This window comes from Chlorogloeopsis sp. ULAP01, from assembly GCF_030381805.1.
Lineage (GTDB): Bacteria > Cyanobacteriota > Cyanobacteriia > Cyanobacteriales > Nostocaceae > Chlorogloeopsis.
Genome location: NZ_JAUDRH010000005.1, coordinates 403,701 through 461,371, shown reverse-complemented (window position 1 = coordinate 461,371; position 57,671 = coordinate 403,701). Strand labels below are relative to the sequence as shown.

The 57,671-nt window shown below is 40.5% G+C and carries 52 protein-coding genes and 1 pseudogene (1 of these 53 only partly in view); 29 read left to right on the top strand and 24 right to left on the bottom strand.

Annotated elements, in window-relative coordinates:
- Nucleotides 1-258: 258 nt before the first annotated feature.
- Entirely contained in the window at nt 259-966 is a 708-nt protein-coding gene (locus QUB80_RS12725) for a DUF8692 domain-containing protein (protein WP_289789861.1), read from the top strand.
- Between the two features lie 318 nt (nt 967-1,284).
- Here QUB80_RS12725 and gyrA read toward each other — a convergent pair whose 3' ends face one another.
- Nucleotides 1,285-3,819, bottom strand: coding sequence for a DNA gyrase subunit A (gene gyrA, locus QUB80_RS12720; RefSeq protein WP_289789860.1), 2,535 nt, complete (start codon nt 3,817-3,819; stop codon nt 1,285-1,287).
- A gap of 231 nt (nt 3,820-4,050) precedes the next feature.
- Between gyrA and QUB80_RS12715 the strand changes: the two genes are divergently transcribed.
- On the top strand, nt 4,051-4,449 hold the full coding sequence (locus tag QUB80_RS12715; RefSeq protein WP_289789859.1) for a response regulator: 399 nt from the start codon (nt 4,051-4,053) through the stop codon (nt 4,447-4,449).
- Between the two features lie 250 nt (nt 4,450-4,699).
- Here QUB80_RS12715 and QUB80_RS12710 read toward each other — a convergent pair whose 3' ends face one another.
- Nucleotides 4,700-5,590, bottom strand: a complete 891-nt coding sequence (locus tag QUB80_RS12710; RefSeq protein WP_289789858.1) for a tetratricopeptide repeat protein — start codon at nt 5,588-5,590, stop codon at nt 4,700-4,702.
- Nucleotides 5,591-5,951: 361 nt separating this feature from the next.
- Here QUB80_RS12710 and QUB80_RS12705 point away from each other — a divergent pair, with 361 nt between their 5' ends.
- The 4 genes from QUB80_RS12705 (at nt 5,952) to QUB80_RS12690 (ending at nt 10,203) form a co-directional block, all read left to right on the top strand.
- A complete protein-coding gene (locus QUB80_RS12705) occupies nt 5,952-7,457 on the top strand; it encodes an efflux RND transporter periplasmic adaptor subunit (protein ID WP_289789857.1) in 1,506 nt (501 codons plus the stop codon).
- Nucleotides 7,454-8,671, top strand: coding sequence for an ABC transporter permease (locus QUB80_RS12700; protein ID WP_289789856.1), 1,218 nt, complete (start codon nt 7,454-7,456; stop codon nt 8,669-8,671). The genes QUB80_RS12705 and QUB80_RS12700 overlap by 4 nt, the downstream gene beginning before the upstream one ends.
- Before the next feature lie 304 nt (nt 8,672-8,975).
- Nucleotides 8,976-9,734 carry an ABC transporter ATP-binding protein gene (locus QUB80_RS12695; RefSeq protein WP_289789855.1) on the top strand — a complete coding sequence of 253 codons (759 nt, stop codon included), beginning with the start codon at nt 8,976-8,978 and terminating at the stop codon, nt 9,732-9,734.
- Between the two features lie 112 nt (nt 9,735-9,846).
- The gene (locus QUB80_RS12690; RefSeq protein ID WP_289789854.1) at nt 9,847-10,203 is read left to right on the top strand and encodes a GNAT family N-acetyltransferase; all 357 of its coding nucleotides are present in this window, start codon (nt 9,847-9,849) and stop codon (nt 10,201-10,203) included.
- Between the two features lie 161 nt (nt 10,204-10,364).
- Here the strand turns inward: QUB80_RS12690 and QUB80_RS12685 are convergent, their stop codons facing one another.
- Nucleotides 10,365-10,895, bottom strand: coding sequence for an orange carotenoid protein N-terminal domain-containing protein (locus QUB80_RS12685; RefSeq protein WP_289789853.1), 531 nt, complete (start codon nt 10,893-10,895; stop codon nt 10,365-10,367).
- Between the two features lie 219 nt (nt 10,896-11,114).
- Here QUB80_RS12685 and QUB80_RS12680 point away from each other — a divergent pair, with 219 nt between their 5' ends.
- Nucleotides 11,115-11,486 (top strand): hypothetical protein, encoded by a 372-nt coding sequence (locus tag QUB80_RS12680; protein ID WP_289789852.1) that lies wholly within the window; start codon nt 11,115-11,117, stop codon nt 11,484-11,486.
- A 129-nt stretch (nt 11,487-11,615) separates the two neighbouring features.
- Here the strand turns inward: QUB80_RS12680 and QUB80_RS12675 are convergent, their stop codons facing one another.
- Nucleotides 11,616-12,251: an HAD-IA family hydrolase gene (locus tag QUB80_RS12675; protein WP_289789851.1), complete on the bottom strand. Its 636-nt coding sequence runs from the start codon at nt 12,249-12,251 to the stop codon at nt 11,616-11,618.
- Nucleotides 12,248-13,204 (bottom strand): tRNA epoxyqueuosine(34) reductase QueG, encoded by a 957-nt coding sequence (gene queG, locus QUB80_RS12670; RefSeq protein WP_289789850.1) that lies wholly within the window; start codon nt 13,202-13,204, stop codon nt 12,248-12,250. Before queG ends, QUB80_RS12675 begins: the two co-directional genes overlap by 4 nt.
- 205 nt (nt 13,205-13,409) lie before the next feature.
- Between queG and QUB80_RS12665 the strand changes: the two genes are divergently transcribed.
- Both QUB80_RS12665 and QUB80_RS12660 read left to right on the top strand, forming a co-directional pair.
- The gene (locus QUB80_RS12665) at nt 13,410-13,922 is read left to right on the top strand and encodes an orange carotenoid protein N-terminal domain-containing protein (protein ID WP_289789849.1); all 513 of its coding nucleotides are present in this window, start codon (nt 13,410-13,412) and stop codon (nt 13,920-13,922) included.
- A 278-nt stretch (nt 13,923-14,200) separates the two neighbouring features.
- On the top strand, nt 14,201-14,626 hold the full coding sequence (locus QUB80_RS12660; protein ID WP_289789848.1) for a nuclear transport factor 2 family protein: 426 nt from the start codon (nt 14,201-14,203) through the stop codon (nt 14,624-14,626).
- A gap of 61 nt (nt 14,627-14,687) precedes the next feature.
- Here the strand turns inward: QUB80_RS12660 and QUB80_RS12655 are convergent, their stop codons facing one another.
- From QUB80_RS12655 to QUB80_RS12640, 4 genes are all read right to left on the bottom strand, one after another.
- Nucleotides 14,688-15,128, bottom strand: coding sequence for a hypothetical protein (locus QUB80_RS12655; RefSeq protein ID WP_289789847.1), 441 nt, complete (start codon nt 15,126-15,128; stop codon nt 14,688-14,690).
- Between the two features lie 550 nt (nt 15,129-15,678).
- Complete coding sequence (locus tag QUB80_RS12650; RefSeq protein WP_289789846.1) at nt 15,679-15,921, bottom strand: hypothetical protein; 243 nt, start codon at nt 15,919-15,921, stop codon at nt 15,679-15,681.
- 174 nt (nt 15,922-16,095) lie between these two features.
- Nucleotides 16,096-16,635 carry a phosphate-starvation-inducible PsiE family protein gene (locus tag QUB80_RS12645; RefSeq protein ID WP_289789845.1) on the bottom strand — a complete coding sequence of 180 codons (540 nt, stop codon included), beginning with the start codon at nt 16,633-16,635 and terminating at the stop codon, nt 16,096-16,098.
- Nucleotides 16,636-16,725: 90 nt separating this feature from the next.
- Complete coding sequence (locus QUB80_RS12640; protein ID WP_289789844.1) at nt 16,726-17,733, bottom strand: tetratricopeptide repeat protein; 1,008 nt, start codon at nt 17,731-17,733, stop codon at nt 16,726-16,728.
- Between the two features lie 542 nt (nt 17,734-18,275).
- Between QUB80_RS12640 and QUB80_RS12635 the strand changes: the two genes are divergently transcribed.
- From QUB80_RS12635 to QUB80_RS12610, 6 genes and pseudogenes are all read left to right on the top strand, one after another.
- Nucleotides 18,276-20,324 (top strand): elongation factor G, encoded by a 2,049-nt coding sequence (locus tag QUB80_RS12635; RefSeq protein ID WP_289789843.1) that lies wholly within the window; start codon nt 18,276-18,278, stop codon nt 20,322-20,324.
- 80 nt (nt 20,325-20,404) lie between these two features.
- Nucleotides 20,405-20,533, top strand: a complete 129-nt coding sequence (locus QUB80_RS12630) for a hypothetical protein (RefSeq protein WP_289789842.1) — start codon at nt 20,405-20,407, stop codon at nt 20,531-20,533.
- Nucleotides 20,534-20,686: 153 nt separating this feature from the next.
- Complete coding sequence (locus QUB80_RS12625) at nt 20,687-21,265, top strand: Uma2 family endonuclease (protein WP_289789841.1); 579 nt, start codon at nt 20,687-20,689, stop codon at nt 21,263-21,265.
- Nucleotides 21,266-21,336: 71 nt separating this feature from the next.
- A pseudogene (locus tag QUB80_RS12620) lies at nt 21,337-21,983 on the top strand (Uma2 family endonuclease).
- A 42-nt stretch (nt 21,984-22,025) separates the two neighbouring features.
- Complete coding sequence (locus QUB80_RS12615) at nt 22,026-22,904, top strand: prohibitin family protein (protein WP_289789840.1); 879 nt, start codon at nt 22,026-22,028, stop codon at nt 22,902-22,904.
- A gap of 104 nt (nt 22,905-23,008) precedes the next feature.
- Nucleotides 23,009-23,197, top strand: a complete 189-nt coding sequence (locus QUB80_RS12610; RefSeq protein ID WP_289789839.1) for a DDE transposase family protein — start codon at nt 23,009-23,011, stop codon at nt 23,195-23,197.
- A 43-nt stretch (nt 23,198-23,240) separates the two neighbouring features.
- On the opposite strand, the gene ctpC is transcribed toward QUB80_RS12610, so the two are convergent.
- The 3 genes from ctpC to QUB80_RS12595 form a co-directional block, all read right to left on the bottom strand.
- On the bottom strand, nt 23,241-24,536 hold the full coding sequence (ctpC, locus tag QUB80_RS12605; RefSeq protein WP_289789838.1) for a carboxyl-terminal processing protease CtpC: 1,296 nt from the start codon (nt 24,534-24,536) through the stop codon (nt 23,241-23,243).
- Between the two features lie 323 nt (nt 24,537-24,859).
- Nucleotides 24,860-26,086: a (E)-4-hydroxy-3-methylbut-2-enyl-diphosphate synthase gene (gene ispG / locus QUB80_RS12600; RefSeq protein WP_289789837.1), complete on the bottom strand. Its 1,227-nt coding sequence runs from the start codon at nt 26,084-26,086 to the stop codon at nt 24,860-24,862.
- Between the two features lie 427 nt (nt 26,087-26,513).
- Entirely contained in the window at nt 26,514-27,389 is an 876-nt protein-coding gene (locus QUB80_RS12595; RefSeq protein ID WP_289789836.1) for a LysM peptidoglycan-binding domain-containing M23 family metallopeptidase, read from the bottom strand.
- 247 nt (nt 27,390-27,636) lie between these two features.
- Here QUB80_RS12595 and QUB80_RS12590 point away from each other — a divergent pair, with 247 nt between their 5' ends.
- Complete coding sequence (locus QUB80_RS12590; protein WP_289789835.1) at nt 27,637-28,857, top strand: HhoA/HhoB/HtrA family serine endopeptidase; 1,221 nt, start codon at nt 27,637-27,639, stop codon at nt 28,855-28,857.
- Nucleotides 28,858-29,058: 201 nt separating this feature from the next.
- On the opposite strand, the gene QUB80_RS12585 is transcribed toward QUB80_RS12590, so the two are convergent.
- The 3 genes from QUB80_RS12585 to ispD all read right to left on the bottom strand — a co-directional run bounded on the left by QUB80_RS12585 (nt 29,059) and on the right by ispD (nt 30,795).
- Nucleotides 29,059-29,406 (bottom strand): DUF760 domain-containing protein, encoded by a 348-nt coding sequence (locus QUB80_RS12585; protein ID WP_289789834.1) that lies wholly within the window; start codon nt 29,404-29,406, stop codon nt 29,059-29,061.
- A 105-nt stretch (nt 29,407-29,511) separates the two neighbouring features.
- Entirely contained in the window at nt 29,512-30,042 is a 531-nt protein-coding gene (scpB, locus tag QUB80_RS12580; protein WP_289789833.1) for an SMC-Scp complex subunit ScpB, read from the bottom strand.
- Nucleotides 30,043-30,108: 66 nt separating this feature from the next.
- A complete protein-coding gene (ispD, locus tag QUB80_RS12575) occupies nt 30,109-30,795 on the bottom strand; it encodes a 2-C-methyl-D-erythritol 4-phosphate cytidylyltransferase (protein WP_289789832.1) in 687 nt (228 codons plus the stop codon).
- 147 nt (nt 30,796-30,942) lie between these two features.
- Between ispD and QUB80_RS12570 the strand changes: the two genes are divergently transcribed.
- Both QUB80_RS12570 and QUB80_RS12565 read left to right on the top strand, forming a co-directional pair.
- The gene (locus tag QUB80_RS12570) at nt 30,943-31,887 is read left to right on the top strand and encodes a glycosyltransferase family 9 protein (protein ID WP_289789831.1); all 945 of its coding nucleotides are present in this window, start codon (nt 30,943-30,945) and stop codon (nt 31,885-31,887) included.
- A gap of 980 nt (nt 31,888-32,867) precedes the next feature.
- Nucleotides 32,868-33,638, top strand: coding sequence for a hypothetical protein (locus QUB80_RS12565; RefSeq protein ID WP_289789830.1), 771 nt, complete (start codon nt 32,868-32,870; stop codon nt 33,636-33,638).
- Between the two features lie 22 nt (nt 33,639-33,660).
- Here QUB80_RS12565 and QUB80_RS12560 read toward each other — a convergent pair whose 3' ends face one another.
- Nucleotides 33,661-34,134 carry a CRR6 family NdhI maturation factor gene (locus QUB80_RS12560; RefSeq protein ID WP_289789829.1) on the bottom strand — a complete coding sequence of 158 codons (474 nt, stop codon included), beginning with the start codon at nt 34,132-34,134 and terminating at the stop codon, nt 33,661-33,663.
- 393 nt (nt 34,135-34,527) lie between these two features.
- Between QUB80_RS12560 and QUB80_RS12555 the strand changes: the two genes are divergently transcribed.
- Both QUB80_RS12555 and QUB80_RS12550 read left to right on the top strand, forming a co-directional pair.
- Entirely contained in the window at nt 34,528-34,992 is a 465-nt protein-coding gene (locus tag QUB80_RS12555) for a Fur family transcriptional regulator (protein WP_289789828.1), read from the top strand.
- A gap of 213 nt (nt 34,993-35,205) precedes the next feature.
- Entirely contained in the window at nt 35,206-36,987 is a 1,782-nt protein-coding gene (locus QUB80_RS12550; protein ID WP_289789827.1) for a DUF3685 domain-containing protein, read from the top strand.
- Between the two features lie 86 nt (nt 36,988-37,073).
- Here QUB80_RS12550 and QUB80_RS12545 read toward each other — a convergent pair whose 3' ends face one another.
- From QUB80_RS12545 to QUB80_RS12530, 4 genes are all read right to left on the bottom strand, one after another.
- The gene (locus QUB80_RS12545; RefSeq protein WP_289789826.1) at nt 37,074-38,528 is read right to left on the bottom strand and encodes a dihydrolipoyl dehydrogenase family protein; all 1,455 of its coding nucleotides are present in this window, start codon (nt 38,526-38,528) and stop codon (nt 37,074-37,076) included.
- A 243-nt stretch (nt 38,529-38,771) separates the two neighbouring features.
- Complete coding sequence (gene cobD / locus QUB80_RS12540; RefSeq protein WP_289789825.1) at nt 38,772-39,956, bottom strand: threonine-phosphate decarboxylase CobD; 1,185 nt, start codon at nt 39,954-39,956, stop codon at nt 38,772-38,774.
- Nucleotides 39,957-39,999: 43 nt separating this feature from the next.
- The gene (gene hbs / locus QUB80_RS12535) at nt 40,000-40,284 is read right to left on the bottom strand and encodes a non-specific DNA-binding protein Hbs (RefSeq protein WP_009457351.1); all 285 of its coding nucleotides are present in this window, start codon (nt 40,282-40,284) and stop codon (nt 40,000-40,002) included.
- A gap of 532 nt (nt 40,285-40,816) precedes the next feature.
- A complete protein-coding gene (locus QUB80_RS12530) occupies nt 40,817-41,635 on the bottom strand; it encodes a uroporphyrinogen-III synthase (protein ID WP_289789824.1) in 819 nt (272 codons plus the stop codon).
- A gap of 131 nt (nt 41,636-41,766) precedes the next feature.
- On the opposite strand from QUB80_RS12530, the gene QUB80_RS12525 reads away from it, so the two are divergent.
- The 4 genes from QUB80_RS12525 (at nt 41,767) to QUB80_RS12510 (ending at nt 46,512) form a co-directional block, all read left to right on the top strand.
- The gene (locus QUB80_RS12525; protein WP_289789823.1) at nt 41,767-42,765 is read left to right on the top strand and encodes a hypothetical protein; all 999 of its coding nucleotides are present in this window, start codon (nt 41,767-41,769) and stop codon (nt 42,763-42,765) included.
- 184 nt (nt 42,766-42,949) lie between these two features.
- Nucleotides 42,950-43,246: a hypothetical protein gene (locus QUB80_RS12520; RefSeq protein WP_289789822.1), complete on the top strand. Its 297-nt coding sequence runs from the start codon at nt 42,950-42,952 to the stop codon at nt 43,244-43,246.
- A gap of 446 nt (nt 43,247-43,692) precedes the next feature.
- A complete protein-coding gene (locus tag QUB80_RS12515) occupies nt 43,693-43,935 on the top strand; it encodes a hypothetical protein (RefSeq protein WP_289789821.1) in 243 nt (80 codons plus the stop codon).
- Between the two features lie 138 nt (nt 43,936-44,073).
- Complete coding sequence (locus tag QUB80_RS12510; RefSeq protein WP_289789820.1) at nt 44,074-46,512, top strand: two-partner secretion domain-containing protein; 2,439 nt, start codon at nt 44,074-44,076, stop codon at nt 46,510-46,512.
- Between the two features lie 286 nt (nt 46,513-46,798).
- Here QUB80_RS12510 and QUB80_RS12505 read toward each other — a convergent pair whose 3' ends face one another.
- From QUB80_RS12505 to nagA, 4 genes are all read right to left on the bottom strand, one after another.
- Nucleotides 46,799-47,176, bottom strand: coding sequence for a DUF423 domain-containing protein (locus tag QUB80_RS12505; protein WP_289789819.1), 378 nt, complete (start codon nt 47,174-47,176; stop codon nt 46,799-46,801).
- 32 nt (nt 47,177-47,208) lie between these two features.
- Nucleotides 47,209-47,688 (bottom strand): hypothetical protein, encoded by a 480-nt coding sequence (locus QUB80_RS12500; RefSeq protein ID WP_289789818.1) that lies wholly within the window; start codon nt 47,686-47,688, stop codon nt 47,209-47,211.
- Between the two features lie 636 nt (nt 47,689-48,324).
- Nucleotides 48,325-49,011: a magnesium protoporphyrin IX methyltransferase gene (gene bchM / locus QUB80_RS12495; RefSeq protein ID WP_289789817.1), complete on the bottom strand. Its 687-nt coding sequence runs from the start codon at nt 49,009-49,011 to the stop codon at nt 48,325-48,327.
- Nucleotides 49,012-49,192: 181 nt separating this feature from the next.
- Nucleotides 49,193-50,422 (bottom strand): N-acetylglucosamine-6-phosphate deacetylase, encoded by a 1,230-nt coding sequence (gene nagA, locus QUB80_RS12490; protein WP_289789816.1) that lies wholly within the window; start codon nt 50,420-50,422, stop codon nt 49,193-49,195.
- Between the two features lie 244 nt (nt 50,423-50,666).
- Between nagA and purE the strand changes: the two genes are divergently transcribed.
- The 5 genes from purE to QUB80_RS12465 form a co-directional block, all read left to right on the top strand.
- Nucleotides 50,667-51,185, top strand: a complete 519-nt coding sequence (gene purE, locus QUB80_RS12485) for a 5-(carboxyamino)imidazole ribonucleotide mutase (protein WP_289789815.1) — start codon at nt 50,667-50,669, stop codon at nt 51,183-51,185.
- A gap of 796 nt (nt 51,186-51,981) precedes the next feature.
- Entirely contained in the window at nt 51,982-53,583 is a 1,602-nt protein-coding gene (locus QUB80_RS12480; RefSeq protein WP_289789814.1) for an ammonium transporter, read from the top strand.
- A gap of 527 nt (nt 53,584-54,110) precedes the next feature.
- A complete protein-coding gene (locus QUB80_RS12475) occupies nt 54,111-55,517 on the top strand; it encodes an ammonium transporter (protein WP_289789813.1) in 1,407 nt (468 codons plus the stop codon).
- Between the two features lie 68 nt (nt 55,518-55,585).
- A complete protein-coding gene (locus QUB80_RS12470) occupies nt 55,586-56,407 on the top strand; it encodes an SGNH/GDSL hydrolase family protein (protein WP_289789812.1) in 822 nt (273 codons plus the stop codon).
- Between the two features lie 204 nt (nt 56,408-56,611).
- Nucleotides 56,612-57,671: the 5' portion of a 4-hydroxy-3-methylbut-2-enyl diphosphate reductase gene (locus QUB80_RS12465; RefSeq protein ID WP_289789811.1), read on the top strand. It continues 149 nt past the right edge of the window; only the first 1,060 of its 1,209 coding nucleotides appear in the window; its start codon is at nt 56,612-56,614; its stop codon lies beyond the right edge, outside the window.

The window sequence follows — 57,671 nt, the reverse complement described above, 5'->3', positions numbered from 1 at the left end:
CAATAACTGATTATAATTTAAGATTCAATGTAATATTTATTGCATTATACAAGTACGTACTTATCAATAAATTTACTAGAATTTCATTAACTTAAAATTAATCTTGACATAATTTAACCTTAATCTTTTATTAACTGAGTTTTTTAGTCCAATCTATTCGTTAATTACAAAGGATTAGCTCAAACAATTTCAGAGGATGAATGTGTTAAATCGACACAGATTTTTGGTGCTGCCTAAAAAAGTAAACAAAGGCGAGAGATGATGTTAAAAAACAGTGAGCAGCAGGACGAAATGCATGCCATACAGCTTAGATTTACTCAATCAAAAGCATTACTATCAATCATGCTATTGATATACGTGCCAGTACTTATGCTTTTTGCAATTTTAAAATTGCAAACTAAAATACCAATATCAATTTTGACACGAGATCCATCATCAATTGCACAAGTACCATCCTATTGGGGAGCAATTTCCAACATAGGGATATTAATGTGGTGTGGCGCTGTGGTTATTCCTTGGTTCAGCTTTAAGTTACTTCAACAAACAAAAAATAATAAAGAATTTAGTCGTTTTTTTCTTTTTTCTGGCTGTCTGACATCTATCTTGTTATTAGATGATCTTTTTCTTTTACATGAAGGAGTTTTTCCAAATCGTCTTAAGATTCCTGAAAAATTCGTCTTGGTTGGATATGGAATAATTCTTTCTTTTTACCTAATCAAATTTAGAAAAGTCATTTTGAAGACTAACTTTATCTTGCTTGTTTTTGCTTTGAGCTTTTTTGGTCTCTCAGCAATTTTTGATTCGCTTCCACTTAGAGGTTGGCTTGAAAATGAAGATCAATACTTAGTGGAAGATGGCTTGAAGTTTTTGGGAATCGTTAGTTGGCTCACTTACTTCGCGATCACTTGTGCAGATCAACTTAAACGTATACTGAGAGTTGAAACTACCAAACATAATAGATTTTAGTAAAGTCAAACACATTAATCTTTGGGTTACTTTTACCTCAAATATTGCTGATATTGCTACATCTTGCTAAAGTTTACCAAGTTTATACCAATTTAAAAAATGATTAAGGGTAGATGGATTCACCCAAACCTAATACAGAAGACAACTTCCAATTGAAAATCACGCCAGGTGCACTCGACGCGCTTAACCCGCAAGGGCGCACTGGCTCCGCAAGGACACACTGGCTCCAAAATCCAAAATGGTATTACTTAGCAAATCGAGGCGCTATTGAAAAAGCGCCCTTAATTACCCAAATTTTTTTGCTTTAAGATTTAACCATCAATTGCTTTCTATTCCCAATTCGGCAACAGTGATAATTTTTTCGTCGCGATTAAGTTTAAGCAGGTTTTCACCCATACTATCTCTGTTTAAGTTAGGCACTGTATCTACTGAAAGACGCAGTACTCGTTGATGGTTGGTTACTAATGCTACTTCAGTACCTGGTTTTGCCAAAACCATTCCAGCTAAATAGTCAGTTTTACTGGCAAATTTTAAGGTCTGAGTACCGATATCGCCCCGGTTAGCTAGACGCAGAGACTTGATTGGGAAACGCTTGGCATATCCCAATTGTGTCACTAGTAATAAATGTTCTTCAACATCAAAAGTTATACCACCAACTATCTGTTCTTGCTGACGTAGGCGTAAAGCTTGCAGTCCCATAGCAGTACGACCCATAATAGGTAGCTGCTCATCATTCACCCCAAATCGCAACAGTCTTCCACCAGAACTAGCTAAAATTACTTGCTTACCTATTGATGTAAATTGGCTTAACAACAATTCGTCGTCTTCTTTTAATTTCAAAATTGTAATTCCACGACGACTTAAATTAGTAAACTCCACCAGAGATAAACGCTTAATTCTTCCTTGTTTGGTAAGTAGAATTATGTCAGCAGTTTCTGGATCTTCTGGAAGCAAAAAGCGGCTGACTACTGCTTCTGTAGCTTCTTGGGCAGTATTTGTCAGTAATGTAATTAGTGGTGTTCCCCGTGGCGATCGCCCAGTGGTAGGAGGGATATCTCCAACTTTGACGGGATACACTTTACCACCACTAGTAAGTACCAATAAATCTTTTTCTGTATCTGTTAACGTAGTCTGAAGCACAAAGTCATTATCGGACAAGCCGTTATCAGTCTTCGACTTTCTGCCATTGGGCTGGCTACGGCGCACGTAACCTCGTTGAGTAAATTCCAAAACCACTTCTTCTGGAGGTGTTTCCAGTTTTGGGCTTTGGATTTGGAATTTTGAATTTTCTTGCTCTTTGTCTCCTTGTTTTTTTGTTCCCTTGTCTATTTGTGCTTTTATCTGCTCCTGGGTGACAAATATTATCTTAGTGCGACGTTCATCGCCATATTTGCGCTTTTGGGTACGCAAGTCTTTTTTCAAAGCTTTTAGTAATTCTTTTCTGTCACTTAGTAAGCGTCTCAAATTAGCAATTTGCTCCTGCAATTGCTCATACTCTTGCTGTAAATTTTGCTGTTCCAAGCTTGTCAGGCGTCGCAGTGGCATAGCTAGAATTGCATCTGCCTGTACTTCGCTCAAATCCAAACGACTTTGCAAGTTAATTTTTGCCGCACTACCATCACTAGCTCGTCGCAAAATCTCAATTACATCATCAAGATGAGATAAAGCTTTCAATAAACCTTCCACCAAGTGCAGACGATTTTCTGCCTTACCCAACTCATAGGAATAGCGGCGTGAAAGTGTCTGCTCTCGGAAGTTCAAAAATTCTTGCAATAATTGGCGTAAGGTTAGCTGAACTGGCAGTCCATTCACCAATGCCAAGAGAATAGCTCCAAAATTCGTTTGTAAAGCAGTTTGATGATAGAGTTGCTGGAGAACATCTTGAGGGTTAGTGTCGCGTTTTAGTTCTATGACTACACGCATTCCCTGGCGATCGCTCTCATCGCGAATATCAGCAATTCCCTGCAAACGCCCTTGATTGACCAAATCTGCTACTTTTTCAATCCAACCAGCCTTATTAACTTGAAAAGGTAATTCTGTGACTACAATTGCCGTCCGTCGCTTACTACCTCTGCCGCCCAGAACTTCCTCGACTTGGGCAACTCCGCGCAGAACAATACTGCCTTTTCCCGTTGCGTAAGCTTCACGAATTCCAGCATCACCGACAATCTCACCACCTGTAGGAAAATCAGGCCCTGGAATTAACTTCATTAACTTTTCATCTGGCAAGTCGGGTTGATCTATTAAAGCAATTAACCCATCTACAACTTCGCCCAGATTATGTGGTGGAATATTTGTCGCCATACCCACAGCAATACCGGCACAACCATTTAGCAACAAAAATGGTAACTGTGCGGGTAATACAGTAGGTTCTTGTTGGGAATTATCGAAGTTACCGATAAATTCTACTGTTTCTTCACCGATTTCTGCCAGCATTCCCTCGTGAGTAATCGGTGCAAGGCGCGTTTCCGTATAGCGCATTGCAGCTGGTGGATCGTTATCCACACTACCAAAATTGCCATGTCCTGCCAGTAAGGGATAACGGCTAGAAAATACCTGCACCAGCCTCACCAAAGCATCATAAACTGCTTGGTCACCGTGAGGATGATATTTACCCAGCACGTCTCCCACAACACGGGCGCACTTCCGATAAGGGCGATCAGGTGTTAGTCCTAGCTCATGCATAGCGTATAAAATTCGCCGATGCACAGGCTTTAAACCATCACGCACATCAGGTAACGCCCGCCCGACAATTACACTCATGGCATATTCAAGGTAAGACCGTTGCATCTCAGTATGCAAGGCTGTGGAGATTACCTGTCCCGTAGAGAGAAGGTTTAACTGTTTTGCCATGAGTTTTTCCCTAAATTTTCACTACACAAAATTTGCCGTTACTGAAACTACAGCAACCACAGCATAGCGGATGAAATGCCTCTCCTTACAAAATCTTGATAGTCATAGGATAAGAAGCAGTAGTATTATCCTTGATGTCGGGGATACACATTGATTGTCTAAAAGGAGGCATATAACTGTATTGGATTAGATCAGGTGGTTATCCCCCTCACCCCTATAAGTCAAATTCTCATGAAAACTGTTTTGATTGTCGAAGACGACTTGATTAATGCTCGCGTTTTTTCCAAAATTTTGACCAAACGTGGTGGTCTGGAAGTAAAACACACTGAAAATGTAGAAGAGGTAATGAGAATTGCCCAAGCGGGGGAAGCAGACATTATTTTAATGGATGTTTCTCTTTCAAGAAGTGTTTTTCAAGGTAAGTCAGTTGACGGTATCAAAATTACACAAATGTTGAAATCTGATCCCCAAACTGCCTCTTTGCCAATTATTCTCGTAACTGCACACGCAATGGAGGGCGATCGCGAGAACTTTCTAAAACAAAGTGGGGCTGATGGCTACATCTCCAAACCTGTGATTGACCATCAACAGTTTGTTGAACAGATCGTGGCATTGCTACCTAAAGACTAACAGAAATAATTCAGAACCCAAACCAGATATGGTTGCCCGCCAAGATGATGGGCTACCTATTCTGGTCTAAATAATATATATGTACTACTAGATAGCATATTTGAGCAAGTGGCAAATTAGGGACTAGGGACTAGGGACTAGAGGAATTGGGGACAAGGAGAAAGATTTTCCCCTTGTCTCCCCTTCTCCCCCTCCCAGTGTCCTCTTCTTCCCAGTACCCAGTCACCAGTACCTAATACTCAATCCCCAATTACTGAGCAGGTTGTGGAGCAGTGGGTGCAGATTGATTTGCTCCTCGTTGCTGTAGCGCTGCTTGAATCCGAGGTAATTGGAGGAATTTTTGGGTATCAGATAGCAAGCGTTGCCCCCAAAGATTTTGCTTGAGAAAATCTAAATCACCGTAGCGATCATCAATGCGAAGTGCTGTTTCACCCATTGCCAAACCTTGTTGTTGATCGCCTTTAGTGTAAAGTGCTACTGCTAAAGCCAATAAAGGTTCTGCCGCTTGCTTGTCAATTGCAAGTGCGGCTTGCCATTGTTTAATTGCTCCTTGAACATCACCTTGCTCGTACTTGATTAAACCAATGTTGTTAATGGCAGGCCAGAATTTTTTATCTTGTGAAACTGCTTTATTGTAGTGGGCGATCGCATCTGGTAATCGACCCAACATATAGTAAGCATTACCCAAATCGAATAATCCCTCAGGGTCATTCGGTTTTAACTTTAAACCTTCTTGGAAATAATTAGCAGCAGTTGGGTACTTTTGCTGCTGAAAGTGAGCCGAACCCAAAGCAAAAAGAACATCGCCATTTTTGGGATTGAGAGATTGTGCTTTTTTCAGGGCGGCGATCGCATCATCTATCTTTTTGGTTTGTAAATATAAGCCGCCTAAGAGAAACCAGACTTTATCACTCTTGGGAGCTAGTTGAACTGCCAGTCGCGCTCTAGGCATTGCCATCTCATACTGTTGAAACTGTGCCAGTTGAGCCGCCTCCTGGGCTAGACTCAACCCCTGCTGCTCCAACTTGGCTGCATCCAGTTGCAATGTATGAGGTATTAATGCCTGTGCATGAGTAGCTTTCGGGATACTCCACAAACTACAGACAACAACAAGAGAAATCAAACCAATTCGTTTAGGCACACTATCGCCTCTCTACCACAAATTCAATAATCTTCCAGCTAGCTTAAACGATCTGCGCTCTGGTGGGAAAGGAAATAATTGTGCAATTGACAACCAAAGTCACCCATTTAGGTGAAGCAAATTACTAGTTGGAAAGGCTACTATGAAAAAAAATTAAGAAAATATAAGTTAACTATTTATAATCTTTCCCTAGCAATATTGAACTCACACAACTAAATAAAGTTCCATAAACTAACTAAGTATTTTTAGCTACACGCAAATATTTGCAACAAACCAAGCTTTTACCACTGGCAACTTATATTTGCCCCCTTCAATTTCACCTCTAACTATACCTACAAAACATTTTTGACAGGCTGCTGTTATGACTGCGTATTTAGAAATTCCCATAATTGGTAAAATTAAGCATCCCTCTCGGTGGCTGATCGGGCTGGTGGCAGCTGGGGTTTTAGTTGCTGGTACAACTACGACCTATACACTTGTGAATCGGGGTGCAAGTGAAGAAGATATTGCGGCACTTACTGTGCCTGTAGAAGCAAGCAACATTACTTTGCGAATTACTGCTAGTGGTAGGGTAGTACCAGTTCAAAGTGTAAATATTAGCCCTAAGCAGCCTGGAATTGTTAGCTCCTTAAGAGTTGAACAAGGCGATCGCGTGCAGCAAGGACAAGTGATTGCTGTCATGGATAGTGCAGAAATTCAGGCGCAAATCCTCCAATACCGCGCCAACCTGGAACAAGCCCAAGCACAACTTGCCGAAGCTCAAGCTGGCAGTCGTCCCCAAGAAATTGCCCAAGCCAGAGCTAGACTTGCCCAAGCCCAAGCACAACTCGCTGAGGCACGGGCGGGAAGTCGTCAAGAAGAAATTGCTAAAGCCGAGGCTCAGGTAAATCAATATCAGGCGCAATTGCAACAAGCCAGATCTCGCCTAGAGTTGGCAACTCAACGAGTACAGCGCAGACAATATCCTGCATCTCAAGGCGCGGTATCTCGCGATTATCTAGATGAAGCTTTGACCGAAGAGCGTAACGCCAAAGACAATCTTCAACAAGTTCAAGCAAGCCTACAAGCTGCAAGACAAGAACTGGCAAGATTGCGTAATGGTTTACGTCCAGAAGAAATTGCCCAACGTGAAGCAGCTGTTGCAGAAGCACAGGCAGCACTGCGACTTCTAGAAAATGGCACCCGTTCTGAGGTAGTTGCTCAACGTCGAGCTGCTGTAGCTGCGGCACAGGCACAGTTAAAAGCTACCCAGGTTAGGTTAGAAGATACACTGATTCGCGCTCCCTTTACCGGAATTGTGACGCAAAAGTATGCTAACGATGGTGCGTATGTAGCACCTACGACTTCTGCTTCTTCGAGTGCCTCTGCTACTTCTAGTTCGATTGTTGCCCTCGCAAAAGGTTTAGAAGTGCTAGCTCAAGTTCCAGAAGCTGATATTGGCAGAATCAAAGTGGGACAACCAGTAGAAATTACTACAGATGCCTATCCCGATCGCACCTTTAAAGGGCGTGTGCGCCTGATTGCTCCTGAAGCTGTCAAGGAAGAAGGTGTGACTTTATTTCAGGTACGGGTAGCTATAGATACGGGTGAGCAAGAACTACGTTCGGGGTTGAATTTAGATTTGACATTTTTGGGTGATCAGGTAAGCAATGCTTTATTAGTACCAACTGTAGCGATTGTGACGGAAAAAGGAAATACCGGAGTTTTGGTGCCAGATGCCAAAAATCAACCACAGTTTCGTTCTGTAGTAGTGGGAGCGCAAATTAATGACCAAACTCAAATTTTAGAAGGAGTCAACGCAGGCGATCGCATATTTCTCAATCCACCTCCAAACTACAAGCGAGAACAAGCACAATCACAAACATGAACTTACTAGAAAGTCTGCAAATGGCAGGTAAAACCCTGCTATCAAATAAATTACGAAGCTCCCTCACTATGCTGGGTATTGTCATTGGTAATGCCTCAGTAATTGCCATGATTGGCGTTGGTGAAGCAGGGCAAAAGTTTGTTAATAAACAGTTGGAGTCTTTAGGGCCAAACGTCCTATTTATTATTCCAGGTAATCAGGAAACTCAACGTATTACCAGAGATGTACCAAAAAATTTAGTATTAGCAGATGCTGAAGCAATTGCTACTCAAGTACCAACAGTAGTGGGAGTTGCTCCAGAGTTGAACACAAGGCAGGTAGTCACATACCGCAACCGTAATACCAATGTCAGCATCATTGGTACAACTCCTAGTTTCCCAACAGTAAGGGAGTTTGAAACTGGTAAAGGGCGGTTTTTCACAGATATAGACTTAAAGCGCAACAATCAAGTTACTGTGCTAGGTGCAGACTTGGCACAGAGACTGTTTGGTACTCAAAATCCGGTAGGAGAACAATTGCGGATTAGAAATAGTAGCTTTCAAGTAATCGGTGTACTGGAAGCGAAAGGCTCTAGTTTAGGTGCTAATTACGATGAAGCAGCATTAATCCCAATTACAACATCAGCCAATCGACTAGTAGGACGCAATTCTCCCTATGGCATCGCCTTAGATTACATCGTTGTTTCCGCACGTGATTCTAATAGTGTAGATGCAGCAGAGTTCCAAATTACCAATTTGCTGCGCTTGCGACATAAAATAACTGGTGAAGACGACTTTAGTATCCGTTCTCAAAAAGATGCTTTGCAAACTGTCGGACAAATCACTGGTGCCTTGACAATTATGCTGGCGGCGATCGCTGCTATTTCTTTGATTGTCGGTGGCATTGGCATTATGAATATCATGCTTGTCTCCGTTACCGAACGCACTCAAGAAATTGGATTGCGCAAGGCAATAGGTGCAACTGAGCAAGATATCCTGCTTCAATTCATGATTGAAGCGATTATTCTCTCTGCTGCGGGTGGCTTAGTTGGTACCGTGATTGGCGTGGGTGGTGTTCTGTTGGTAGGAGCCTTAACACCATTAGAAGCGGGCATTTCTGTAATGGCAATTACTCTGACAGTTGGTGTTTCTGGTGCTATTGGTTTATTTTTTGGCGTTGTTCCTGCTCGTCGCGCTGCCAAACTCGATCCGATTGTGGCTTTGAGAAGTGCATAACTCAATACGGTTTAGTTAAGCATTTTTTCTTCTCTTTGCGTCCTACCCTTACGGGTAGACACGTAGACGGACGTAGTCCGGCTTCAAGGTAGAGTAGTGGCTTCTGTAGACGGGCTTTGCCCGGCTTCCCGTAGGGTAAGTAGCCGCTCCGCGTCTAATGCGTCCTTTGTGGTTCGTTAAAAAAAATTGACTTTAACAAAGAGTTTTAGCCTTAACTGAACTGTATTGGTGCATAACTAGAAGACAGGAGTCAGTAGACGCGTAGCAGATAGAAGTAGGTACGGCGTATCCATTGGTAGGTAGAATGGACACTCAATCGAAAATCCAAAACTTTCCATCCACAATTGAAACACCAGAAATTATTCGCCTAGAAAATATCTTCAAAATTTACGGCAGTGGCGAAACAGAAGTAAAAGCACTCAATGATGTTAGTCTCCTTATCAACCAGGGTGAATATTGCTCGATTATGGGGGCATCTGGTTCTGGTAAATCTACAGCAATGAATATCATTGGCTGTCTGGATCGCCCCACCTCAGGACATTATTACCTGGATAACGTTGATGTGGCACAAATGGATGATTCTGATTTGGCTCACATCCGCAACAAAAAAATAGGGTTTGTCTTTCAGCAATTCCACCTCTTGCCCCAGCTCACAGCACTAGAAAATGTCATGTTGCCAATGGTATATGCTGGTGTCAAAGCTTCAGAAAGAAACGATCGCGCAACTGAAGCATTAAAGCGAGTGGGCTTAGAAAAACGCCTCCACAACAAACCCACTCAACTTTCTGGCGGACAACAACAACGGGTAGCGATCGCCCGTGCCATTGTCAACAATCCCGTGCTGCTTTTAGCAGATGAACCTACTGGTGCTCTTGATTCGCGTACTACCCAAGAAGTATTAAATATCTTTGGCGAACTCAATGCTACTGGCATCACAGTGGTAATGGTAACTCACGAGCCGGATGTTGCCTGCCAAACTCAACGCATTATCTGGTTTCGCGATGGTGAAGTTATACACTCTCACTTGACTCCGGCTGACTTGAGTCAGATGGCAGCATCCTAACTTTGCAATCCCATGCCAAGTATTGTAGTATTTATATTACAATGTATGTGTTGCTATTTCTGTGCGCATATTAACTTATAAACGTAATCTCGAAAATGTTGACTGGGAAGAGATGAAAGCAACACTCAGTCAAGATCATTTCGATAATGGCAGAAGTCCTGAACAACTCAAGACATCCTTTACCAACAGCTATAGAACTTGTATAGCTTATGCAGGTGATCGCATTATTGGAACTGCCCGTGTCTTATCTGATGGTGTTTGTAATGCTTACATAGTCGATGTATGGACATTTACACCCTATCGACATCAAGGAATTGCCAGCACAATGATGGAAATTCTATTAGGAGAATTGCAAGGGCAGCACGTTTGTTTATTTACAGATGATGCTATTAAATTTTATAAAAAAATTGGCTTTTCTGAGAAAGAAACCTGCCTGGAACTGGTAGTTGGTAAATGGTTGAATAATTAGATGAATAGATGAAACAAAAACCAAATTTGCCAGAGGAGGTACATTTAGTAGTTAGTGATTAGTGTTAAAAAACTAACTAATAACTACTGTACGGGCGGGTTTTATTAATAATATCTCAAGTTCACGAAATATCTAAAATAAATCCGCCCCTACTCTACTATCTAAAGACTTGATGTTTTACCAGTTTCTGCTTGCGTTTCAATTGGCTTAACATCACTGTAGCCCATTTGACCTACCACCGTCCGCAATACAGACATTTGCTCTTCAAAATCCATTTTTTCTATTTGCGACAGGAGATTGTTAATTGCATCAGAAGCGTTGTAATCATCTGGCATATCAACTACATCATCTCCCATAGCTTCCGCCCAAGCATACCAAATAAATAGCTGGTTGTTTTCCTTGAGAGCACCATAAGCACGAGAATGTTCTGTGTTTTCACCATTAACAACTTCGCGCATAATCTTTAACTGCTGTTCATCAGAGAGTTTGTAATAGTCACCAAGCAGCGTTGGCGCTAATTCTGGTTCTGCCGCAGACGGAGCAGCAGGAGTGATGGAGTCTCCCATTTTTTCATAAACAAAATATAACCAAGCTAGTTTGGCATCAGTATCCAAAGTATTAAAAGACTCTACAGCTTTTTGAGTTTCTTCGCTCAAAGCTTGAGGCGCAGATTTATTGTAACCTGTAGTCATAAATTCTTCTCCTGAGTAATTTTTACAGTTCCCACTAAGGCGTAACAAAGTTGAAGAGCATGAATCGCCCTCCTCTAGAAAGAGGTTTGCAATTTTAATCTCGGTGCTTTTATCTGTCTGTTAATAGAGGTGAAGAATCTATCTAGAGGTATCAAGAATATCTAGGTTCACTTTGGTAGAATCTCGGCAGTGATAGAAAAATTACTACAGAGGTCTATTATGCCAGAAGAAATTAAGCCTAACGTTTCTCAAGCTCCCACTGAAGATGCTAGATTAGCTGCCGAAAATATTGCTAGTGGTGAAGAGAAAGCTCCAAAAGTTGACATGGAAGCAGATTATCAAGCTGCACAGAAGTTAAGTGTTAGCGAAATTGATCGCACAAGTGAAGGTGCAAAAGCAGCTGAAGAAGCAACCGCGCCTGAATATCAAATGCCTGAAGCACAAGAGATAAAAACAGAAGCACAACCAACTGGTGATCCTGCTGATTATCAAGCAATGGCAAAGGATACTAGCGGTTCAACAGATCAAGCTGTAACTAGCGTTGATGATGACTTGTTAAAACAAGCTTTAGATAAAGGGCAGCCTAAGTAAATCAGGAGAATAACTGTAGGTAAGGGCGGGTTTTATTTCAATTCCTAATTTAAACTTAAAGGATATCTGTTACCCGCTCCTACAAAAATTGTGGTTGAAATAAACGAAATTTGCTGTAAATGAAAAATGTTAACAGCTATTTATAACTTCTAGCAGTTCACTAGGATGATGAATTAAAAAATAAGGATTTTGTTTGGCTAACACTTCTGGTGCATTAAATCCCCAAGTTACTGCAATAACTTTAATATTAGCTTTCTTTGATGCTTCTATATCTCTAGTTTCATCTCCAACATAAATAACTTCTTCAGATTTTATTTGCTTTTGTCTAAGAAGATTATTAATAATAGTTGTTTTACCAAAAATAGTGACTCCTGAATAAATAAATTCAAATAGCTGGTCTAAATCATTTATTTTGAGGAATTCTGTCACATTATCTTTAGAATTAGAAGTGACAATTCCTAAACGGTGGCCTTCTGTTTTGAGTGCTGCCAATGCATCTTTAATCCCCGGAATTGGCTTCAATTCCGGTATTTTATTCTTTAATTCACCTTTTACTCTTTTAACTAGAAAAGGTATTTTAAAAAGAGAAATACCTGAATAATTTATAATTTCTCTAGAAGTTAAATTTCTCAAGAGAGCTAGCTCTTCTGGAGTAATTTGTACATAGCCAAACTCTTTGGCTAAACGGTTCGCAATATTTACAAGCGCATCTACTGTGTCAGCAATCGTACCATCAAAATCAAAAATAATTACTTTCTGGATCATTCTTGTACTAAGTAGAATGCGTCTAGATTAGCGCGGGCATTCCGTCGTAACATTTCTGGCTTAATTCGCCGCAACGCTGATGCCGGAAATTTTTTATCCCATTCCCAATCTGAGATTTGCGCTAATTCTACCAGCTTAGGCGCAATATTCCCAGGATACGGTTGAAATTCTGTCACATCAGTTGTGCGCGCAAAACGCTGGTTCCAAGGACAAACGTCTTGGCAGATATCGCAACCAGCAACCCAGCCTTGTAAGTAAGGCGTAACTGTTTCTGGCAATTTTTCCTGTCGATTTTCAATTGTGTGATAGGCAATACAGCGATTTGCATCTACAACAAATGGCTGGGTAATTGCACTTGTAGGGCAAGCTTCTATGCAGCGAGTACAGGTACCGCAATGTTGTGTATGGGGAGTATCTGGGTTTAATTCTAAATTTGTCAACACTTCTCCCAAAAACACCCAAGAGCCAAATTCCCGCGTAATCACATTACCATTTTTGGCAATCCAACCAACACCTGCTCGTTGCGCCCATACTTTATCTTGGATTGGGCCTGTATCTGCATAATAACGTGCTTGAATGTTTTCACCTAGTCCTTGTAACCACAAAGAAAACGCTTTTAGTTTTTTGTGCATAACTTTGTGATAATCCCGCCCCCAGGCATAACGAGAAATTTTGCCATACTCTTTGCCTTCGGGACGTTGGTGGGGTGTGTAGTAATTGAGAGCAACACAAATTAGCGATCGCGCTTCACTCATCACCAACTTAATATCTTGACGCTTAGGGGAAGTCATCCACTCCATGTCAGCGTGATAACCCAGCGCTATCCATGCTTGCAACCGTTGCTTTTCTGTATTTTTTACCTCATCTACAGCAGCTATTCCTACCTTATGAAACCCCACTTCTAAGGCTTTTTGTTTTACCTCATTGCTGCTTGTTCCCAAAAATTGATTCATTTATCTTATAAAAATTTGCCAGAAAAGTGGCAACTAAATTATACACTATTCCCTCTATACATACATTTGCTCTTTTTTAGCCATTGTATTTGTAAATTTTATTTGCAATTTGTAAAGAAGTCATGCAAGATTGAATCGGGAGTGAAAAATATCCTCTCAGTAACTCCCAGCGTACTGAACTAGATCGACTGTGGAGACAAGATTTATGACATTCGCTGCTGATTCAACTCAAAGTTTTTTCTCTAGCGCTTTCAGCACCCAAGGTGACGCTGTTGCATCTACTGTAGCTGTATTTACTAGCTTGAGCGTAGACGATCAACTGGCTGTGCTTTGGTATGCCTACACCGAAATGGGACGTTCGATTACACCTGCTGCAACAGGTGCTGCCCGTTTACAGTTAGCCGAAGGTTTGTTAAATCAAATTAAGCAAATGTCTCATGCAGAGCAGTTGCAAGTAATGCGCGACTTGGCTGCCAAGAGAAATACACAGTTTTCCCGTTCCTACGGTGTTTTGAGTGCTAACACCAAGTTAGCTTTCTGGTATGAATTATCTGAGCTGATGGTTAAAGGTTTTGTTGTACCTATGCCACCAAACTATCAACTCTCTCGTGATGGTGTACAGGTATTGGAAACCCTCAAGCAACTAGATTTCGGTCAACAAATAACCGTTCTTCGTAAGGTTGTTACTAATATGGGTGTTGATCCATTAGCTGACTAATCAGTTCGTAAGACTCCCCTTAATTTCCAACACAAACTGCTCTTTATATTTTTCTATTTCTAAGAAGAGTATAAAGAGCATTTTTTATCTCACGCAGAGGATGGGGAGAACTACTAACCACTGTACGGGCGGGTTTAGAAGACAAATTCTCGGTTTGAACAGCAAGATTATCAGCAAAACCCGCCCCTACCAACCAACAAAAATACATCTTCAGCAGCAAGCTTTAAATCGACTGTTACCTGTAAGTTGATGTAAATATAATAATCTGGAGTTATATTATGCTTTCATCACAATCGCCGAAATCCATAGATGATTTAGGAGATATCACTATTGAAGGGATTAGCGAACCGACAGTTTCGCAATATTTTCAAACTTTAAATGCGAGGGAATTTGATGCAACTGCTACTTTATTTGCAGAAGATGGTACCATGCATCCACCCTTTGAATCAGGAATTACCGGACAAGATGCGATCGCTACTTATCTTAAACAAGAAGCACAAGATATTAAAGCTTATCCTCGTCAAGGCATAGCCGAAACATTGGAAAATGGGCAGATCCAACTTCAGGTGACAGGCAAAGCTCAAACTTCTTGGTGTGGCGTCAACGTTTTATGGCATTTTATCCTCAACCAACAAAAGCAAATTATTTACATCAAAATTAAACTTTTAGCCTCTCCACAAGAGTTACTAAATTTACGGAGATGAAAAACTTGTTAGTAGTTAGTTCATTTAGCCACTAACCACTAACAATTACCACTAAATTTTCTTAACTCTTACTAATTGCCGCCTGCTGAAAGGATTGCATTAGTAATCTACGTCCCAACTCAATGTCTTTGGGAGCACATTGCCAATCAGGATGTGCAGTCATTAAAAGACTATCTAGAGTTTCTTGATCAAATAAATGCCAGACAGGAGCATTGTCAATTTCAGCTTCTATAGCGTAGCAATTAGAACTAACACAGCGAATCGTGCAAGTTTTATTAATTCTAGCCAAGGTCATTTGCTCTCCTGGCTGTAGCGAGCGAAATTGCTGGATAAATTGCTTTAATTCATTTTTGGAAGAAACCGTTAACCCAGGAAGCGATACTGTTAGATTTTTGTCTCCATTTACCGTAATCCAATACTGACGACTCGGATCTATCCCTTCTAGCCAAGGTAGTTCATCATCAAGGCGATAGCGTGGTGACAAACAAAATAAGGCTTCCATAAGCAATAACTAAATTTATTATTTAATGTTTGAGTAACATCAATGCTGGACATTTTTTACGGTGTTCACTGTCGTAATTATGACAATTAACACTATTAAGACAAGCTAAATTTTTGATTGACCACAATGTCTCAAATTAATGTCCTACTTACTAAAGAGCAAGCTCCTAGACAAAATGTTTTAGGAACTGTGTCTATGCAAAATTAGTACGAGCTAGTTAATGTACCTAATATCTGATAACTCTCAACTATAAATCAAATAAATTTAGCAAATGTTATTATTCACTTAACAGTTCTTAATAAAACTAAGAATTTTAAGACATAACTAAAATTTAAAAGTCAGCTTATACAGTTTTAATTTATACATTGTTTTTACTTGCTTATAGTTAATTTCTGTTTATAAGCATCCAGACAGATTATTCTGTATACAGATGGAGGCAATTTTTAATTATTGGTAATTACTTAACTTAGTATTATTATTAGTGATACATAACACAATAAGCCTGAGATTAAGATCCCAGGCTTAAACTAACTAGTGATAATTCGCAACTTTACATCTTACCTTTTTGCATTACTTCTTGAAGATGATGACGAATTTCCTGTGCTTGCTCAATGTCAGACTGGCGCAATTTTTGGAATAACTCTACACAAGGCTGAGAGCCAGCTTCCTGTGCATCTTGGATATATTTATCGTAAGCTTTAATTGCTTTGCCTTTATTTTGCAACACGGTGAGAAAGTCATACTCCAGGTTGCTAATAGGACTTTGAGACTGTTTATCCGCAGTTTGAGTCATAGATTCTACCCTCTTTTGAGTTTTCTATTTCTCTTCTACCCCTCCTCAAACAGGTATTCATCTGTCAAGAAGCGTATGCAAGAATACAACTAAAGTTTAGGCATGAAAAAACAATGCTTGGTTTGATACGACGATTTGTAGCGTGAAGTCAATCTTTTGCGTATCTTAAGATATTCAACCAAACTCTTCAGACTGACGAGCATGCTCTAATTCAAAATCTTTTTGCTTTTGGTTTTCCTCAAGATACACAATCGGACAAAATTTGGTGTTTGCGCTCATGCAGTCCATATGTGGTGTTTTAGCACATACGATCAATAACGCACTCAAAATAAATAATAAACCGCAAATTGATGCGGCTTTAATCCAGGAAATTTCTAATGCCCCGTGAACAACTACCTCTCGGAGCACAGATACAATCGTGATCTCAACTGCTACACCTACAGCAATGCTGTGTTCTTGTAAGTAAACCATTAACAATCGAAAAAGCTCAACCAAAATCAAGATGAACAGGATTTTGGCAGTCACAAGTTTATAGTCAAATTGTTGCGTAAGGGCAATAAATATTCCCCACAATTGCATAAGCATAAGGGCAAACAAGCTAAAACAGAGGACAATCACGATTAAATCTTGGAAAGCCTCCATGTTGCGGACAAGCCAATGTCGGTTCAGCCAGCGATCGCATAACAAAAATTGGCTTTTAGAACGCTTTCTCATGAATTTTTCATTGGTACTGGGACAACTTTTGAACACACCAGCCAGTTTACCCAACACCTTCTATTTTGATAGATTCTGAAATATTGTGCCTCAGCGAGGCTGGTTATTCATAGTTTGTATTTGTTGTAATAATTGCTCAGTTTTACTTACCCATTCAAGATGATTCTGAGTTTTGTATAAATCTCTAGCAGACAGTAAAACTTTTGTTGCGTCTGCATATTGTTTTAATTGTATAAAAACTAACCCCGCGCCATAATAAGCATTAGGATAGTTAGGATTAGCTTGAGCTGATTTTCTAAAGGCTTCTAACGCATCTTGTAGTTTACCTTGGTTATACAAAACTGAACCAAGACTGTAGTGAGCTTCTGGATATTTGGGATTAATTTTTACTGCTTTTTGAAAGGCGTCTTTAGCTCTATCAATTTTGCCTTGCTGAAGGTAACACATTCCCATATGATAGGCTGGCTCAGGCGCATTTTTGCTATATTCAATTGCTTTTTTAAAGGCTGCGATCGCTTTTTCCCAATCTCTTTGCTCTTGTCTTACCAAACCTAAGTTGTAATGAGCAACTCCGAGTTGGGGATCGATTTCTAAAGCTCTCTGCAAGTAATCATTTGCTTGCTGAAGATTTCTTCCTTCTAACAGTGCTCCTCCTAAATTCGCGTAGGCAAGAGCAAACTTAGGATCGGCTTGAGTAGCTCGATAAAATGCATCTGCGGCTGGTTGTAATTGTCCTGATTGTCGCAGTGCTAATCCCAAATTATAGTGAGCTGGGGCAAGAGTGGGATCTAGCTGGGCTGCTTTTGAGAAAGCTGCGATCGCATCTTCTACTTTCCCGCTTTGAACAGACTGTAACCCTTGATTTAAATAGTCTACAGCGTTTTTAGAAGAATTCTGCGCCAACAAAGGGCGATGGGGAGCAGAAATAGCAGCGAAAGATGAAGATGAATAGAAAATACTGCTGACTTGAAAATAAGGCAGAAGGCAGAAGGCAGAGAGAAGTTTGATCGGAGGAAACTTCCGCTCAAAGCTTCGGAGAGGCAGAAGGCAGTAGACGCGTAGCGGCTTCCGTAGGTAGGTAAAGAAAGTTTTTTTCATCCGTTCTGGTGTAGTCAGTTCAGCAAGGGCTACTTACTAATATCAAACTTAACAGTTCAAAAATACGATATTTTTAATCGAGCATCTTATTTGAATAGTCAAACTGAACTGTAATGAATGCAAACAACACTTGTTTATTTTCCTTCTAACTTTTCCTTAAGAGTAACCCCGGTGTTGCCAATCACCACTCGCTACGCATGAGTCAAATCCTCTTTCCTTCTGCCTCCAGCATAGCTGCCTTGTTTCTTGATAGTGATGCTTGCATAGATTTATTGTTTCGCAACAGTTTAGATTACAATTTATTTACAAATATTTGAGTCTAGTTAAAATCTATTCATTAAACTTAATTTTTTTCTATAAAAATTTGTAAAAGTTTAATTTTATCGAGTTTAATCTTACAACAATATACGATTTTTTGCGGCTTGGTTAAACGCGAGTTAATGTCAAATTAAAGACGAGATAATTTCGTTAAATAACCGTTTTGATCCCTGCATCAATTAAGGATAACGCGGCTAGATGTGGCTAACCGCAAGGGAGGTTTTATGAACGAAAAAGTAAATTCGGGTTCGCGAAATGTTGCAATTGTCGGCCCATATTTAAGTGGGAAAACAACTTTACTAGAAAGTTTGTTATTTGTAACAGGAGCTATTTCCCGCAAGGGCAGTGTCAAAGATGCTAACACCGTAGGAGATAGTGCTCAAGAAGCACGCGATCGCCAAATGAGTGTGGAAGTTAGCGCTGCTAGCACCGAGTATAACAGCACTCGCTTCACCTTTATTGACTGTCCCGGAAGTGTAGAATTTGCTCAAGAAACTTACAACGCTCTGATAGGAGTCGATGCGGCAATTGTTGTTTGCGAACCCATCAACGATCGCGTCCTCACCCTTGCCCCCCTATTTAAATTCCTCGACGATTGGGAAATCCCCCACCTCGTCTTTGTCAACAAAATGGATCGGGCAAACATCCATGTCTTAGAAACACTGCATGCCCTCAAAGCTGTTTCTAGCCGTCCTTTAGTAGCGCACCAATACCCAATAATGGGAGGGGAGCAGCTAATAGGCTTTATCGATTTAGTCACCGAGCAGGCCTATCATTATCATTCAGGCGCGCCTGCTGATCCTGTACCGTTTCCCGAAGAACTTAAAGAAGAAGAACACACCGCTAGAGCAGAAATGCTCGAAGCTCTAGCAAACTTTGACGATCACTTACTAGAAGAACTTTTAGAAGACATTGAACCGCCCCAGGAGGAAATCCTTAAAGATTTAAAAATGGAATTAGGGGCAGATTTGGTAGTACCAGTATTCTTTGGTGTTGCCGAACAAGATTACGGCGTTAGACCTTTACTAGAAGCCTTATTACGAGAAGCCCCCGAACCAGAAACAACAGCAGAACGTCGTTTAAGTAAAATCAAAGACAATAGCACTTTAGCCCAGGTGTTAAAAACTTACTACACACCTCAAGGTGGCAAACTATCTTTAGTGCGTATTTGGCAGGGTAAATTAACCGATGGCATAGTCCTCAATGGCATTCGTGCTGGTGGTATTTACCGTCTCATGGGGCAACAGTTACAACAAGTTAATCAAGTTGGTGCTGGAGAAATTGTTGCTTTAAGCCGAATGGAGGGCATCAAGACAGGGGATACACTTTCGACAAACTCGCAACCAGTACAACTATCCAAAGTCGAACAGCTAGAACCAGTATATGCCCTAGCCATTATTCCTGAAAAACGCAACGATGAAGTGAAGTTGAGTAGTGCTATCACCAAGCTCTTAGAAGAAGATCCATCTTTGGCTTGGGAACAACACGGCGACACCCACGAAGTTATCCTCTGGGGACAGGGCGAGATTCACCTACAAGTGGCACTAGATCGCCTGCGTCGCAAGTATAATTTGCCGATGACGACTCACTTGCCACAAGTACCTTACAAAGAAACCATCCGCAAAGCAACTTCATCGGTTCACGGGCGCTACAAGCACCAAAGTGGCGGACACGGGCAGTTTGGCGATGTTTATCTCGACATCAAACCTTTAGGACGTGGTGAAGGTTTTAATTTCAACGAAACTATTGTCGGTGGCGTTGTTCCTAGACAGTATATTCCCGGTGTGGAAACAGGTGTGCGAGAATTTTTAGCACATGGGCCTTTGGGTTTCCCTGTTGTCGATGTGGCAGTAACACTGACGAATGGTTCCTACCATAGCGTTGATAGTTCTGAACAGGCATTCAAACAAGCTGCTCGCCTGGCAATGCAAACAGGATTGCCTCAGTGTCAACCTACTCTCCTAGAACCAATTATCCGCGTGCAAGTGACAACACCAAGTGAATTTACTTCCAAGGTGATGCAACTTTTAACTGGTAGGCGGGGACAAATTTTAGGTTACGAAGCAATCCATGATTGGCAAGGCTGGGATAGCATCACAGGTTACTTGCCCCAAGCAGAGATGCAAAACTTTATCGTAGAGTTGCGATCGCAAACACTCGGCGTCGGTTCTTTCCACTGGGAATTCGATCATCTCCAAGAAGTACCGGACAAACTTGCCGAACGCATCCTTGCCGCGAATAGTGGTAATGGTGGTAACGGCAATAGCAAATAATCATTAGATTTTAGATTTATCTAGAATCTATGAATTTCTAAGCTTTTTATTTTGATACAAATTAAGGACACCCATTTTGGGTGTCTTTAATTTTATATCCTGCGATCGCAGCGTTGATTTTGGGAATTCGCTATCTTCTTATGTCAGATAAGAAGTTTGAACGTAAGATTAAAAAGATGCAAGGCCCTTTTGGCACTATTGAGCTTTAAGTAATGCACCGCATTTATTGGTGTGTTACGGCTAATCTCTACTCTCTTAAATGCTCAAATCCTTACATAGCCTTAACACACCCTACTTAATATTTACTGTAAAAGATAAGATCATAATTGTTAGACACCTCATGAAGTAACAGTTACCAAATCATGAGCAGTTTGCCTATTAATATCCCTCCAAACCTCCAAGTCAGTGAAGAACAGTTTGCACTTTTAGCTGCTGCTAACCGCGATCTGCACTTGGAACTTACTGCTAATGGAGAATTAATTATCATGCCCCCCACGGGAGGAAATACAGGTAAGCGAAACATCGATATTGAGGGACAACTCTGGTTTTGGAACCGTCAATCTAAGCTTGGTGTTGCTTTTAACTCCTCGACAGCTTTTAAGCTTCCCAATGGTGCTGAACGTTCTCCTGATGCGGCTTGGGTGACTCAAGCTAGGTGGGATGCACTCACACCAGCAGAACAAGAAACATTTCCGCCACTTTGTCCCGACTTTGCGATTGAGTTACGTTCCAAAAGCGATCGCATGGAACCCCTACGTAAAAAAATGCAAGAATATATTGATAATGGGCTCCGTTTAGGTTGGTTAATTGATACCAAGAATAAAAAAGTTGAAATCTATCGCCCTAATCAATCGGTAGAGGTAGTTGATAGTCCAACAAGTTTGTCTGGAGAAGATGTTTTACCTGGTTTTGTTTTAGATATGCAAGTCGTGTTTAGTTAATAATTTTGTTACTGCTACGATAGTTCCATACTGGCTTTCGCAAGCTCAACCTGAGATTTCGGTGGTTATTGATGGTAACACTTCAATTGCGGCAATTAAGTGTTCCGCCCGGACATAGAGTTATTCTCCATGATATTAGCTGACAAGAATTTGAGGCTATTTTAGAAGAGCTTGGCGAGCATCGGGCTACTCGGCTGGCTTACAGTCAGGGAACATTGGAAATTAGAATGCCATTACCGAAGCATGAGCTAGCCAAAGTTATTATTGGGGATTTGGTATAAATTCTGCTGGAAGAGTTAGAAATTGACTGTGAGCCTTTTGGCTCAACCACCTTTAAACGGGAAGATATGGCTTGTGGTGTAGAGCCTGATGACTCTTTTTACATTCAAAATCATGCTCGGATGATTGGTAAAGAGCGAATAGATTTGGGATTTGATCCACCCCCTGACTTAGTGATAGAAGTTGATGTTACCTCTAAAACTCAACTGGATGCTTACGAAGCGCTGGGAGTTCCAGAAGTTTGGCTCTATGAAGATGACAAGCTCAAAATAAATATTCTTCAGGATGGAAAATATATAGAGTCAAAAATTAGCCCTACTTTTCCCAATTTGCCTTTTTGCAAGCAATTCCCCAGTTTGTTGAACAGAGCCGAACTATAGGCAGAAGTCCTACACTGAGGACATTTAGGCAGTGGACGAAAGAGCAATTTATACTGTAGTGGTTAAGTACTTATTGCGTCTTAACTATACAGGAAATACTTATGAATTTTATATTTTCCCTGCTGACAAGCTTGATTGCAATTCTCGTCTTTCTTAATTCAGGAAAGATATCTAGTGAAAAATCTCGTTGGGCAGTTCGCGGGATTAGTATATTGATTGGTGCGATCGCAATCCTCACTTCTATTTCCAAAATCTTGGTAATCGTACCACCAGGCAATGTTGGAGTTATTAACTTATTTGGTCGAGTTAGCGATAATACACTAAGCCCAGGTGTACATTTCATCACCCCTTTTGCCAATGTTCTCAATTTTTCCACGCGGCTGAAGGATGTCAAGGAAAATGTCAATGCAACATCACAGGAAGGGTTGAGCTTAAATATGGATGTTAGCCTTCAGTACAAGCTCGATCCCCAAAAAGCAGCAACAGTGTATAAAAATATTGGTGTAGATGAAAAAGAACTGATAATTTCTCGATTTCGCTCAACCGTGCGTGCAATTACAGCCAACTACCCAGCAGTCGCTGTTTATTCTACCAAACGCCAAGAAGTAGCCGAGCAACTCGACCAACAACTCACTCAACAATTACTTCCCTTAGGCTTTGTGGTGGAAGAAGCACTATTAAGAGATATCAAAATGCCGGATACTCTCCAAGCTGCGATTCAAGAGAGGCTCAAAGCAGAGCAAGAAAGTCAGAGAATGAAATTTGTTTTAGAAACAGAGCGTCAAGAAGCAGAACGTAAGCGCATAGAAGCCAGAGGAATTGCTGACTCCCAAAAAATTATTTCCAGTGGACTTACTAACTCTGTGCTGCAATTGCGAGCAATAGAAGCTACAGAGAAACTAGCCCAATCTTCCAACTCCAAAGTAATTGTCGTCGGTGGTGAAAAAAGTACACTACCGATACTTTTACAGCAACCGTAAGAGTTCGTAAAATGCACCTTGTAATTCCCCAAGATCCCCGACTTTTTAGAAAAGTCGGGGATCTTTGTTTTAAGATTGCTATATGTTAATTTTTACTCACAATTATGGGAACTTTACAAACTTGGCATATTGTCAAGCATCCTACTAGCAATTGCGATATCGTCCCCAGTCACGAAGCCAGTGGGGATGAGAACTCAGAGATTGTAGAAAAGTGGGGGCCTTTTGATTCCCAAGGAGAAGCGATCGCTCGTCGTGTTGGACTGATTAGATCTGGCAAATGCCAACCCATCTAAAGTGAAAAGTAAACAAGGTGAAAGGCAAAAGAAAAGATAATTTTTAATTTTTGTCTGCCCTGGAACCTTGAGCAGCAATTTCTTTGCTTAATACTTCCACAGCTTTAGCAAATTGGGGATCTGCTAGAGTGCCAAGTTTGTCTCGCTCATTCAGCCACAAATCTTGTCGTTGTTTATCATTCAAATCTACAGTTATATTTGGGCTAATACCGTGCTTATTAATATCTTTACCACTAGGAGTATGGTACTTAGCAATTGTCACTGCTAAACCCGAACCATCGCCAAGAGGACGCACTGATTGAACTAAGCCTTTACCAAAGGTTTGACTACCCACAACAACAGCACGCTTATTGTCTTGTAAAGCACCAGAGAGAATTTCACTAGCACTGGCACTACCCTTATCTACTAATACGACTAGGGGTTTATTTGTCAAAGCGCGTCCATTCGCAACTTCTTTTTCTGTCTCACCCCTGCGGTCAATTGTAGAAACGATCCCACCTTTATCCATCCACATTCTGGCAATTTCTACACTGGAGAACAATAAGCCACCAGGATTACTTCGCAAATCTAGAATATATCCAGTTACCTGTTTGTTTTCCAAATTTTTAATTGCGTCTCGCATTTCTTTCGACGCATTAGCGCTGAATTGCTTCAAACGGATGTAGCCAATATTTCCTGCTGGTGATTCTTTTTGAGAATATTCCACAGGATGAATTTCAATTCTTGCCCGTGTGATGGTGAATTCTTTTTGCTGATTATTGCGCAGAATTGTGAGTTTGACTTGGGTTCCTGGTTCACCTCGGATTAGGGCTACAGCTGCATTCGTATCCATGCCTTCGGTGCTTTTACCGTTGATCATGACGATAATGTCTTTTGCCAACAGACCAGCCTTAAAAGCAGGTGTATCATCAATTGGGGCAATTACAGTCAGCTTTTTGGTTTTTTCGTCCAAACCTATTTGGATACCAATACCAGTCAATTCACCAGAGGTATCCACTTGCATACTTTTGAACTCTTGTGGATCCATAAACCGAGTATATGGATCTTCAAGCTTCTTAAGCATTTCGCGGATAGACTTATAAGCTTCCTGCTTGTTGGTGTAAGACTTGTTCAAGTACTCACTACGTACAGCTTGCCAATCCACCTGATTAAAGGTGCCGTCTACGTATTGGCGGTTAATAATTTGCCAAACTTCATCGACTAATTCTTTGGGGCTTTCTTCAAATAAAGCCTGTCCTCGCGAGTGAATACCAAGACTAGTAACCGCGATTGTGGATAAAGTCACAACCGTAGCACCCAAAGTAAGCCCAGTACTTATAGTCTTTCTTGCAATCGCCATGATGAGAGCTGCGCCAGAGGGACAAAAATGTGTATAGGTATGCTCAATCTAACACAGGCTACCACTGTAGAGACGGAGCAGATTTTGTAATTTCCAAAAAAATGCTTGATGATCCGGAGTTTTTGGTATTCGACTATACAGAAATTAGAGATTGGGAACGTTTGTGAAGACGCGGAGATGGGGAGAAGCGGGAACAAGAAGTTCAGGGAGGTGAGGAAGGTGAGGAAGTAATAAAAGTAAATTCTTCCCCATCTTCCCTATCTCCCTCATCTGTTTCTCTTCCACTTCCCCCTCCTTCTTCCTAATCCCTGGTCTCTACTTCTCTAAGGATCAATCCACCGCCCGTCTGCCTTGATTAAGTTAATTAGCTCCTCTACACCTTTATCTTCAGGTACTTTTTTAATTTCTTCCCTACCACGATAGAGAGATATGTAACCAGGGGTTTTGCCTACATAACCATAGTCAGCATCAGCCATTTCTCCGGGGCCATTTACAATACAACCCATTACTGCTATGTCCAGTCCGGTTAAATGTTTGGTAGCTTCCCGAACTTTGTGCAGCACCTCTTCTAGGTTAAACAAAGTGCGCCCGCAGGAAGGACATGCAACGTATTCGACCATAGTTTTCCGCAATCCCAAGGCTTGCAGAATACTGTAGCAGACGGGAATTTCTTTTTCTGGAGATTCAGTCAGGGATACTCGAATTGTATCGCCAATACCGTCAGCTAACAAGGTAGCAATACCCGCAGTAGATTTAATTCTTCCATATTCACCGTCACCAGCTTCTGTAACGCCTAAGTGTAGAGGATAATCCATACCAAATTCATCCATTCGCTGTGCCATCAAGCGATAAGCAGCTACCATTACTGGTACGCGTGAGGCTTTCATAGAAATTACTATGTTGCGGAAGTCTAAAGATTCACAAATACGAATAAACTCTAGGGCAGATTGCACCATTCCCTCTGGAGTATCACCGTAGGTGAACAACATCCTTTCGGCAAGAGAACCATGATTAACTCCAATACGCATAGCTTTACCTTGATCCCGTAAAGCAATCACCAAAGGTTCCAGAGTTTCGCGAATTTTCTCCCCGATTTCTTCAAATTCAGCTTGAGTATATTCGGTTCTGCTAGAGTTAGGTTTTTCAAACACATATAATCCCGGATTAATCCGTACTTTTTCTATATGTTTGGCAACTTCTAAGGCAATTTTCATGCCATTGTGATGCACATCGGCCACAATTGGCACATCTTGATAAGTTTTTATTAATTTTTGTTTAATTTCTGCTAGAGCTTTGGCATGAGCCATGCTAGGTACAGTGACACGGACAATTTCGCAGCCAATCTCGTGTAGACGACGAATTGCAGCTACAGATCCATCAATATCAAGGGTGTCTTCGTTAATCATTGACTGTACCACTACAGGGTAGCCTCCGCCAATGATGACATTTCCAACTTTGACAGGACGGGTTTTCCGCCGTTTGATTGTTGTATCAAAAGTCGGTTGACTAGATACAGGATTTGATGTGAAAGGTGTGGGCAGAGTTTGCATAACCTTTTAGGTAAAATTACTGTAGCAAAAATATCTGATTTAAAAATCTTCTGTTTCCCAGATTGCCATAGTTAGTGCGCCTTTGGGTAACTCAGTAGTGAAAAAAGACTTAAAGAAATTAATGAGATATTAATAGGTTGGCCTTGATAGGCACGATATACATTTTTAATAATTTTTGCTTAGAGAGCGATCGCTAAATTTAAGTGCAAAATGCTTAGTTATAAATGTTATTTGTGTTGTTGCTCATCTAAATATTTTTAACTAACAACACAACTTATTAGCCAGATAATGCGCGGAAAATAGATGCAAGCAATTTAATGCCCAGGTATAAATATTTTGAAATCCAGCAAACTCATTTTTGCACTGCCAATGACAATGAAAGGATAGCGTTAAAAACCCCTCCTTCCCAAATCTCTACTTTTGCTCTTTATCGCTGCAAATATCCTTTTGGATCTTTTGCCGCCCAACCCAATGACGAGTTAGAACGCACTTCAAAATGCAGATGAGGTTGGTTGATAGTTGGCTGCCCACTTGTACCGACAGTTCCCAGCAAATCTCCTTGTTTGACTTGCTGGTTGACTTTAACATTAATACTGTCAAGCTGGGCATAACGGCTTTGTAATCCACCATCATGATTAATAATTACCAACTTACCGTAAGTCCCTTGCTCACCCGCAAACACCACTGTACCTGGCGCGATCGCACTAACTGCTGTTCCCTTGGCAGCTAACAAATCGATCCCACTATGAAAGAAAACTTGACCGTTTCCAGGATGAATTTGCCAACCGTAGGGAAAACCTAGCTGTGCAACTTCTGGTAACGGATAACCAGCTATTTGAGGAGGATTAGAGGAAGTAGGTGCGACAGATGTACTAGCACGACTAGGGGACTTATTTGGTGTTGGAATAAACGCAAACCGAGAAGGAGCTTTACAGCCATTTAACTCAAATAGCGCATCTGCACGAACTCTGTATATTTCTGCTAATTCTTGCCAGTTGTTTCCCTTTGGCACTTCTACAACAATGCCATCAAGGGGGGGAATAAGAATTTCGCTACCGACAGCAACCCTACTGTTTTTTAAAGCCGGGTTCATGGCAACAATGGTTTCTGGACTCAATTTGTAACGCTGGGCGATACTCTCTAAAGTATCACCACGAGATGCCCGATAGCGTTGGAAACGTTCTAGGGCTGAAGTCGGACAAGTCTTGCTACCTTGTGCTTGGACGGGGGTAAAGTGTGTGAATACCAGTCCTAAGGCACTGATCAAGCTGCACAAAACAAGTAAGCGAGCGCGAAGATTCATGTATATCTAAAGAGTGAGAGTAATTTTGGACTTGGGGAACTAGCAAGGACAGACAGCACGTCTGTGGCTTTGGCGATTTCTTTGTGTTCCCTATTCCTGATTTACGATCTCCACCCTAAAGTTCCCACATCAAATCAAAAATCCAAAACTCTATCGCAATTTATATCAAAATAATCTATCCACTCGCCTTTGGCTTGATTACACTTAGAAATTAGCAACTGCATTGCTGTCCTTGAGTGTGATGATTATGAAGTTATCTCGGAAACAACTGGCAGTGTATTTTTCCTTAGTAGTTAGCGGTGGCGTGTTTGGCGGTAGTGCAGTGTTGTTAGCTAGTACTTATCTCCTGACAAAAAAACCTGCTTTTCAGGAGTTAAGAAATGTAACAACAGCTTTACCCTCAAATACCGTGGTGTCTAATTCTATTAAGGGCAGCATTCTTCCTGCTAGTGGTAGTGATAAAGTTAATTTTATTGCGAGCGCAGTTCAAAAAACTGGGCCAGCAGTCGTGCGGATTAATGCAACGCGCAAAGTAGCTAATCCAATCTCTGAAGCTTTTAAAAATCCGCTTTTGCGCCGATTTTTTGGAGAAAATGAAGAGCCTATTCCCCAAGAAAGGATTGAGCGTGGAACAGGCTCTGGATTTCTTTTAAGTGCAAATGGAGAGATTCTTACTAATGCCCATGTGGTAGCAAACACAGATACAGTACAAGTTACCCTCAAAGACGGTCGAACTTTTGAAGGTAGGGTTGTAGGTGTTGACGCCATGACTGATTTAGCAGTTGTCAAAATTCCTGCCAAGAGTTTGCCTACAGTTAGATTAGGAAATTCACAAAACTTAATACCTGGAGAATGGGCGATCGCAATTGGTAATCCCTTGGGTTTAGACAATACAGTTACCATCGGCATTATCAGCGCGACTGATCGCACTAGCTCTCAAGTAGGTGTACCAGATAAGCGAGTCAGCTTTATTCAAACCGACGCCGCAATTAACCCTGGAAATTCTGGTGGCCCTTTGTTAAATGCTGACGGAGAGGTAATTGGTGTTAACACAGCCATCCGTGCTGATGCACAGGGACTAGGTTTTGCCATCCCAATTGAAACTGCCGCTCGCATTGCTCAAGAACTGTTCACTAAAGGGTATGTCAAACATCCCTTTTTAGGAATTGAAATGGTAGATTTGTCCCCTACAAAGAAAAAGCAAATTAATCAAGAAAACAACCTCAATATCAAACAAAATACTGGTATTGCTATTAAAGGAGTTTTAGAAAAATCACCGGCACAGCGAGCAGGACTGCGCCCCGGAGATGTGATTTATAAATTTAATGGCAAACCAGTCAAAACTGCTGCCCAAGTACAAAAAATGGTGGAATCCAGCAGTGTAGGAGACATACTCCTCATTGAAGTTGAGCGTGACGGAAAAAATCAAATATTTAAGGTACAGTCAGGAGCTTATCCTCAAAAATAGTCATCAGTACAAGAAGGCAGAGGAGCCAGTGCGCCCTTGCGGGTTAAGCGCGTTGGCGGGTTAAGCGCGTTGTGGCACCTGCCGTGGCAGGAGGCAGAAGGAATATTTCTTTTTTATCTTTTCTTGGGCTAGATAGTCATTTCTGCCACACTGTACTAGACCATAGTCTACTTTCTTTTGACTAATGACTTTGGCTATTGGTTAATGATTATTCGCCAAATGATCTAACTGCATCCGTTGTTCCATCTGGCGTAGAAAATACCCTGTCATCATTGCCGATGCAAGTAGCCCAGCAAGATTATCGCGATCTGTTGTAATTTGGACATTGAAATTTTCGGCAGGCAGCATCCCAACCAGCCCTTGGACGTTTTGCGAAATAATTTGTTTAATTTCGGGGCTGACGGACTGAGCGACGCTGGCTAACACTTCTGGAGGCTGATGTTGCAAATATTTGAGTAACTGATTAGGGTTTTCCTCAAAGTTGTCACTCAGATGGTGATGGGGGTGTTGCTCAAAGTTATCATTCAAAAAATCAGGATCAAACACCATTGGCAATTTAGTTTAGCGGAGTTGCTAATTCTACTCTAAACCATAGTATAAGGTTGAGACATATTTCCCCAGCCATGAATCAACATAGAACCAAAATAGCAACTGTCATTCTGATTCTGCGGCTGATTCTAATTTGAGTTCTAGTTGTCGCTGTTGCTGGCTGCTTGAAAATGGTTGGGGAAGTTGCTCGATTTGGAAATATTGATGAAATTTGGGTGTCACCTGTAGCGAATAAGAACGAGAATCACTATTTCGACGTTTCTTCACAAAACCAAGCTCAACAAGTTCTTGAACGTGTTGATAGGCTCCAGAACCCCTTAGATTAATCAAATCGCTTTGCAGCATTGGGCCATTAAGAGCGATCGCTGCCAAAGTCCGCAATGCTCCCAACCCCAATTCTACAGGTATAAGAGTTTGCACCAACTCATGAAAGTCAGACCGCAGTTGTAGACTATAACCATTTGGTGTTTCTACAACTTCTAGAGCACTATCCCGACGAGCATACTCATCAATTAATTCAATAATTCCCTCCTCGGCGGTAATGCGATCACAAGCGGCATACTCCGCAATTTCGCCAATTGACAGAGGTTTACCTTTCAAATAAAGAATCGCTTCTATCTTAGTTGCTGCACTCATTAGTCGTTGGTCATTGGTCATTAGTCATTAGTTGTTTTCCCTGTCCCCTGTTCCCTATTCCCTCTTTTAACCACCAAACCTACTTTTGAGGATAAATTCGGCGATCGCCAAGTCTTGGGGAGTAGTCACTTTTAAATTTGTCTCTTCTCCTTCTACAATTTGCACTTGATAGCCGCATTTTTCAAACAAAGCTGCATCATCTGTGACTTCCCAACCCTGATGTAAACCCTCGATATGGCATTGTTTGAGTAGCTTAACATCAAATCCTTGAGGAGTTTGTGCCGCCCAAAGTTGGCGTCGATCAGGTGTACTTTGAATGATGCCATTTTCGTCTACGACTTTAATGGTGTCTTTGACAGGTATAGCAGCTATTAAACCAGAACAGTGGCGAATTGCTAGAGCGCATCTGTTGAGTAAATCGGGTGTGACAAGGCATCTAGCTCCGTCGTGAATTAATACTTGTCTGGCAGTATCTGGTAATGCTTGCAAGCCATTGTAGACAGATTCTTGACGCGTAGAGCCACCCTTAATAAATTCCACAGGTTTACTCAGCTGCAAATCAGCAATAATTGTCTTAAGGTCTTGCCAATCAGTGGGTTGAGAAATGATTCCAATCCAACTGATGTGGTGTGCCGCTTCTGCTGCTAAAAGTGTCCAGCCTATAATTGACCGCGATCGCACTTCCAAAAGAAGTTTATTACGGTTACTTCCCATTCTTCGTCCGCTTCCGGCAGCTGGAATTAATAAATGCACAGAATTCCTCAACTTGAAACTAGGGGTTAGAGGCTAGAGGCTAGGGGCTAGTGTCAAAATCCAATTCCTAGTCCCTAGTCCCTAATCCCTAGTCCCTATATTCCCCTAAAATAGGGAGCGAGTAAGCGTAAATAATAAATAAATATTATGCGAGTAGCGGCCCTTGTCCCTGGTGGAATTGCCGACCAAATTCTATTCTTTCCAACATTAGATGATCTGAAACGTCATTATCCTGACGCTCAGATAGATGTTGTTGTTGAACCCCGCTCAAAGGCTGCTTACCGAGTGAGTAAGTCAGTTCACGAAGTGCTGACATTTGATTACAAAGACCGTAACAGTTTGGCAGATTGGGCAAATTTAGTTGGCATACTTCGCGATCGCGAATATGATGTCGCTATTGTTTCAGGGCAAAGCTGGTTATTAGGTCTAATACTGTGGTTAACTGGTATTCCCAAACGTGTAGGCTACAAAGGCAAAGGAGCAGCTTTTCTGACTAGTTTAGTACCCCAGAAAAAAGAGCAATATGCTGCTTGTGTGTATCACGATCTTCTGAAAGGATTGGGCATTGACTCCCCTTGTCCAGAACTAGCCGTTAACGTACCCAAACCAGACATTGAATGGGCAAACAAGGAACAAATCAGGCTGGGAGTAAAAGAAAGTGGCTACATTCTGATTTATGGCGGTGCTGGCAAGGGTTTGGATACAATTTACCCAACCGAACATTGGCAGACAATTATTCAAGATTTCCAAAATAAGCAGCCAGATATGCCTGTGGTTGTGATTCAAGCAGAAGGCGAAGAAGATTTTGTTCGCCATCTCAAGGAATATGCACCCAACATCAAGGTAACCTCTGGTAATGACATCGGGAAGTTGACAGCAATGATTGCTGGAGCTAATTTGATGTTGTGTACTGATAGTCCGCCGATGCACCTTGCTGTAGCGGTGCAAACTTATACTATTGCTCTATTTGGCCCTACAGAACCGACAAAGTTGTTGCCGCCTTGCGATCGCTTCCTGACGATTAAATCCCCCACAGGTAAAATGGCAGACATTTCGCCTAAAACAGTCTTAGAAAAAATTTGGGGTGGTTAGCCCAAGTATTTCTTAACTGCCATAGTATAATCAACATCCGTGTTGATTATAAATGATCAGCAAATCGTTGAAATTTAAAGACGCGATGTGAATAAAGTATTCCCTATGCCGGTCTATTTGAAGCACGGCTAGGGTTTATCGTGTCTTATTTACTAGATGCTTGAACTTTCCACTCATACAATTATCCATAGCAACCCGATTTGATAACTGAATCACTCGTAGAGACAGGTGACAGGGAACAGGGGATAGAGAATAAAGAATAAAAGTTTACTGACCTTTTTTCAAAAATTAAATAGAATAATATATGTATAAAATGTTTAGCCATTTTTTAAAATAACTAAATCACTGTATTCCATAAATTAAGCAAGAACCTGCATAGCTTGATATCTTACTTATTTTTATATGGTCAATATGATGGATTACACGAGAGAATGATTTATCACAGTAATTAAAGTATTAAGTATTAAACTTGAACATATTCAGTAGGGTGATTGAAAGTTTTCTGGACAACTTATTTTTGTTCAACAACCTGTTATGCTGTAAAAAAGGCCGGGAACGATATGTTTAAGCAAAAAAGCTTAAGTTCGCGTGCATCTACCACAGTTTGTTCAGACTAAATATCCGATTTTAAAGAGATAAGTAAGAATAGCAACTAAGCAAATAAACTTAGTTGTCAAATTTGTACTTTGTCTTTTTGAATAACAATTCAATTCAAAATAGGCAAAATCACTGATCAGTTCCATCAAAACTGTAATATGTTGTGTCAAAAACTAATTACTGACAAATAGGGATACTTTTGAGAAAAATATTAGTTTCTGTGCCGTAAGAAGATACTCGGTTCTAAAAAAAGCAGTTGCCATAACTATTAGTGTAATTGCTTTGGGTAAATTTTACGTGCCATGTTATGTCTGATTTACTACATCCTGCTGTTAAGCAGAAAAATCTACCAAGAATGTGATGAAAATTGAACAGGGTAAAAAATGACAATACATTTACACAACTTTGTTGGTATTGGTAAATATTACATCCAAGTAGAAAATCAACCTCATCATCTCACTGGTATTTTAAGAAAGATTATCAGCAAGAGTCATAACCAATACAAAGAATCATTGCTAGAGGTTGTAGATAGTGAATATTTTGAATGTGAAGAAGAAGGAACAATTACTTACTACCAAGCAAAAAATACTGATACTGCGACTTCAGGAATTTGGACTTATCTTGTATATGATTGTCAAGAAAATGAAGAGAAAGTATTCCGAGACTTATCTATTGACACAAGCACAAAATCTTTGCAAGAATTACTCTCTGGTCGAAAATTAGTGCAGAAGACTATCGATATTTATGAATATCTTAAATATAAATTTTATGAAAGCGATTACTTAGATATTTGTCTTCCTTGTAATTGGGATACTCCACAAGGGAAAGAAATAGCTAATTTAGTGTTAGAAGAATTTAAAGCATTTAAAAATTTGTCTATATTTGCAGAAGATGTAGGCAAACAATATATGAGAACTGTTATAAATAAGTTTATTCAAGCGGGATGGGAAGTTCAGGAAAATGGTGGCTCATTAAAGGATTTTGAATGCATCCAAAACGAAATACTTAAAAACTTTAAAATTGATTGTGTAGCTAATTTAATTCTTGAATACAATGATTATCGACTTTGGCAGGCAGCACTACCTAGTAAATCCAAAGCCGTTGAATACGCTTTTAATGCTGCTTTAAATTTACTCTGTCATATTCAAGGCTAGCAATTTTAATATCCAGCTTTGGCTAAAATATCTCAAATAGAGCATCATCTAATTCATAACCTAGTAATTGCGCCATAGATTGAAGACGTGATTTACCAGGAATATTGTGCTGCTTTAACCAGTCGCTCAAAATAAAGATTTTATGCATTAAAAAGATTTCTAAGGCTTCGGGATTGTACTGTATACCTTCCTTAGACGTGAATTGATGTGGTACAAGCATCGCAGCGTAACGAGCAAGTTCTCCAGCTTTCCAATCAAGCAAAAATGGCAACCAAGGATAACGAGTATCAAGGCGAATAAACCATAGTCGTAATTCTGGAACCTCTGATAGTTCGCGAGGATCGCTTGGTTCTAAGGCGTAGCCAATATCAAAACGTAACTGTTGTTCATAAGAAGCGATCGCCCCTTCTTGGAGTAATTTTTCAATTACTGTTGTCGCTGGGGATAAATCCAAGCTGTTAATTGAATCAGGATTCAGAGTGATTGTGATTGTCATTGACTCAGAATGTAACCTCGACAATTAATACTACTCTCTTGTTGCATCAAACGGGAGATGGGGAAGCTGGAGAACAGGGTACAGGGAAAACAACTAATGACAAATGACTGATGACTATTGACTAAAAAGACAACACATCTATCTGCAAGTGGACGTTTACTGCAATTTTAAGCTAAAGTTGTAATGAGTTTGTTTTAGATTAAGGTGCGATCGCATAACCGTTAAAATTCATAAACGCTCCTAACGTCAAACTGTGATTTCCACAGCAGGCAGATAACGATAACGCAGTGTCAGACGAACCTAGTAGGTAGATCTGCTTTAGATACATAAAATAATAAATAAGCATTAACAAGAAAAATTATCTAATTATCCAAACAGTTAACAAGCATAGATATGCAAAAATCCACAATTTCTAAAAAACCAATTCGTTCTTTGGAAGATGCTCTTGATCAGTGTCAAGTTTTGGGTATGCGCGTTAGTCGCCAGCGTCGTTTTATTCTAGAGTTACTTTGGCAAGCAAAAGAGCACCTTTCTGCCAGAGAAATATATGATCGCCTTAATCAACAAGGTAAAGCGATCGGTCATACATCTGTATATCAAAATCTAGAAGCCTTATCTTCTAGTGGCATCATTGAGTGTATAGAACACTGTGATGGACGTTTATACGGTAATATCAGTGATTCTCACAGTCATATCAACTGTGTAGATACGAATCAAATTTTAGATGTTCATGTCACATTACCGGAAGATATCATCCGTCAAGTAGAAGAACAAACAGGAGTAAGAATTACTGATTACAGTATTAATTTTTACGGCTATCGGGATAATAAACCTGAATCAGTACAGGGAAACGCTTAAGCCATCCTATTCCCTGATTGGCTCCTCTCTAATATTTCCTGCTGTGAAACTTTTCGATTTCTAGCATAATTTTTGGATGCATTGTATGGCAAAATTAGATCCAGCTTCTACACTTTAACAATAGGTTGTGTTTTTAAAGGGATCAGAGATATTGATATCTAGCTGCTGTGACCGCAAACTTGTCAAATACAGAGTCACAGTATTTTGGTGAATATGAGCGATCGCCCTTTGAAATTATTGCTAGTTGATCAAGATCCTATCTTCCGACTGGGACTACGGGTGGCTCTAGAAGAATTTCCTCACTTACAAGTAGTATCGGAAGCGGAAACAGATACTGCCGTTTTGCAAACTTTAGCAGCACTTGCCTCACAAGACCCTAGTAGTGTAGATATAGTTATTTTAGAATTGGGCAATAGTCGCTCCATTCAAAGTCAGCAGTTGGGTTTACAACTGTGCCAGCAATTAAAAACCCAATATCCTAACCTACCTATTTTGCTTCTGAGTTTTTTACAAGACCGAGGGTTGCTAATGGCAGCCAAAGCTACTGGTGTGGATGGATACTGCCCTAAAGGCACACCCCTTTCCGAGTTAGTTACTGCCATCCAACAAGTAGCAACGGGTTATTCCTATTGGTATGAGAGTGAACAAAGAGACGCAAAGACGCAAAGACGCGGGGACACGGAGAATGTCTCTGGGTTTGCTTTCACTCAACGCCTTACTAAACTATTGGAAAACTTACGTTCGTCAGGAATTGCTCAGATAGACGCTAATTTAGCAGCAGTAACAGCAAATTTGCAAACTCCCGGACTGACAGTACTAGAACGAGCAGTCTTAGCCGGGCAGCGACGAGAATTGCTCACATCTCGCTGGCTAGTTAATCATTTATTAACTACACCTGATAGAGCACAAATCAGTGAACAGAAGCAATCTAGGCTTTTTGAAGAGTTACCATCTCCTACAAATATTTCCACCAATACCGCGATCGCCCCATCAGACTTAACACAAGCACAAAACGCTCCCTCTCTACTTAGCCCCAGAGCACTGCAAGCCACATTATTTGCATCTTGTATCAATAAACTTCAATATCCTTTGCAAAATGTCACAGATACTGCTTTAGAGATTGATATTTTGCGTCCAGATAAAAAAAGAGAATTACTTTATATAATTTTGCAAAAAGTTGCTGACGCCTTAGATGAGCTGCGTAGTTCTCAAATCGAAGTTCAGCAGTTACTTGAAATTAAAAATAAAATATTGTATGACTTGTGGCGAGAAGCAACAATAGAGTTTTTTGGGAAATTTTCGAGGGTCAGAATAGGTAACACGATTGTAGAAATTGTGAATGTATTACTACCAAGTGCCGGAGTGGTACAAGCAGAAATTCTGAATAAAATTCCACTTGTAAGAGAGTTATTTGCTTATTTGCTTTTTCAAACAGATTTAGTGGTTGACAATAAAAATTTTCTGGCGGGAAGTTTTGAAGCTAAAGAACAAGCAGAAATTTTATTAGAAAATCTATTGATTCAAATAGCGAATAGTGTAATGCAACCGTTACTAAATTATTTAGCAGATGTAGAAGATATTAAGCACAATTTTTATGACCGTAAATTAGTTTCTAGTCGAGAAATTGAGCGCTTTAGAAATGATTTATCTTGGAAATATCGACTAAGAAATTATGTAACAGAACCAAAGGCAATTTTTGAAAGTCGCTATGAACTATTTGTATTTGCTCCACGTGGTATCGCTAAAGTTTCGATTTATGCTCCTCGTACTCAAGAGTTAAGAGAGCTTTCAGGAATTCCTCTGTTCATAACCTTAGGATTAGAATTTGGTGATGCGATCGCACCTCGTTTGCAATCCTTATTATCTTTCTTGGGTAGCGGAGTTGTCTTCGTTCTTACACAGATAGTTGGTCGAGGTTTAGGTTTAATTGTTCGTGGGATTCTGCAAGGTATTGGTAGCGTTTCGCTATTGGAAGGGAAGAATAAAAAGTTATAGTTAGTGATTAGTCATTAGTTATTAGTGTCAGTCCAGTAGGGTGCGTTAAAGCAGCGCGTAACGCACCGTATTTGACATCAATTGACTCAAATATTCCAATTTCGCCGGAAGTGAAAGAAACCTTCCAAAAATTCTTGCTTGAGTGTATTGCTTTGTAATTTTTGCTTGTCCCATTCTTGTGCCGTTTGTTCTAAAATTTCTGAGAAACTAGGAAAAATAGAAACTAAATTAGCTATTTGATAGATTTTAATTTTTTGGGCAATAGCTAGAGCAATGATATTAATGAATTCATTAGCTTGCGCTCCCAGTATCGAAGCACCGAGAATTTCTCCATTCTGTCGAACAACTAATTTACATATACCTGTAATTTCTTCTTGAATATGAGCAACTGCCAATGTTTTGAAATATTGCCTTAAAACTAAAATTTCATCTTGATGATATTGACGTTTTGCTTGCGCCTCTGTTACACCAACCTGCGCTAGTATCGGCTGAGAAATTACTCCCCAAGCAATACATTGATAGTTAACTTTATACCTGTTAAAAAATAAAGCATTTTTCAGAGCTATTCTCGCTTCATAATTAGCAATGTGAGGATAGTCATACCCACCTATCACATCACCACAAGCATAAATACGGTGATTAGTCGTTTGCAGCTTTTCATTCACTACCAAACGGCGGTGATACCACTTTACACCCACTGCTGCCAAATTCAGAGATTCAACATTTGGGTGTTGTGTAGTTGCTACAACAATTTCATCAGTTTCTATTGCCTTATCTCCTGCCTGAAGCCACTTTTTGTTCTCAATCATCCTGACTTGAGTAACTGAAGTTTGTGTGAGGATGCGTATACCTTCAGCTTCTAAATGCGCTTGCAGGAGTTGAGCTATTTCTGGATCAGCATGAGCAATAATTAAAGGACTACTAACTATCAAAGTCACGCTACAACCCAAGCGTGCTAAAGTCTGCGCTACTTGGATGCTTTGGGGAACACCGCCAAGAATAACCCAATTTTGAGGTGGTGCCTCACTATTGAGAGACTGCCAGATTTGAGATAGGTTTAAAAAACCTGTTTTTTGCAATCCTTCAATCTCTGGAATTACTGGAACTGAACCATTGGCTAGTAAATAGGTACGTGCGCGTAGCAGGCGATCGCCAACAACAAATGCCAGATCAGGAGAGGATCGAAATTCACCTTCACCAAGAATAACATCAACACCTTGGGCAGCTAGAATTGCAGGTGAGTATAGTTCTTCTAAATTAGAGGCGACGCCCTGAGCATATAGCATTGCATCTGGCCATGTTAAAGATATTTGATATTCTTCTGTAGAATCTGAGTGTAAAGCTTTGATTCCAAATTGGGCAGTATTGCTTAACTGCTGGGCAAGTTTGCTTATTTCGCTAAAAACATACTGATGAATATATTCATAACTAAATTTTGGTTCTATTAAAGCGACTTTGGCTTTAAATTGGGTTGCCATCTGAGCAGCATAACGCCCAGCCTGAGTACCACCAATAATTACAACATCGTAGTCAACAGTCATTAGTTATTAGTCATTAGTCATTAGTCATTGGTCATAGGTAGGGGCGGGTTTTGTTGATAATCTTGCCGTTCAAACAGATAATTTATCTTCTAAACCCGCCCGTACAGTGGTTAGTAGTTAATTGTCTGTTGCTCCCCCATCTTCCTCATCTTCCCCATCTCTCCCATCTGCCCCTGTTGCTTTCTTGTCCCCTCCGCACCCCTGCTCACCTATTCCCTGTTCCCTATTCCCTAAATAGGACTGCTATAAATTATTGACTAAAGCGATCGCATTTAATAAACGCTGGTTTTCTGAAGATAAGCGTACAGCAATACGAAAATAGTGATCGCCAAGTTCCTTAAAACTCAGACAATCACGAATCAAAATCTGGTGATGCTTGAGTAGCTCCTCTTGCAACTTGCAACTAGACTGTTGCGAACTGACTAACAGAAAATTAGCAGCGCTCTTGTAAGGTTGTAAACCTGGGATTTTGGCTAAACCCTCAAACAATTGATTTCTTACTGGTGGTAGCCATGCCCAAGTTTGCTGTTGAAATTCGCGATCGCTAACTGCTGCAATTGCTGCTGCCTGTGCAAGAGTATTAACAGGCCAAGGATCGCGCCAAGACTGCCAGCCCTGCAAACGATCAGGGTGAGCGATCGCATAACCCAATCTTAGTCCGGGAAGGCTGTAGAACTTAGTTAGCGATCGTAAAACAACTAAGTTTGGATATTTCTGCACTTCTCCAATTAGGCTTTGTTCCTTACAGGCAGGCAGAAAATCCATAAACGCTTCATCCACTACAACCAAGCCAAATTCATCAAGGTAAGGCAAAATGGCTTCCCGCGAAAATAACTTTCCCGTTGGGTTGTGGGGGTTATTTAGGAGTAAGCCATGCCTTTTGTCGGGATACACAGAAATAGGAGAGCCACCCCCATCGGTGGCTTCCTGTGGAATATCAACTAGCTTTGCAGTTGAAAGTTTGCAAGCAATGGGGTTGAGGGGAAATGGGGAAGGGGGAGAAATTTGCCCGTGTCTTGGCGTTGAACAGTTTTCTTGTCTGTTTAAAGAAATAGGAAACTCCAGTACTTTAGCTTTGTATGCCGACAACGAGCGATAGTAGTCGCCAAAGGCTGGAGTAATTAAAACTGTCGCGGCTAATTCAGCTAATTCTTTCCCTGCCAGTGTTAATAATTCTGCCGAACCGTTACCCGGCAGAATCCACTCAGGGGGCAGTTGATGAAAGTGACTGAGAGCCAACTTCAGTTCACGATAATCGGGATCTGGATAGTGCCTCAGATTAGCCAATTGAGACTCAATCGCAGCTAAAACGCTGCGGGGCGGACCAAGTGGACTAATACTGGCAGAAAAATCAACAATAGCACTAGGGGGACAGCCAGCCAATGCTGATGCCCAAGCTAAATTTCCCCCATGTGCTCTTTGCCCCATTGAAACAGTGTTCCTTGAAAAAACAGAACTTACTAAGAACTTACTAAGATTTTGGGGGTGCAACCTTTTCTCTGAAGAGTTTGCCTGCTGAGAAGGCAGGAACCTTAGTTGCAGGAATCTCCATCTTTTCATTGGTTTTCGGGTTGCGCCCTTCGCGGGCTTTGCGTTCCCGTGATTCAAAAGAACCAAATCCTACCAAGGTGACTTTATCACCAGAGGAAACAGCTTCAATGATGGTTTCCAAAGCAGCAGTCAAAACTGCATCAGCTTGTTTTTTGGTTACACTAGCTTTCTCAGCAACAGCATCAACTAATTCACCTTTATTCATGTCAAACTCCTTGAAGGTTTACTTGAGATTGTGTCCAGATGCGGCTTGACGCATCTTTACTGAAATCACTGTTTGGAGATTTACAAAGCCGTTTTTGAGAGTATTTATACTTAAAAACCCTGTAACTCTCATCAGTGCGACTTTTCAATGAATCATTCTAAATTGTCCAAGCCAGAAGTGGATAGATGAAACCATTAATTTATATAGATTTCAGGATTTTTTGTTAAAAAAGGAGGTTTGTTTCACTAAAAACCACCCATAAAGTAGGAAAAAATACCTAGAAAAAACCCCTGTGATGAGAATAACAAAGAGGCAAACAGATGAAGAATCACGAAGATTCACTTTATAGCTAATCTCCTAGTTAGACGCTTTTTTTAGCTTGGGGCAAGGGTTTCAAGCTTTTGGTAATGGCACAGCTAATGTCATCAGTTAAAATTCTGCGAAAGTTTACTATTCTTTACATAAAAACTCATGATTTAAAGGCTTTTTTGCAGAACTCAGCAATGATTTATGAGCAAACACTTCTAAAATATTATCTGTTCGTGGCAAAAAATAAGGTTATGGCTTCTGCAAATCCAGCAAATGAGCTGTAATCTTGAGCGATGATAGAGACATTTACACCCAGTTTTTTAGCATTAGCTGCTGTGTATGGCCCAAAACAAGCAATAACACACTGTTGATAATCTGCTTCTGAAGTAAACATTTGCGAAAAACTTGCTACTTCAGCAGTGCTGCTAAAGGCTATTATGTCTACCTTGCCTTGACGAATCAGATTTAACTCTACCTCATAGAAACTTTTGTCTAAACACCGCGTGATGTAAGTTGGTACGCGAGTCACACTCATGCCCAAGTTTTTTAAACCAGCAACAAAGTTAGGAATCACATCTGGTTCTGGTACGCCAACAACTTCCGGAACTGGCACTAAAATTCTTTTCTCTTTGATATTTGGAATTTGAGCTAATTCAGCAATTATTCCTTCAGGGCTGGGTTGTTGAGGAGTTAATTCTACTTCGGCTCCAAAAGCCGCTAATCTTTCTGTATCCTTACCAATGGCAGACAACCGACAATTTTTTAGCACCCGATGATCTAACCCCAAAGATTCTAAGCGTTGGAAAAAGGCATCAATCCCATTTCTACTGGTGAAAGCGATCCAATCAAAAGCGTCTATTTGTTGAAGTACGGTATCCAACTGTGCAAAATTTTCTAGTACACAGGTTTCTATAGTTGGCATCAATATAGGTAAGGCACCTTGAATTATGAGTTGTTCTGATAGCCTGCTGGCATAGTTTCGAGGTGCGGTAACAAGAATTCGCCTACCATGTAGGGGTAGTTGGACAGATGAAATTAGCAATTGACCTCCTAAATGCAGAGTTGACTGCTACTTGAAAAAGCTAGTCTAAGTTTAGTGGTTCATAAACTTGTAGTACTTTGAATTCCTTCTGCTCTTAGCCGTTTGCCTTCTGCCTTATTTTCTGTTCTTCCATGCACTACCTTGTCACCACAAATCTCAGCCACATTCCCAAAAACCATCAAATTATTATGGTTGATGGTACTGTTCCCGGTTGGCAACCTCGTTTTGACGATCTGCACTGGGATCACCATCGTCTGGGTGGTGCTGAGATTCAGATTGACGAAATGCCCATACCAAAAACTAAGTTAGTTGAGGATTTCGCCACCACACAACCAACTTGTATTGTCACCCCGCAAGTTGATGCAGATGCTTGCTGTGCTGCTGCTTGGGTACAAATGCCTCGCGAAGTTCTTTTGCGATCGCAAGTTGTGGATAGACTGCGAGCGATCGCTTGGGATTGTGATCATCTCATGGTGCCTGAGGAACTGAATCATTTAGCAGAATTTGCCTTGAAAGCAGTGGCTGCAATGAAAAGCTTCGGCAGTGCGATCGCCACTGAGCTACAACTTTCCCCAGATCGGCAAACTTGGACGCCAGAAGATTGGGAACGCTATATGTCTATATCTTTCCAAAGAAGCACAGAATGGTTGATGGCAGCTGCTGTAGGCGATCGTGCTTGGCCTGGTGAACAAGGAGAAGCAGATAATTACTTGAAAGAATTGGAAACCGATGCCCAGCAGTTGATAGTACAACAGCGAATTCGCCTCATTCCCACATCTTGCGGCTTAGTCGGCATATGCAACCTCAAAGGAATTGGGCGTTATATCGATCCGAGAGCCTTCTATAAAAGTCTGACAGTTATTGCAGATATCCAAGCTCTGCGATCTGAAACACTGGTAATCCGAGAACACAAAAATGGCGGTACTCAATATACTCTCGGTTGCTTGCCCACTCATTCCCAAACTCCCAACCTCGATTACACTTCTAGCACCTTTGAACGCCTCACCTTAGCAGAACTTATAAAAAATCCCCATGCTGAAGGTTGGGGAGGACGACGCACAGTCGGCGGTTCTGGCTGGAACACCCCTTCACAACTCTCACCAGAGGAAATTGTAGAGCTAATTGGTTAGTGGTTAGTAGTCCCCGTGTCTCCTTGTCCCCTTGTCTCCCCTCTTTCCTTCTGCCTTTCTTTATTTATCAAGAAACAATAACAAAATTATTTTTAAATTTGAGAAAAATTTTGGAAAGCTGCCATATCTTTTTGTAGTTCAGTATGGGTTCACAATTACCCAAGTCACAAGGAGATTAAAAATCATGAACGAAGAAAATATACAGCAGTTAAAAGATGAAATTAACCAAGAAGTTCGTGAGTGCTTGAAAAAAGTAGATCTCGCCAAGTTACTTGAAAAATACGGTATTCCAGAAGACCAATTCATTAAAATTCAGTGTTCAATTGACCTACATCCAATTCGATTTAACACTACTGCCAAAGAACTACAACCTATGGGATTGTTAAACGAAATTCCAAAGCCGGATATTAAGCTTGGAACGCTAGCGTGGTGTTATCCTTGCCCAGTACCTGGCTATCCTCGTGGTTGTAACTGCTTTTAGTACAGGGTAAAAACTTAAAGATGTTTTTAAGGAAGGGTTTCAAAATGTTGAATCAATAACCTTGAGTGCTGATAGTTAAAGTTCTAAGAAGTAACTTAATGTACTACAAGTAATGTTATGATGCTGGGAATTGCCTACAACTGTCTAGCTTTTCCAGTCTTGTAGATAATGCCTAATAAAAAGGGCAACTACAACTTAACTATACTTAAAGATAGTATCTTGGTGAAGGTCAGCAGCCTTTTACGCTGTCTTCACCAAATGCAAATTTTGTTTTTTAGTGGCAACAACAAACAACACTAAATTAGTCAACTTACCTTTTTATTTTACTTTCAAAAAAGATAAAAAAGTTGATTTTTGACAAAAATTACTTGAGTTATTTTTATCTTTTATTCTAAATTAATAATGGGAAGAATTTCACTTCACTGTTGTTTTTTTAGGGTGAAAAAATGTTTCAAAGTCGAAATAGTAGTTACTGTAAGTTAGGGCTAGCAAGTGCTTTAGCAATTATTGGAACACTTGCTTTTTCTGGAACTTACTCCTTTGCACTAATTAGAAGCAATGGTACTCCAGAAACTACAAATAAGGAATTTTCGCCAGCATATTCAGGTCAAGAATTTAAGATAGCAGCTTGCAGATGGGTTTATCCCTGTCCAGCACGTGGTTATCTTTACGGCTGCTGGATATGCTAAGTCAGATAAACATAGTTAAATTTTTTCACTAGCAAAGAGCGCAATCTAGATACAGACCTCATGTAGTCTACTTAATATAGGTGCAGCATCACTGTTGTTAACCAACAGTTAATGATTTAGAGGGGTGCAATATCCAGTATGAGTAGTACTCTGTGGGGTAGGTTTCAAGTTTTTGGAGTAGCAATAGGTAGTGCAATAGCTTTTTCTGCAAACAGTGCTATTGGCCAAATCACACAAGATGCTACTTTACCAAATAATTCCCGCATCATCACAAACGACAATATCAGAATTATTGAAGGTGGAACTCAAGCAGGAAGCAACCTGTTCCACAGTTTTGAGCAATTTTCTGTACCTACTGGGAGTACGGCTTATTTTAATAATGCTCTGGATATTCAAAATATTATTAGTCGGGTAACGGGTAAGTCTGTTTCTAATATTGATGGCACACTCCAAGCAAACGGTACAGCTAACCTGTTTCTAATAAATCCTAATGGTATTATTTTTGGCCCCAATGCTTCTTTAAATATAGGCGGTTCATTTCTAGCAAGTACGGCGAGTAGTATGAACTTTGCCGACGATACTAAGTTTAGCGCCATGGAACCTCCAACTACGCCTCTGCTGACAGTTAGTGTTCCCATTGGTTTACAATTTGGAGCTACTGCGGCTCCTATTCGCAATCAATCCCAAGTGACTAATAATTTTGGCACTTCTGTTGGGCTACAAGTACCGTTAAGCAAAACCTTGGCGCTTGTGGGCGGAGATGTAACTTTAGAGGGTGGAAATTTAACAGCACAAGAGGGAAGAATTGAGCTAGGAAGTGTTGCTGGCAATAGTTTTGTCAGTATGAACGCAACAAACCAAGGTTGGGCTTTGGGATATGAAGGTGTCCAAAATTTCCAGAACATTCAGTTAATAGCACGAACTGTTAATGGTTCTGATATTCCCTCTTATGTAAATACTAGTGGCGAGGGTGGAGGCAATATCCAGGTGCAGGGCAAGCGCCTATTAGTCACCAGTAGTTCATCGATTTTTAATGACACTTTAGGCTCCCTGTCAGGAGGAAACTTGACGGTAAATGCCACAGAGTCTGTAGAATTACTTGGTTTTGGCACACCCTTGACGAGTGTTAGTTTTGGTGATGGCAACGCAGGAAACTTAATAATTAACACTGGGAAGTTAGTTGTTCGGGATGGAGCGCAAGTATCAGTTAATAGTACAGCCTCAGGTTCGGGTGGACAATTGATTGTCAAAGCCTCAGAATCTGTGGAACTAATTGGTGGCTACCTATTTTCATTACCCTCACTAGATCGTAATTTTTTTCTGGCCAGTGGATTATTTAGTTCAACTTCTGCTGATGGAAATGCTGGTAGCATAACAATCAACACTCAAAAGTTGTATATTCAAGGCGGAGCAACGGTAACAACACAAGCAGATGGACTGCTCCTACCTTTTTCTAACCAATTTATTCCAGCTACAGGAACAGGAGGAAATTTAACTGTGAATGCCTCCAAATCTGTAGAAATAACTGGAACTTCACCAACTGGCTCTCCTAGCAGCTTGTTTGCTTCAACTCAAGGTTCTGGTGCTGCTGGTAATGTGACACTCAAAACAGAGCAATTAATTGTCCGCGATGGAGGAACAATAACTGTAAGTGGTGGAGTACCTGAGGAATATATATTTCTGGGAGATCCGAATAAGCTAGGGGAAGCAGGCGAACTAAATATAACTGCTCGCTCCATACTTTTAGATAACCAAGGCAAACTTACATCTGAAACTGATTTGGGAAATGGTGGAAATATTAAGCTTCAAGTAGAGGACTTATTATTGATGCGCCGCAACAGTCAAATATCTACTAATGCAGGCAAGGCAGAGGCTACCGGAGATGGGGGTAATATCATTATTAATTCTCCTAATGGCTTCATTGTGGCGACACCCAGCGAAAACAGCGACATCACTGCTAATGCTTTCACAGATGCTGGTGGCAGAGTCCAAATTCAGTCCTCTGGTATTTTTAGTATGGTGCAGCGTAGCCGCGAAGACTTGGTAAGACTTCTCGCGACTAACGAGCCAAGCCAACTAGATCCACAAAGGCTACCAACTAACGACATCACAGCCATCTCCCAAACCAATCCAAATCTTAGCGGTCAGGTAAATATCAACACAATAGATACTGATCCTAGTCGAGGATTAGTAGAACTACCTATGAATCTGGCAGATGCTTCACAGCTGATTGCTACTGGCTGCAATCCTGGTGGACAACAAAGCAGAAGTTCTTTTATTACTACAGGGCGCGGAGGTATAACTCCCAGCCCGACAGAGCCATTACTTGGCGATGGGGTATTAGCAGATTGGATAAACTTAGAGGATGAAAAATCGGTTGGAGGTGTGCAAAGCAATGATTTAGAGGAGCAAAGCAAAACAGGCTCCTTGCCGAAGGTTGATAATATCAGTCCTCCTGATCCAATTGTCGAAGCTCAAGGTTGGGTTGTGAATGCCAAGGGTGAAATAGCTTTGGTTGCTGATACATCAACTGTGACACCTCGTACTTCTTTGCTTACTCCTGCATCTTGTAACTAAACATTTTGTAGTAAGGACTTCAGTCTCGGCTTGAGGACTAAAGTCCTCACTACGAGCAAACATTTTTATTCAGTTTGATTAACTGGAATGAGATCACAAGAAGTAGTGGGATTGAATACCAGACTACCCAAAGCATCAAATGCTCAAGATGATTTGCATGATTTGTTATTACGTTAATGAATGAAGGAAGATTCTCAAAAACCCGATTTAGTTTAAATAAATCGGGCTTATAAGCATGGGTATTTAGTGTTTAGCTTCCCCTACCTTGTGTGGCGAGACTAACTACCTACTTCAAACTCCAAGCAGCTAAAGCTAAAGCACACCAACCAGCAAGAAAAGCTGCTCCTCCTATTGGTGTGATAGCTCCCAAATACTTAACATCAGTTAAGCTGAGGGCATACAAACTTCCAGAGAAAATTGCAATACCAATAATAAATAGCCATCCACTGGCTATCAAGCTCGGTGGAGGAGAATCAATGCGACTTAGTAGCAGTGCCACTACCAATAGTGCGAGGGCATGATACATTTGGTAACGAGCGCCTGTTTCAAAAATTAAGAGCGATCGCTCACTAATTCTTTCTCGCAAGGCATGAGAGGCAAAAGCGCCCGCAGCAACAGATAAGCCCCCTAACATTGCCGCTAAACTCAAAAAAATTTGCGTCATGTAGCTAAACTATGATTTCGCCAAATTGCCACTTAAACGTCAAAATGATAGGAAATTCCTCCTTCTTCACTTATTTTAAAATTAGCATTGAATAGTTTTGCTTGCTCGTCTAAATACTGTTTGGCTACTGGTGCTGGCAGTTGAGATTGCATCGCAAAACCTAAAAGAGTTACGCGCCCATCATTTTCTTGAACTGTACGATAAAAAAGTGATTGTAAATGTTCATTCACTTTCTGATTAATCGCTTTTTTATCTTGTTGACCTTGACGGTATAATCCTAATGCTAGCCATCCACCCAGTATAAAGCTTGGAATACCAAATATTAAGCCTCCTACAGCAGTATTATCATTTTTATAACTATCCTCTGTTGGAAGCAATTCACATTCGCCTTGAATGCAAAAATTTGCTTTCTGAATAGAAATTTTTTGCAATATTGCCGATGTAGATAGGCTTAAAAACATGAATCCAAGTGTCAACAACCAGCCCGCAGCCAATTTTTCACTAGTCTTCATAATTCCTCTTCAGATTATTGCTTTGCTAGCGATTCTAACTTCACTGGCAAGAAGTTTCCAGTAACGAGAAAAATATGTCACTAAATTGTGCTCGTAGATTTTTTAGGGCTTTTTCAGTTGTAGATTTGTAGCAACTAATGCCCTACTGTAGAAATCTGGCAGGTATTTTCTCGCATAATTGATGACTGCCCTCCCATTTCTACAAGTAACAAAAATTTAATTTTATAAATCAAATTTAATTAAAGACATCCTAGAGGAAATAAAACTAGTAGTTAATGCCTTTGAGATTAATAATGTTTGCTTTCTTAGCGAAACACAATACGAAAATTTTACCGCTTTTTTCTCTAATGGAACATTAAAACTTATATGAAAGGCGATCGCTTAATCTTTCTTGATTTTTTGACACATTATTTACAGATACTAATTGTACTTATTTTGAGCGGAGTCCAGTAGAGTATTTTATAGCTATGTCAAAGATTGAAGAGTTGAAGAGAGTGTAAAACTAGCAGTAAGGTACCGCATGACTTTGGTGCGTTATGCACTGATGAAACGCACCCTACAATTGAAGCTACACCTAGCCAATGCCAACATGGTTTTTTATGTATGCCCAGTTCTTATCTGGGCGCGATTTTATTTTTATTTTCGAGTAGCTTCCAATAGACGAGAGAAGTAAAAACGAGTGCGTGTCATTGCCTGTCTTTGTACTGAAAAACCATTCTTGTTAAGGATTTTCACTACATCAGTCTCGCGGTGCAAATAGGCGCGAGTCGCTTTACTTGCTCCCGGAAAGAAGCTACCTATTTTCTTCAATATACTCAAACCAAACGTTTTCGGAGCAAAACTGAGAATTACCCGCGACTGTGCTAAAGAACAAAGATGAGAAATCATCTCATCTGCCTTATCTTGTGGATAGTGAATTAAAACATCTAAGCAAATGACTGTGTGATAGCTACCACTTAATGTTTCTAAATCTTGCACGGCTAATGTAAGATTGCCCGGATTCTCTAAAGTTTGAGAAGCTCTTTGTTTGGCTTCCTCCACCATCTTGTCAGAAATATCGCTGGCATAAACCTTTGCTCCTCCTGCCGCTAGAGGAATACTCAGACTACCTACTCCACAACCAGCATCACATATTGATAGTTCAGCTAAATTGTTGTCTGCTTTCAACCAGCTTAGTACTGTATCCACGGTTTGCTGATGCCCATTGCGGATATCTAGCTGGACTTTGTTAACTTCACCATTACCATAAATGCGCCTCCATCGGTCAAAACCTGTGGAATTGAAATATTCTCTAACAATTGTTTTATCGTCGGCTGCGTTCATGAAACTGAAATATTTAAAGGTTCCCAAAGCTTAAAATTACCACGTCTGCCTGACAATAGGGGATAGGAAATAGGGGAAGGATACAGTGTACAGGGGAGAGTAGGAGAGAGTGAGGGAGTGGGAGAGAAAGATAAATAGGGATAATCCTTATTCCTGTTCCCCGTTCCCTATTTCCTGCTTATCACACCAATCGCTGCCAAGTAAGTTCTTGGGTAGCTTCATCAAAATGCCAGCGTAATAAGTGGGCAGCAGAAGCACCCAATATAGTTGTCGGCAAACCGATCGCCTTTCTGGGTGCATCTGTAGCAAGTGCGATCGCCTCTTTAACGTCACATATTCCCCACTTCACTAAATTCTGAACTCCCACTAACAAAGATAAAGTTGTCCCGGATAAAGTACCATCAGGCAAGCGTGCAGTACCGTTTTTTACTTCAATTTGCCGATTGTCCCAAGGGTAGACACCATTAGGAAGTCCCAAAGGTGCTAAGGCATCGCTAACCAGGAAAAGTTTTTTTTCATAAGCGCTAGAACGTAGTAATATATCTAGCATTGTGGGCGAAATATGTTCTCCATCAGCAATAAAACCACACATTACTTCCGGATGAGTAATTGCTGCTCCTAATAATCCTGGTTCTCGGTGATGTAATGGAGGCATAGCATTGAATGCATGAGTTACCATCACTGCGCCTTCTGCAAAAGCACGTTGCGCTTGGGCAGCTGTTGCTTGGGAATGTCCTAAACTCACGGTAATGCCCAAGGAGCGTAAATAAGGTATAACTTCCCCTGTGACATCTAATTCTGGTGCTAGAGTTATAACTTTAACAACATGAGCGTAATTTCCCAAAACCTGCTTAATTTGGGCAATTGTTAGGGGTAAGAGATACTCTGCCGGATGTGCACCGCGCTTTTGAAAATTTAAAAATGGCCCTTCTAAGTGAACTCCCAATATTTTGGCGTGTTTGATTGATGGAATGAAATCAGAGGACGCGGGGATATTTTCTCTCTCCTTGTCTGCTGCCATAAATTCAGCAATAACGGCAAGCGATCGCTGAATATTTTCGATCGAAGTTGTCACTAACGTGGGTAAAAATGCATCTACTCCTAAATCCCAGAGGAATTTAGATATTTTCGGCAAAATATAGGAATTTTCTAATTCTAATTCTGTAAATGCTAATCCCATCGCCCCGTTAATCTGCAAATCGACGCCGCCTAAAGAAATTCTGTCTCCAGCAACATCAATAACTTGCAAATCTGGTGATGAAACTCTTTTAAAAATCGTATTCATTGGCAAAATATGCTCAATGATGCCTTGACGATTAATCAAAAGCATCTGCAATTCCTGGTAACCTGGCAGTTGGGCGTTAACAATGTCTATGGGATGAGGGATAATGCTTTGTGTTGCTTCAGTCATTGCACTGACAAGAAAATAGCAAAAACTGACCTGATTTTAGATGCTAACTCGGTGATAGTGAACAGATAAAATTGACTTCAATCAATGAGATGATTATCTTTAACCAAAAAAATAGTAATTAGAGGTTAGGAGAATACTTTCAGCTTGGGGAATAACAAAGAATTGAGAGGCTAAAAAATTTTCTTTTCCTTTAGCTTATCCTTATCCCCTATCCTCTGTTCCCTATCCCCTGTTCCCTATCCCTATGGCTCAACCTCTTGTCGGCATCATTATGGGTAGCGATTCTGACTTACCCACTATGCAAGCTGCAATCAAAGTTTGTGAAGATTTTGCCATTGCTGCTGAAGTTGCAATAGTTAGTGCTCACCGTACTCCAGAACGCATGGTGGAGTATGCCAAGTCTGCTCATCTACGGGGCATAAAAGTAATTGTTGCTGGTGCGGGTGGCGCTGCTCATTTACCTGGTATGGTTGCATCTCTAACACCACTTCCTGTGATTGGTGTTCCCGTACCCAGCCGTCACTTACAAGGAGTTGATTCGTTGTATTCTATTGTACAAATGCCCGCAGGTATTCCAGTAGCAACAGTAGCGATCGCTAATGCCACCAATGCCGGTCTTTTAGCGATACAAATTCTAGCTACTCAGCAATCGGAGTTATTAGAAAAAGTACAACAATATCGCCAAAACCTATGTGAGTCAGTTATGACAAAGCAAGGGAAACTTGAACAAATAGGTTATGAGCAATATTTAAAGCAGATGTAACGCAATAAAATTTAATAGATTCAAAACGCTATACTTACCGATTTTTGATTAGTGAATAGTCAAAAGTCATAATACTCTTGATTCTAAATGATTTGATTACTTACCACAATTATTGACATCATTTTATAGGGACTTTACTTTATCAGTCCTTTATCAAAACTTTATCTGTTGCATCAGCAATAGCTAGCTAGAAATCAAGAATGAAAATATTCTTATAGCTAATCAATCACAAGATAAGCTATTAAGTATTTTTAATACAATTTGAGGCAATTTTGAACTTTTTATTTCAAGCTCTGAAACCTTTACCAATGAAGTAGTACGGACACTATTTCCCCATCAATATATTACAGTTATTGTCATAATAATCCAAATCTGTATTTTAAGATACAGAATAATAAAGAACTAGTTATCAAAAATATTTGCAACTTATTAAGCTGTTTTTTATTGTGATTTTTGATTGACAATTGAATTTAAAAGCGGTAGCGAATTTAAAGTTAGTTGAAAAGTATATGAAGAATACTTGACTGTTTAATAAATTACATAATAAAAAATAATAATAATTTCTTAAGGCTAACTACAACCTGAACAGAAGTAGCACCAGTATATTGACTAATAAACTTGGTGATTTGATAAGCGGGATTCTAATCAATGGCTGATTGGAAGTGAGGAACAGTGAATTTCAATCAAAAGCTAGCCTAGATAACCCCATATATATCAAAAACCACTGGTTTAGCTTCTAGAGATTTCTCTGTCTACTTCATGCACCTTGATTCACTTAAGAGCGGTTTAGAACACAATGTTAAAGCACAAAAAATGGAAAGCAAAAAATAGGCGACAGCCGTCAAGTTGGAACGCCTATTCTAGAAATTCAAACTCGATAGCTCATCAAATTTTGAGAGTTCTGAAACTGTTGTCTCCCAGTTGGCAAGCTTGCATTCCTTTAGCTTGTCTAATTGTGATGGGTTGGGGTTATGCAGCAGTTGCCCAAGCACCTGCCCCGACAGAAACCGGTCCTACCACAGCAGAACTAAAAGTTGCCCTTGACACTTTATGGGTAGCGATCGCGGCTTTTTTGGTGTTCTTTATGAATGCCGGCTTTGGTATGTTAGAAACCGGCTTTTGCCGCCAGAAAAATGCCGTTAACGTTTTAGCCAAAAACTTGATTGTATTTGCTCTTGCCACTATTGCCTTTTGGGCGATCGGTTTTGGCTTGATGTTTGGCAATGGCAATGACTTTATCGGCTTAAGTGGATTTTTCTTGCAAGGAGCTGATAACAGCCCTGCCACGGGAGATGCTTACAAAGGTGTTTTCAGCGCTTTAAGTTGGGCGGGAGTTCCCTTAGCAGCCAAGTTTTTGTTCCAGTTGGTATTCGCTGGAACTGCGGCAACAATTGTTTCTGGTGCTGTTGCCGAACGTATTAAGTTTGTTGACTTTTTGATTTTCAGCCTGTTACTTGTTGGTATTTCCTACGCTATTACCGGGCATTGGATTTGGGGCGGTGGCTGGCTGGCAGACATGGGTTTCTGGGATTTTGCTGGTTCTACGGTGGTTCACTCTGTTGGTGGCTGGGCAGCTTTAATGGGAGCAGCATTTCTTGGCCCTCGTCTTGGTAAATATCAAGATGGGCAAATAGTTGCTATTCCCGGACACAACATGAGCATCGCCACTTTAGGCTGTTTGATTTTGTGGTTGGGCTGGTTTGGTTTCAACCCCGGTTCTGTAATGGCAGCCGATCCCAATGCGATTACTCACATTGCCTTAACTACTAACATGGCAGGTGCTGTTGGTGGGATTGCTGCTACAATTACAGCCTGGCTGTACTTGGGCAAGCCAGACCTTTCAATGATTATCAATGGTATTTTGGCTGGCTTAGTGGGGATTACAGCACCTTGTGCTTATGTCACCATTGGCAGTGCTTTCATCATTGGTTTAATTGCTGGTGTCCTGGTAGTTTTCTCTGTCACTTTCTTTGACAGAATTAAAATTGATGACCCAGTTGGAGCCACCTCAGTACACTTAGTTTGTGGAATTTGGGGAACTCTGGCAGTGGGTTTATTTGCTGTTGGCCCTGGTGTATACTCCTGGTACGGTGATGGACTAGGCCCAGCAAGGGGTTTATTTGCAGGTGGAGGCTTAGGACAGTTCATTACTCAGTTCATAGGCGTCATCTCTGTGGGCGGTATGACTGTACTCCTTAGTACTATCTTCTGGCTCGTACTCAAGGCAACTTTAGGCATCAGAGTATCTAGACAAGAAGAGATAGAAGGCTTGGATATCGGTGAACATGGCATGGAAGCTTACAGTGGATTTCTCAAAGAAGCTGGTAGTGGTGGATTTACTGAACCAGGTAGCCCTAAAGGTATGTCACAACCAGGAGATTTGCCTACTAGTCTGTAATTTTTGATTAGTTCAGTTGTAGTTGTAGTACTGATGAATATTTAGCCCCCTGGAATTTTGCTGTTCATGCAGGGGGTGTTTTTTTGAAAGATTATCTAATCCAAAATTAATACCCTTTTTATCTAGATACTGGAACCTTAGACTATACAAAAAGGGTTTGAACAAGCAAGTTAGTATTATATATTTCTCTTGTAAGCAGTAATATTCGGGTGAACTGACTAATAATAATCAAATATTGACTTTTTTAGTTTATTATATTTGTTTATATTTATACAATCAAATATACGCAATGATAAAAAATATCATTTCTTGAAACAATGCTATTAATACAACTAAATCATGCAAAAATTGCATAAAATCATCAGAATCTAATTTTCAACAACTCCTTGAGGAGTATATTTTTATAAATGTTTTAAATCCTACTAAATTTAAGTAGTTCTGAATACAGAAAAAGGTGTATAAAATCACTCAAATAAAGCTATATAGCTATATAAATTGATAACGATGGCGCAGAGGAATCAAAGGAAGTGTTGAAAAAAGTTGTGTTCATTGGGGCAGCGACTCTACTAATTGTGGGCGGACTTTTGAGAGGCGATGCTTTAGCTGCACCCGTTGATGTCAATGCAGCAATTTCTAATGCTCAAACTGCTGCAGATACAGCATTCATGTTGATTTCATCTGCTCTAGTATTGCTAATGACTCCCGCACTCGCCTTCTTCTATGGTGGATTTGTGCGTTCTCGTAACGTACTCAACACTTTGATGATGAGCTTTGTAGTGATGGCGATAGTGGGAGTGACGTGGATTGTGTGGGGTTATAGCCTTGCATTTGCACCCGGAAACCCCTTCATCGGTGGATTGCAGTGGCTTGGGTTGAACGGTGTTGGTACAGAACTAACAGATTATCTCAAAGGATCAAATCCTGTTGATGTTGTTTCCTATGCACCAACGATTCCACACCAGGCATTCATGATTTTCCAAGCTATGTTTGCCATTATCACTCCGGCTCTAATTTCTGGGGCGATCGCCGAACGGATTAGCTTTACTGCTTACACTTTATTTGTACTGCTTTGGTCTACATTTATTTACACTCCCCTGGCTCATATGGTATGGGCAAAAGGCGGATTTTTAGGCTTATATGGTGGCATCGGCGCACTCGACTTTGCCGGTGGTACAGTAGTTCACATTAGTTCTGGAGTTTCTGCTTTAGTTGCAGCGATAATTTTAGGGCCTAGAAAAACCTATCCCGATCGCCTTAGCCCTCCTCACAACGTTCCCTTTATTTTATTAGGTGCTGGTTTGTTGTGGTTTGGTTGGTTTGGTTTTAACGCTGGTAGTGCTCTTGCTTCTGGTGGTTTAGCAACCATAGCTTTTGTAACTACAAACACCAGTGCAGCAGCAGCAGCATTAACCTGGTTAATTCTGGAAAAAGTTTTGCGCGGTAAGCCAACTGCTGTAGGTGCAGCCACAGGAGCAGTAGCTGGTTTAGTTGGTATTACTCCATCAGCCGGATTCGTAACGCCACTAGCAGCAATTTTAATTGGCAGTATTACTGCATTTATTTGTTTTTATGCAGTTAGTTTCAAGCACAAGATCCAAATTGATGATGCATTAGATACCTATCCCCTACATGGCGTTGGTGGTACAGTTGGTGCAATTTTGACAGCAATTTTTGCTACCACCGCAGTCAACAGTGCAGGGAAAGATGGTTTATTAAGAGGTAATTGGCATGAATTGCCAGTAGAACTAGCAGCTATTGCCGTTGCCTATGTAGTTGCGGGTGTTGGCACCTTCATCATTCTTAAAATTATTGATGCCACAGTTGGTTTACGTGTTAAGGAGCAAGCAGAAGTACAAGGCATGGACATCAACGAACACGGTGAAGAAGGTTACAACGAAGAATTTGGCGATCGCATTAGTATTAGCAATAAATAGTGGGATTTCTCAACATAGCGGTATAAAATTTTATACTAAAGTTTTGATATATATCGCTACTCGTACTCGTGTCCACTTCTGCAAAAACCTTTCCTATCTGGGCAATTTTATTGCTGCTAACTAACGGCATCCTTTTGCTAGCGCTGATCCTGCTAATTTGGCGTCAGCAAGTAGTAACTGCTTTTTTTGGGACAATATCACCAAATCACCTACAGCCTGAAAGTTTAGCACACTCGACATTACAGTTAGGCCCTCGTCACAAACTTAATTATCAGCAGTGGGTAGACATTCTTAAGCAAGAAGCCCAAGTAGCTGCCCAAAAGTATCCTCAGCCTTTAACGATACTGGCTGGAGATTCTTTAAGTTTGTGGTTTCCACCTGAGTTATTACCAGAAGACACAAATTGGTTAAATCAGGGAATCTCTGGAGAAACCAGTGCTGGATTATTAAAAAGATTAGAGTTATTGGATCAAACACGGCCAAAAACAATTTTTGTGATGATTGGCATCAATGACCTGATTCGAGGCATCAGCGATGAGATAATTTTGGAGAATCATCGGCAGATCGTGCGTTATCTACACAAGGTACATTCCAAAACGCACATTGTCATTCAATCGATATTACCGCATGGAGCAGAGCAAGCTACCTGGGAAGGAAGAGAAAAACTACTCGCCATTCCCAATAGCCGTATTCAGGAGTTGAATCAGCAGCTCCAGACTATAGCTAAACAAGAAGGCGTCAAATATTTAGACTTATATTCCTTATTTGTTAACAAACAAGGTAACCTTCGACTTGAACTCTCCACCGACGGCTTACATCTAAGTCCTCAAGGCTATTTAGTCTGGAGAACTGCCTTACAGCTGTACAGCCAGATGAAATTGCAAGACTAGCGATCGCCAATTTAAAAATTTTTGCTTTGCTTTATTTTAATTTATTAATTTCTCCCGATTGTTCCTATGCCTGTAAATATCATTGGGGAGGAAAGTTAGCTTATACTCATTTAGCTGTAGTGGAGATTTTGAATTCCTCATCTCCCCACCACAATTGCGTCATGGCGCGAGAAAATGAAATTGACGAAATTGTGACAAAAACCAATGGATACTAAAGCTTTTAAACGTTCACTTCAGCATTCAGAACACTATCATCGTAAAGGGTTTGGTCACCAAGCAGAAGTCGCCACCCAATTACAGTCCGAATATGAAAGCAAGTTAATTCAGCAGCTAAGAGAAAATAATTACACACTAACCCGTGGAAATATCACTATTGTGCTAGCGGAAGCATTTGGCTTTTGCTGGGGTGTGGAACGTGCTGTCGCAATGGCATATGAAACTCGCAAACATTTCCCTACAGAACGCATCTGGATTACTAATGAGATTATTCATAACCCCTCTGTTAATCAACGAATGCTGGAGATGGAAGTCGGATTTATTCCCGTTACAGCAGGGAAAAAAGACTTTTCTGTAGTTGAATCTGGCGATGTTGTGATCTTGCCCGCCTTTGGGGCTAGTGTTGAAGAAATGCAGATACTTCACGATAAAGGCTGCAAAATTGTTGATACGACTTGTCCTTGGGTATCAAAAGTTTGGAATACCGTTGAAAAACATAAAAAGCATGAATACACTTCCATTATTCATGGCAAATACAAGCACGAAGAAACAATTGCCACAAGTTCTTTCGCTGGCAAATATCTAATTGTTTTAAACTTGCAGGAAGCAGAATACGTTACTAATTACATTTTAAATGGAGGAAACAGAGAAGAATTTATAGCTAAATTTAGTAAAGCTTGTTCACCAGGATTCGACCCTGATCAGGACTTAGAAAGAGTTGGGATTGCTAATCAAACTACAATGCTCAAAAGTGAAACTGAGCAGATTGGTAAACTATTTGAGCGTACCATGATGCAAAAGTATGGCCCAGCAAATTTAAATGAACATTTTCAAAGCTTCAATACTATCTGTGACGCTACACAAGAACGACAAGATGCGATGTTAGGGTTAGTAGAAAAGCAGTTAGATTTGATGATAGTAATTGGTGGATTTAATTCTTCTAATACTACACAGTTACAACAAATTGCTGTAGAACGTAAAATTCCCTCCTATCACATAGATAGTGTAGCGAGAATTTTGTCTGGAAATCGGATCGAACACAGATTAT

Bases quoted from the DNA above. Each gene is read 5' to 3' on its own strand.
- bchM (WP_289789817.1), bottom strand. From the start codon at position 49,011: ATGAACGCAGCCGACGATAAAACAATTGTTAGAGAATATTTCAATTCC.
- QUB80_RS12520 (WP_289789822.1), top strand. From the start codon at position 42,950: ATGAACGAAGAAAATATACAGCAGTTAAAAGATGAAATTAACCAAGAA.
- QUB80_RS12725 (WP_289789861.1), top strand. From the start codon at position 259: ATGATGTTAAAAAACAGTGAGCAGCAGGACGAAATGCATGCCATACAG.
- QUB80_RS12515 (WP_289789821.1), top strand. From the start codon at position 43,693: ATGTTTCAAAGTCGAAATAGTAGTTACTGTAAGTTAGGGCTAGCAAGT.
- QUB80_RS12610 (WP_289789839.1), top strand. From the start codon at position 23,009: ATGGGAACTTTACAAACTTGGCATATTGTCAAGCATCCTACTAGCAAT.
- purE (WP_289789815.1), top strand. From the start codon at position 50,667: ATGGCTCAACCTCTTGTCGGCATCATTATGGGTAGCGATTCTGACTTA.
- QUB80_RS12585 (WP_289789834.1), bottom strand. From the start codon at position 29,406: ATGGTGTTTGATCCTGATTTTTTGAATGATAACTTTGAGCAACACCCC.
- QUB80_RS12555 (WP_289789828.1), top strand. From the start codon at position 34,528: ATGCAAAAATCCACAATTTCTAAAAAACCAATTCGTTCTTTGGAAGAT.
- QUB80_RS12680 (WP_289789852.1), top strand. From the start codon at position 11,115: ATGCCAGAAGAAATTAAGCCTAACGTTTCTCAAGCTCCCACTGAAGAT.
- QUB80_RS12705 (WP_289789857.1), top strand. From the start codon at position 5,952: ATGACTGCGTATTTAGAAATTCCCATAATTGGTAAAATTAAGCATCCC.
- QUB80_RS12695 (WP_289789855.1), top strand. From the start codon at position 8,976: ATGGACACTCAATCGAAAATCCAAAACTTTCCATCCACAATTGAAACA.
- QUB80_RS12660 (WP_289789848.1), top strand. From the start codon at position 14,201: ATGCTTTCATCACAATCGCCGAAATCCATAGATGATTTAGGAGATATC.
- QUB80_RS12510 (WP_289789820.1), top strand. From the start codon at position 44,074: ATGAGTAGTACTCTGTGGGGTAGGTTTCAAGTTTTTGGAGTAGCAATA.
- hbs (WP_009457351.1), bottom strand. From the start codon at position 40,284: ATGAATAAAGGTGAATTAGTTGATGCTGTTGCTGAGAAAGCTAGTGTA.
- QUB80_RS12650 (WP_289789846.1), bottom strand. From the start codon at position 15,921: ATGACTCAAACTGCGGATAAACAGTCTCAAAGTCCTATTAGCAACCTG.
- scpB (WP_289789833.1), bottom strand. From the start codon at position 30,042: ATGAGTGCAGCAACTAAGATAGAAGCGATTCTTTATTTGAAAGGTAAA.
- QUB80_RS12715 (WP_289789859.1), top strand. From the start codon at position 4,051: ATGAAAACTGTTTTGATTGTCGAAGACGACTTGATTAATGCTCGCGTT.
- QUB80_RS12625 (WP_289789841.1), top strand. From the start codon at position 20,687: ATGAGCAGTTTGCCTATTAATATCCCTCCAAACCTCCAAGTCAGTGAA.
- ispG (WP_289789837.1), bottom strand. From the start codon at position 26,086: ATGCAAACTCTGCCCACACCTTTCACATCAAATCCTGTATCTAGTCAA.
- QUB80_RS12700 (WP_289789856.1), top strand. From the start codon at position 7,454: ATGAACTTACTAGAAAGTCTGCAAATGGCAGGTAAAACCCTGCTATCA.
- QUB80_RS12685 (WP_289789853.1), bottom strand. From the start codon at position 10,895: ATGACTACAGGTTACAATAAATCTGCGCCTCAAGCTTTGAGCGAAGAA.
- QUB80_RS12560 (WP_289789829.1), bottom strand. From the start codon at position 34,134: ATGACAATCACAATCACTCTGAATCCTGATTCAATTAACAGCTTGGAT.
- QUB80_RS12480 (WP_289789814.1), top strand. From the start codon at position 51,982: ATGTTAAAGCACAAAAAATGGAAAGCAAAAAATAGGCGACAGCCGTCA.
- QUB80_RS12645 (WP_289789845.1), bottom strand. From the start codon at position 16,635: ATGAGAAAGCGTTCTAAAAGCCAATTTTTGTTATGCGATCGCTGGCTG.
- QUB80_RS12635 (WP_289789843.1), top strand. From the start codon at position 18,276: ATGAACGAAAAAGTAAATTCGGGTTCGCGAAATGTTGCAATTGTCGGC.
- QUB80_RS12675 (WP_289789851.1), bottom strand. From the start codon at position 12,251: ATGATCCAGAAAGTAATTATTTTTGATTTTGATGGTACGATTGCTGAC.
- QUB80_RS12550 (WP_289789827.1), top strand. From the start codon at position 35,206: ATGAGCGATCGCCCTTTGAAATTATTGCTAGTTGATCAAGATCCTATC.
- cobD (WP_289789825.1), bottom strand. From the start codon at position 39,956: ATGGGGCAAAGAGCACATGGGGGAAATTTAGCTTGGGCATCAGCATTG.
- ctpC (WP_289789838.1), bottom strand. From the start codon at position 24,536: ATGGCGATTGCAAGAAAGACTATAAGTACTGGGCTTACTTTGGGTGCT.
- QUB80_RS12615 (WP_289789840.1), top strand. From the start codon at position 22,026: ATGAATTTTATATTTTCCCTGCTGACAAGCTTGATTGCAATTCTCGTC.
- QUB80_RS12565 (WP_289789830.1), top strand. From the start codon at position 32,868: ATGACAATACATTTACACAACTTTGTTGGTATTGGTAAATATTACATC.
- QUB80_RS12690 (WP_289789854.1), top strand. From the start codon at position 9,847: ATGAAAGCAACACTCAGTCAAGATCATTTCGATAATGGCAGAAGTCCT.
- QUB80_RS12640 (WP_289789844.1), bottom strand. From the start codon at position 17,733: ATGAAAAAAACTTTCTTTACCTACCTACGGAAGCCGCTACGCGTCTAC.
- QUB80_RS12500 (WP_289789818.1), bottom strand. From the start codon at position 47,688: ATGAAGACTAGTGAAAAATTGGCTGCGGGCTGGTTGTTGACACTTGGA.
- QUB80_RS12570 (WP_289789831.1), top strand. From the start codon at position 30,943: ATGCGAGTAGCGGCCCTTGTCCCTGGTGGAATTGCCGACCAAATTCTA.
- queG (WP_289789850.1), bottom strand. From the start codon at position 13,204: ATGAATCAATTTTTGGGAACAAGCAGCAATGAGGTAAAACAAAAAGCC.
- QUB80_RS12505 (WP_289789819.1), bottom strand. From the start codon at position 47,176: ATGACGCAAATTTTTTTGAGTTTAGCGGCAATGTTAGGGGGCTTATCT.
- nagA (WP_289789816.1), bottom strand. From the start codon at position 50,422: ATGACTGAAGCAACACAAAGCATTATCCCTCATCCCATAGACATTGTT.
- gyrA (WP_289789860.1), bottom strand. From the start codon at position 3,819: ATGGCAAAACAGTTAAACCTTCTCTCTACGGGACAGGTAATCTCCACA.
- QUB80_RS12595 (WP_289789836.1), bottom strand. From the start codon at position 27,389: ATGAATCTTCGCGCTCGCTTACTTGTTTTGTGCAGCTTGATCAGTGCC.
- QUB80_RS12590 (WP_289789835.1), top strand. From the start codon at position 27,637: ATGAAGTTATCTCGGAAACAACTGGCAGTGTATTTTTCCTTAGTAGTT.
- QUB80_RS12665 (WP_289789849.1), top strand. From the start codon at position 13,410: ATGACATTCGCTGCTGATTCAACTCAAAGTTTTTTCTCTAGCGCTTTC.
- QUB80_RS12545 (WP_289789826.1), bottom strand. From the start codon at position 38,528: ATGACTGTTGACTACGATGTTGTAATTATTGGTGGTACTCAGGCTGGG.
- QUB80_RS12525 (WP_289789823.1), top strand. From the start codon at position 41,767: ATGCACTACCTTGTCACCACAAATCTCAGCCACATTCCCAAAAACCAT.
- QUB80_RS12655 (WP_289789847.1), bottom strand. From the start codon at position 15,128: ATGGAAGCCTTATTTTGTTTGTCACCACGCTATCGCCTTGATGATGAA.